This window comes from Mycolicibacterium flavescens (assembly GCF_001722335.1).
GTDB lineage: Bacteria > Actinomycetota > Actinomycetes > Mycobacteriales > Mycobacteriaceae > Mycobacterium > Mycobacterium flavescens.
Genome location: NZ_MIHA01000010.1, coordinates 113,300 through 168,084, shown reverse-complemented (window position 1 = coordinate 168,084; position 54,785 = coordinate 113,300). Strand labels below are relative to the sequence as shown.

Annotated in this window: 59 protein-coding genes and 1 pseudogene (2 of these 60 running past the window's edge); 21 read left to right on the top strand and 39 right to left on the bottom strand. The window is 68.4% G+C overall.

The window, feature by feature from the left end:
- Nucleotides 1-1,194, top strand: the 3' portion of a protein-coding gene (locus BHQ18_RS15575) for an MFS transporter (RefSeq protein ID WP_069414519.1). It extends 3 nt beyond the left edge of the window; 1,194 of the gene's 1,197 nt are visible here — the last part of the coding sequence; the start codon falls outside the window, past its left edge; it ends in the stop codon at nt 1,192-1,194.
- Here BHQ18_RS15575 and BHQ18_RS29595 read toward each other — a convergent pair.
- Both BHQ18_RS29595 and BHQ18_RS15570 read right to left on the bottom strand, forming a co-directional pair.
- On the bottom strand, nt 1,191-1,361 hold the full coding sequence (locus tag BHQ18_RS29595) for a DUF5302 domain-containing protein (RefSeq protein WP_109789304.1): 171 nt from the start codon (nt 1,359-1,361) through the stop codon (nt 1,191-1,193). The genes BHQ18_RS15575 and BHQ18_RS29595 overlap by 4 nt on opposite strands.
- Before the next feature lie 15 nt (nt 1,362-1,376).
- The gene (locus BHQ18_RS15570) at nt 1,377-1,820 is read right to left on the bottom strand and encodes a PPOX class F420-dependent oxidoreductase (RefSeq protein WP_069414574.1); all 444 of its coding nucleotides are present in this window, start codon (nt 1,818-1,820) and stop codon (nt 1,377-1,379) included.
- Nucleotides 1,821-1,850: 30 nt separating this feature from the next.
- Here BHQ18_RS15570 and BHQ18_RS15565 point away from each other — a divergent pair, with 30 nt between their 5' ends.
- The 3 genes from BHQ18_RS15565 (at nt 1,851) to BHQ18_RS15555 (ending at nt 4,043) form a co-directional block, all read left to right on the top strand.
- Nucleotides 1,851-2,681: a class I SAM-dependent methyltransferase gene (locus BHQ18_RS15565; protein WP_069414518.1), complete on the top strand. Its 831-nt coding sequence runs from the start codon at nt 1,851-1,853 to the stop codon at nt 2,679-2,681.
- The gene (locus BHQ18_RS15560) at nt 2,678-3,193 is read left to right on the top strand and encodes a DUF1697 domain-containing protein (protein ID WP_069414517.1); all 516 of its coding nucleotides are present in this window, start codon (nt 2,678-2,680) and stop codon (nt 3,191-3,193) included. The genes BHQ18_RS15565 and BHQ18_RS15560 overlap by 4 nt, the downstream gene beginning before the upstream one ends.
- A 73-nt stretch (nt 3,194-3,266) precedes the next feature.
- The gene (locus tag BHQ18_RS15555) at nt 3,267-4,043 is read left to right on the top strand and encodes a class I SAM-dependent methyltransferase (protein ID WP_084294098.1); all 777 of its coding nucleotides are present in this window, start codon (nt 3,267-3,269) and stop codon (nt 4,041-4,043) included.
- Here the strand turns inward: BHQ18_RS15555 and BHQ18_RS15550 are convergent.
- On the bottom strand, nt 4,040-4,405 hold the full coding sequence (locus BHQ18_RS15550) for an Rv1152 family transcriptional regulator (protein ID WP_069414515.1): 366 nt from the start codon (nt 4,403-4,405) through the stop codon (nt 4,040-4,042). The genes BHQ18_RS15555 and BHQ18_RS15550 overlap by 4 nt on opposite strands.
- A gap of 36 nt (nt 4,406-4,441) precedes the next feature.
- Between BHQ18_RS15550 and BHQ18_RS15545 the strand changes: the two genes are divergently transcribed.
- Complete coding sequence (locus BHQ18_RS15545) at nt 4,442-5,155, top strand: NAD-dependent deacylase (RefSeq protein WP_084294090.1); 714 nt, start codon at nt 4,442-4,444, stop codon at nt 5,153-5,155.
- A 6-nt stretch (nt 5,156-5,161) separates the two neighbouring features.
- Here BHQ18_RS15545 and BHQ18_RS15540 read toward each other — a convergent pair whose 3' ends face one another.
- The 4 genes from BHQ18_RS15540 to BHQ18_RS15525 form a co-directional block, all read right to left on the bottom strand.
- Complete coding sequence (locus tag BHQ18_RS15540) at nt 5,162-6,334, bottom strand: ABC transporter substrate-binding protein (RefSeq protein WP_234794193.1); 1,173 nt, start codon at nt 6,332-6,334, stop codon at nt 5,162-5,164.
- A 78-nt stretch (nt 6,335-6,412) separates the two neighbouring features.
- A complete protein-coding gene (locus BHQ18_RS15535; RefSeq protein WP_069414512.1) occupies nt 6,413-7,066 on the bottom strand; it encodes a class I SAM-dependent methyltransferase in 654 nt (217 codons plus the stop codon).
- Nucleotides 7,047-7,736, bottom strand: coding sequence for a TetR/AcrR family transcriptional regulator (locus BHQ18_RS15530; protein WP_069414511.1), 690 nt, complete (start codon nt 7,734-7,736; stop codon nt 7,047-7,049). The genes BHQ18_RS15535 and BHQ18_RS15530 overlap by 20 nt, the downstream gene beginning before the upstream one ends.
- A complete protein-coding gene (locus BHQ18_RS15525) occupies nt 7,736-9,958 on the bottom strand; it encodes an MMPL family transporter (protein WP_069414510.1) in 2,223 nt (740 codons plus the stop codon). Before BHQ18_RS15525 ends, BHQ18_RS15530 begins: the two co-directional genes overlap by 1 nt.
- Nucleotides 9,959-10,082: 124 nt before the next feature.
- Here BHQ18_RS15525 and BHQ18_RS15520 point away from each other — a divergent pair, with 124 nt between their 5' ends.
- Both BHQ18_RS15520 and BHQ18_RS30765 read left to right on the top strand, forming a co-directional pair.
- Complete coding sequence (locus BHQ18_RS15520; RefSeq protein ID WP_069414509.1) at nt 10,083-10,640, top strand: DoxX family protein; 558 nt, start codon at nt 10,083-10,085, stop codon at nt 10,638-10,640.
- 115 nt (nt 10,641-10,755) lie between these two features.
- Entirely contained in the window at nt 10,756-10,887 is a 132-nt protein-coding gene (locus BHQ18_RS30765; protein ID WP_109789303.1) for a hypothetical protein, read from the top strand.
- Between the two features lie 85 nt (nt 10,888-10,972).
- Here the strand turns inward: BHQ18_RS30765 and BHQ18_RS15515 are convergent, their stop codons facing one another.
- The 3 genes from BHQ18_RS15515 to BHQ18_RS15505 are packed head-to-tail and all read right to left on the bottom strand — an operon-like array spanning nt 10,973 to nt 13,838.
- Nucleotides 10,973-11,971, bottom strand: coding sequence for an NAD(P)H-dependent flavin oxidoreductase (locus BHQ18_RS15515; RefSeq protein WP_069414508.1), 999 nt, complete (start codon nt 11,969-11,971; stop codon nt 10,973-10,975).
- A gap of 5 nt (nt 11,972-11,976) precedes the next feature.
- Entirely contained in the window at nt 11,977-12,729 is a 753-nt protein-coding gene (locus BHQ18_RS15510; RefSeq protein WP_069414507.1) for a 3-hydroxyacyl-CoA dehydrogenase, read from the bottom strand.
- A 17-nt stretch (nt 12,730-12,746) separates the two neighbouring features.
- Entirely contained in the window at nt 12,747-13,838 is a 1,092-nt protein-coding gene (locus BHQ18_RS15505) for a CaiB/BaiF CoA transferase family protein (protein WP_069414573.1), read from the bottom strand.
- A gap of 90 nt (nt 13,839-13,928) precedes the next feature.
- On the opposite strand from BHQ18_RS15505, the gene BHQ18_RS15500 reads away from it, so the two are divergent.
- Nucleotides 13,929-14,747, top strand: coding sequence for an enoyl-CoA hydratase (locus tag BHQ18_RS15500; RefSeq protein ID WP_069414506.1), 819 nt, complete (start codon nt 13,929-13,931; stop codon nt 14,745-14,747).
- A gap of 144 nt (nt 14,748-14,891) precedes the next feature.
- Nucleotides 14,892-16,145 carry a tetracycline efflux MFS transporter Tet(V) gene (gene tet(V), locus BHQ18_RS15495; protein ID WP_205866117.1) on the top strand — a complete coding sequence of 418 codons (1,254 nt, stop codon included), beginning with the start codon at nt 14,892-14,894 and terminating at the stop codon, nt 16,143-16,145.
- Here the strand turns inward: tet(V) and BHQ18_RS15490 are convergent.
- Genes BHQ18_RS15490 through BHQ18_RS15480 form a run of 3 tightly spaced genes read right to left on the bottom strand, consistent with a single transcriptional unit; the run spans nt 16,142 to nt 18,567 of the window.
- Nucleotides 16,142-16,855: a CPBP family intramembrane glutamic endopeptidase gene (locus BHQ18_RS15490; protein ID WP_069414504.1), complete on the bottom strand. Its 714-nt coding sequence runs from the start codon at nt 16,853-16,855 to the stop codon at nt 16,142-16,144. The genes tet(V) and BHQ18_RS15490 overlap by 4 nt on opposite strands.
- Nucleotides 16,852-18,000 (bottom strand): NAD(P)H-binding protein, encoded by a 1,149-nt coding sequence (locus BHQ18_RS15485; protein ID WP_069414503.1) that lies wholly within the window; start codon nt 17,998-18,000, stop codon nt 16,852-16,854. The genes BHQ18_RS15490 and BHQ18_RS15485 overlap by 4 nt, the downstream gene beginning before the upstream one ends.
- A gap of 42 nt (nt 18,001-18,042) precedes the next feature.
- On the bottom strand, nt 18,043-18,567 hold the full coding sequence (locus BHQ18_RS15480) for a gamma carbonic anhydrase family protein (protein ID WP_069414572.1): 525 nt from the start codon (nt 18,565-18,567) through the stop codon (nt 18,043-18,045).
- A gap of 167 nt (nt 18,568-18,734) precedes the next feature.
- Between BHQ18_RS15480 and BHQ18_RS15475 the strand changes: the two genes are divergently transcribed.
- Nucleotides 18,735-19,493, top strand: a complete 759-nt coding sequence (locus BHQ18_RS15475) for a fasciclin domain-containing protein (RefSeq protein ID WP_069414502.1) — start codon at nt 18,735-18,737, stop codon at nt 19,491-19,493.
- Nucleotides 19,494-19,563: 70 nt separating this feature from the next.
- Here the strand turns inward: BHQ18_RS15475 and BHQ18_RS15470 are convergent, their stop codons facing one another.
- The 5 genes from BHQ18_RS15470 to BHQ18_RS15450 all read right to left on the bottom strand — a co-directional run bounded on the left by BHQ18_RS15470 (nt 19,564) and on the right by BHQ18_RS15450 (nt 25,099).
- The gene (locus tag BHQ18_RS15470) at nt 19,564-20,706 is read right to left on the bottom strand and encodes an acyl-CoA dehydrogenase family protein (RefSeq protein ID WP_069414501.1); all 1,143 of its coding nucleotides are present in this window, start codon (nt 20,704-20,706) and stop codon (nt 19,564-19,566) included.
- Nucleotides 20,707-20,711: 5 nt separating this feature from the next.
- On the bottom strand, nt 20,712-21,497 hold the full coding sequence (locus BHQ18_RS15465; RefSeq protein WP_069414500.1) for a crotonase/enoyl-CoA hydratase family protein: 786 nt from the start codon (nt 21,495-21,497) through the stop codon (nt 20,712-20,714).
- 8 nt (nt 21,498-21,505) lie between these two features.
- Nucleotides 21,506-22,663, bottom strand: a complete 1,158-nt coding sequence (locus tag BHQ18_RS15460; protein ID WP_069414499.1) for a thiolase family protein — start codon at nt 22,661-22,663, stop codon at nt 21,506-21,508.
- A gap of 114 nt (nt 22,664-22,777) precedes the next feature.
- Nucleotides 22,778-24,520 carry a DUF3556 domain-containing protein gene (locus BHQ18_RS15455; protein WP_069414498.1) on the bottom strand — a complete coding sequence of 581 codons (1,743 nt, stop codon included), beginning with the start codon at nt 24,518-24,520 and terminating at the stop codon, nt 22,778-22,780.
- Between the two features lie 57 nt (nt 24,521-24,577).
- Entirely contained in the window at nt 24,578-25,099 is a 522-nt protein-coding gene (locus BHQ18_RS15450; RefSeq protein WP_069414497.1) for a DoxX family protein, read from the bottom strand.
- Between the two features lie 79 nt (nt 25,100-25,178).
- On the opposite strand from BHQ18_RS15450, the gene BHQ18_RS15445 reads away from it, so the two are divergent.
- The gene (locus BHQ18_RS15445; RefSeq protein WP_069414496.1) at nt 25,179-26,618 is read left to right on the top strand and encodes an HNH endonuclease signature motif containing protein; all 1,440 of its coding nucleotides are present in this window, start codon (nt 25,179-25,181) and stop codon (nt 26,616-26,618) included.
- 21 nt (nt 26,619-26,639) lie between these two features.
- Here the strand turns inward: BHQ18_RS15445 and BHQ18_RS15440 are convergent, their stop codons facing one another.
- Genes BHQ18_RS15440 through BHQ18_RS15425 form a run of 4 tightly spaced genes read right to left on the bottom strand, consistent with a single transcriptional unit; the run spans nt 26,640 to nt 30,225 of the window.
- Nucleotides 26,640-27,899 (bottom strand): WS/DGAT domain-containing protein, encoded by a 1,260-nt coding sequence (locus BHQ18_RS15440; protein WP_069414495.1) that lies wholly within the window; start codon nt 27,897-27,899, stop codon nt 26,640-26,642.
- 10 nt (nt 27,900-27,909) lie between these two features.
- The gene (locus tag BHQ18_RS15435; protein ID WP_069414494.1) at nt 27,910-28,812 is read right to left on the bottom strand and encodes an alpha/beta fold hydrolase; all 903 of its coding nucleotides are present in this window, start codon (nt 28,810-28,812) and stop codon (nt 27,910-27,912) included.
- 7 nt (nt 28,813-28,819) lie between these two features.
- Complete coding sequence (locus tag BHQ18_RS15430; RefSeq protein ID WP_069414493.1) at nt 28,820-29,515, bottom strand: hypothetical protein; 696 nt, start codon at nt 29,513-29,515, stop codon at nt 28,820-28,822.
- Nucleotides 29,512-30,225 carry an Rv1363c family protein gene (locus BHQ18_RS15425; protein ID WP_069414492.1) on the bottom strand — a complete coding sequence of 238 codons (714 nt, stop codon included), beginning with the start codon at nt 30,223-30,225 and terminating at the stop codon, nt 29,512-29,514. The genes BHQ18_RS15430 and BHQ18_RS15425 overlap by 4 nt, the downstream gene beginning before the upstream one ends.
- A gap of 153 nt (nt 30,226-30,378) precedes the next feature.
- On the opposite strand from BHQ18_RS15425, the gene BHQ18_RS15420 reads away from it, so the two are divergent.
- Together BHQ18_RS15420 and BHQ18_RS15415 are read left to right on the top strand one after the other, a co-directional pair.
- On the top strand, nt 30,379-30,828 hold the full coding sequence (locus tag BHQ18_RS15420; RefSeq protein ID WP_069414491.1) for a Zn-ribbon domain-containing OB-fold protein: 450 nt from the start codon (nt 30,379-30,381) through the stop codon (nt 30,826-30,828).
- Nucleotides 30,829-30,882: 54 nt separating this feature from the next.
- The gene (locus BHQ18_RS15415) at nt 30,883-31,659 is read left to right on the top strand and encodes an enoyl-CoA hydratase/isomerase family protein (RefSeq protein WP_069414490.1); all 777 of its coding nucleotides are present in this window, start codon (nt 30,883-30,885) and stop codon (nt 31,657-31,659) included.
- Nucleotides 31,660-31,665: 6 nt separating this feature from the next.
- Here BHQ18_RS15415 and BHQ18_RS15410 read toward each other — a convergent pair whose 3' ends face one another.
- Genes BHQ18_RS15410 through BHQ18_RS15395 form a run of 4 tightly spaced genes read right to left on the bottom strand, consistent with a single transcriptional unit; the run spans nt 31,666 to nt 36,081 of the window.
- Nucleotides 31,666-32,421, bottom strand: coding sequence for an enoyl-CoA hydratase-related protein (locus tag BHQ18_RS15410; RefSeq protein WP_069414489.1), 756 nt, complete (start codon nt 32,419-32,421; stop codon nt 31,666-31,668).
- Nucleotides 32,418-33,707, bottom strand: coding sequence for an FAS1-like dehydratase domain-containing protein (locus BHQ18_RS15405; protein ID WP_069414488.1), 1,290 nt, complete (start codon nt 33,705-33,707; stop codon nt 32,418-32,420). The genes BHQ18_RS15410 and BHQ18_RS15405 overlap by 4 nt, the downstream gene beginning before the upstream one ends.
- 9 nt (nt 33,708-33,716) lie before the next feature.
- Nucleotides 33,717-34,568, bottom strand: a complete 852-nt coding sequence (locus BHQ18_RS15400; RefSeq protein ID WP_069414487.1) for a mycofactocin-coupled SDR family oxidoreductase — start codon at nt 34,566-34,568, stop codon at nt 33,717-33,719.
- Nucleotides 34,569-34,581: 13 nt separating this feature from the next.
- Nucleotides 34,582-36,081 carry a class I adenylate-forming enzyme family protein gene (locus BHQ18_RS15395; protein ID WP_069414486.1) on the bottom strand — a complete coding sequence of 500 codons (1,500 nt, stop codon included), beginning with the start codon at nt 36,079-36,081 and terminating at the stop codon, nt 34,582-34,584.
- An 83-nt stretch (nt 36,082-36,164) separates the two neighbouring features.
- On the opposite strand from BHQ18_RS15395, the gene BHQ18_RS15390 reads away from it, so the two are divergent.
- Nucleotides 36,165-37,112: an acyl-CoA dehydrogenase family protein gene (locus BHQ18_RS15390; RefSeq protein ID WP_069414485.1), complete on the top strand. Its 948-nt coding sequence runs from the start codon at nt 36,165-36,167 to the stop codon at nt 37,110-37,112.
- On the opposite strand, the gene BHQ18_RS15385 is transcribed toward BHQ18_RS15390, so the two are convergent.
- The 4 genes from BHQ18_RS15385 to BHQ18_RS15370 are packed head-to-tail and all read right to left on the bottom strand — an operon-like array spanning nt 37,113 to nt 41,329.
- Complete coding sequence (locus BHQ18_RS15385; protein ID WP_069414484.1) at nt 37,113-38,291, bottom strand: acyl-CoA dehydrogenase family protein; 1,179 nt, start codon at nt 38,289-38,291, stop codon at nt 37,113-37,115.
- Complete coding sequence (locus BHQ18_RS15380) at nt 38,288-40,537, bottom strand: acyl-CoA dehydrogenase family protein (protein WP_069414571.1); 2,250 nt, start codon at nt 40,535-40,537, stop codon at nt 38,288-38,290. Before BHQ18_RS15380 ends, BHQ18_RS15385 begins: the two co-directional genes overlap by 4 nt.
- A gap of 46 nt (nt 40,538-40,583) precedes the next feature.
- Entirely contained in the window at nt 40,584-40,778 is a 195-nt protein-coding gene (locus BHQ18_RS15375; RefSeq protein WP_069414483.1) for a ferredoxin FdxE, read from the bottom strand.
- Between the two features lie 47 nt (nt 40,779-40,825).
- A complete protein-coding gene (locus BHQ18_RS15370; RefSeq protein ID WP_131815692.1) occupies nt 40,826-41,329 on the bottom strand; it encodes a lipoprotein LpqH in 504 nt (167 codons plus the stop codon).
- Between the two features lie 10 nt (nt 41,330-41,339).
- On the opposite strand from BHQ18_RS15370, the pseudogene BHQ18_RS30510 reads away from it, so the two are divergent.
- Nucleotides 41,340-41,447, top strand: a pseudogene (locus BHQ18_RS30510) (CAP domain-containing protein); the annotation flags it as partial.
- Here the strand turns inward: BHQ18_RS30510 and BHQ18_RS15365 are convergent.
- From BHQ18_RS15365 to BHQ18_RS15355, 3 genes are read right to left on the bottom strand one after another with little or no spacing between them, the layout of a single operon-like run.
- Entirely contained in the window at nt 41,417-42,937 is a 1,521-nt protein-coding gene (locus BHQ18_RS15365) for a class I adenylate-forming enzyme family protein (RefSeq protein WP_069414570.1), read from the bottom strand. The pseudogene BHQ18_RS30510 and the gene BHQ18_RS15365 overlap by 31 nt on opposite strands.
- 19 nt (nt 42,938-42,956) lie before the next feature.
- The gene (locus tag BHQ18_RS15360) at nt 42,957-44,150 is read right to left on the bottom strand and encodes a thiolase family protein (protein WP_069414481.1); all 1,194 of its coding nucleotides are present in this window, start codon (nt 44,148-44,150) and stop codon (nt 42,957-42,959) included.
- The gene (locus BHQ18_RS15355; protein ID WP_069414480.1) at nt 44,150-44,608 is read right to left on the bottom strand and encodes a MaoC family dehydratase; all 459 of its coding nucleotides are present in this window, start codon (nt 44,606-44,608) and stop codon (nt 44,150-44,152) included. Before BHQ18_RS15355 ends, BHQ18_RS15360 begins: the two co-directional genes overlap by 1 nt.
- Before the next feature lie 98 nt (nt 44,609-44,706).
- Here BHQ18_RS15355 and BHQ18_RS15350 point away from each other — a divergent pair, with 98 nt between their 5' ends.
- The 3 genes from BHQ18_RS15350 to BHQ18_RS15340 are packed head-to-tail and all read left to right on the top strand — an operon-like array spanning nt 44,707 to nt 47,108.
- Nucleotides 44,707-45,897, top strand: coding sequence for a thiolase family protein (locus BHQ18_RS15350; RefSeq protein ID WP_069414479.1), 1,191 nt, complete (start codon nt 44,707-44,709; stop codon nt 45,895-45,897).
- 1 nt (nt 45,898) lies between these two features.
- Nucleotides 45,899-46,324 (top strand): Zn-ribbon domain-containing OB-fold protein, encoded by a 426-nt coding sequence (locus BHQ18_RS15345; RefSeq protein WP_069414478.1) that lies wholly within the window; start codon nt 45,899-45,901, stop codon nt 46,322-46,324.
- Nucleotides 46,325-46,337: 13 nt separating this feature from the next.
- Entirely contained in the window at nt 46,338-47,108 is a 771-nt protein-coding gene (locus tag BHQ18_RS15340) for an SDR family NAD(P)-dependent oxidoreductase (RefSeq protein ID WP_069414477.1), read from the top strand.
- Here the strand turns inward: BHQ18_RS15340 and BHQ18_RS15335 are convergent.
- Nucleotides 47,095-47,913, bottom strand: a complete 819-nt coding sequence (locus tag BHQ18_RS15335; RefSeq protein ID WP_069414476.1) for an NAD(P)-dependent oxidoreductase — start codon at nt 47,911-47,913, stop codon at nt 47,095-47,097. The genes BHQ18_RS15340 and BHQ18_RS15335 overlap by 14 nt on opposite strands.
- Complete coding sequence (locus tag BHQ18_RS15330; protein ID WP_069414475.1) at nt 47,910-49,130, bottom strand: cytochrome P450; 1,221 nt, start codon at nt 49,128-49,130, stop codon at nt 47,910-47,912. Before BHQ18_RS15330 ends, BHQ18_RS15335 begins: the two co-directional genes overlap by 4 nt.
- An 87-nt stretch (nt 49,131-49,217) precedes the next feature.
- Here BHQ18_RS15330 and BHQ18_RS15325 point away from each other — a divergent pair, with 87 nt between their 5' ends.
- Entirely contained in the window at nt 49,218-49,835 is a 618-nt protein-coding gene (locus BHQ18_RS15325) for a TetR/AcrR family transcriptional regulator (protein ID WP_069414474.1), read from the top strand.
- A gap of 7 nt (nt 49,836-49,842) precedes the next feature.
- On the opposite strand, the gene BHQ18_RS15320 is transcribed toward BHQ18_RS15325, so the two are convergent.
- From BHQ18_RS15320 to BHQ18_RS15310, 3 genes are read right to left on the bottom strand one after another with little or no spacing between them, the layout of a single operon-like run.
- A complete protein-coding gene (locus BHQ18_RS15320) occupies nt 49,843-51,063 on the bottom strand; it encodes a cytochrome P450 (RefSeq protein ID WP_084294088.1) in 1,221 nt (406 codons plus the stop codon).
- A gap of 21 nt (nt 51,064-51,084) precedes the next feature.
- Nucleotides 51,085-51,276, bottom strand: a complete 192-nt coding sequence (locus tag BHQ18_RS15315) for a ferredoxin (protein WP_069414473.1) — start codon at nt 51,274-51,276, stop codon at nt 51,085-51,087.
- Entirely contained in the window at nt 51,276-52,889 is a 1,614-nt protein-coding gene (locus BHQ18_RS15310; RefSeq protein WP_069414472.1) for a GMC family oxidoreductase, read from the bottom strand. Before BHQ18_RS15310 ends, BHQ18_RS15315 begins: the two co-directional genes overlap by 1 nt.
- A gap of 127 nt (nt 52,890-53,016) precedes the next feature.
- Here BHQ18_RS15310 and BHQ18_RS15305 point away from each other — a divergent pair, with 127 nt between their 5' ends.
- On the top strand, nt 53,017-53,679 hold the full coding sequence (locus tag BHQ18_RS15305) for a TetR/AcrR family transcriptional regulator (protein ID WP_069414471.1): 663 nt from the start codon (nt 53,017-53,019) through the stop codon (nt 53,677-53,679).
- A complete protein-coding gene (locus BHQ18_RS15300; RefSeq protein ID WP_069414470.1) occupies nt 53,676-54,506 on the top strand; it encodes an enoyl-CoA hydratase-related protein in 831 nt (276 codons plus the stop codon). The genes BHQ18_RS15305 and BHQ18_RS15300 overlap by 4 nt, the downstream gene beginning before the upstream one ends.
- On the opposite strand, the gene BHQ18_RS15295 is transcribed toward BHQ18_RS15300, so the two are convergent.
- On the bottom strand, nt 54,500-54,785 hold the 3' portion of the coding sequence (locus BHQ18_RS15295; protein WP_069414469.1) for a TetR/AcrR family transcriptional regulator. 296 nt of this gene lie beyond the right edge of the window; 286 of the gene's 582 nt are visible here — the last part of the coding sequence; its start codon lies off the right edge, out of view; the stop codon is at nt 54,500-54,502. The genes BHQ18_RS15300 and BHQ18_RS15295 overlap by 7 nt on opposite strands.

The following is a 54,785-nucleotide window of genomic DNA, read 5'->3' as shown; positions in this document are numbered from 1 at the left end:
TCTGAGGCCCCCACGATCGCCCGCCCGAACACCCGCGTGGCGTTCCCGCTGCTGGCCTACGCCTTCGCCGCGATCATGCTCGGCACCACGATGCCGACGCCGATGTACGCGCTCTACGGCGAGCAGATGAACTTCCAGGTGTTCACCACCACGATCGTCTACGCCGCCTACGCGGGCGGCGTGCTGTTCGCGCTGCTGGCGTTCGGCCGGTGGTCCGACGCGATCGGACGGCGTCCGATGCTGCTCGCCGGGGTGGTGGCCGCGCTGATCAGCGGCGCGGTGTTCCTCGCGGCGGACTCGGTGCCGCTGCTGCTCGTCGCCCGGATGTTCTCGGGGCTCTCGGCAGGCATCTTCACCGGCACCGCGACCGCGGCGATCGTCGAGGCCGCCCCGCCGCACTGGCGCAGCAGGGCCGCCGCCGTGGCCACCGTCGCCAACATCGGCGGTCTCGGCGCGGGTCCGATGGTGGCCGGCGTGCTCGTGGAGTACGCGCCGCACCCACTGCACCTGAGCTTCGTCGTGCATCTGGTGCTGGCCGTTCTCGCGGGGGCGGCCGTGCTGCTGGTGCCGGAGACGTCCCCGCGGTCGGGCCGGATCGCCGTGCAGCGGTTGTCGGTGCCGCAGCAGGTGCGACCGGTGTTCATCCTCGCCGGCATCGCCGGGTTCGCGGGATTCGCGGTGACGGGACTGTTCGCGGCGGTGGCGCCGTCGTTCGTCGTCGACGTCGTCGGAATCGACAACCACGCCGTCGCCGGGCTGATCGCCGGTTCGGTGTTCGCCGCGTCCGCGCTGACCCAGGTGGTCACCAACACGATGGCCCCACAGCGCGCGTTGGCGATCGGCTGCGCGATCCTGGTCGCCGGGATGGTGATTCTCGCTGGCGGACTGCAGTTCTCGTCGTTGATCGGGCTGATCGCGGCAGCGGTTGTGTCCGGCGCCGGTCAAGGTATGAGCTTCAGCCGGGGCCTGGCCGCCATCTCCGAGGGCTGCCCGGCCGAACGCCGAGCCGAGGTCAACTCCACCTATTTCGTCATCGGCTACGTGGCGATCTCGGTGCCGGTGGTCGGCGTCGGGTTGGCCGCCCAGCAGTGGGGGCTGCGCGCCGCGGGGGTCAGTTTCGCGGTGGGCGTGGCCGTACTCGCGGCGATCTGTCTGGCGGCGATCCTGGTCCGCGAGCGGCGGCCGGCGGCTTAGCCGCTCTTGCGCCGGAACTCCCGCCGGTTCTCGACCGGTCCGTGCGCGCGCGGCTGCTTGGCGCCGCCGTCCTTGTGGTCACCGCCGCCGGCCGCCTTGGCGTTCTTGCGCTCCAGCGCTTCCCGGAACTTGCGCTTGGTGTCGTCTTCCGGTGCATCCGATGCCATGACGGCAGCGTAGCTCTAACGTCTACCCGGCGGCATCCCATATACGTGAGAGATCGCCAGCGTCATCACCACCCGCCGGTCGTCGACCATCGCGCGGCGGTAGTCGTCCCAGTCCGGATGTTCCCCGGCGATGTTGCGGTACAACGCGATCAGCGCTTCCACGGTGTCGTCGTCGGGCGCGGCGGCCGGCGGGGTGAGCACGGCGTCGCCCTCGGCGACCGCGTACGCCCAGCCGTCGTCGGAGCTCACGTGGATCGAGGCGCGCGGATCGCGCCGCAGGTTGCGGGTCTTGGCGCGCGGTTCGGTGATCGACACCGCAATGGTCAGCGCCCGCGGGTCGAAGTAGTACGACACGTTCGACAGCTGCGGTCGGCCGTCGCGTTTGATCGTCGCCAGGACACCCAGCGAGTTCCCGCCGATCAGCGCGAGCAGCATGTCGTCGAACACGTGGCGTCCCATGTCGAAAGCGTACGTCTCTAGCATCGACATGTGACCGAACTGATCGACGGCGATGTTCTCGACGGCGTCTCCGCCACCACCCTGTGGACGCTGCACAACCGGGCCAGCGAGGCCAAACGCTCCGACGGCGTGATCCGCGACCCATGGGCGGTCACGCTGTTCGACTCGATCCGCTACGACTACCGCAAGTTCGGCAAACCCAACCAGTCCCACGCGCTGCGCGCCGTCGGCTTCGATACCGCCACCCGCCGGTACCTCGCCGCGCATCCGCAGGCGGAGGTGGTCGCGCTGGCCGAGGGTCTGCAGACCAGCTTCTGGCGCCTCGAGCGGGCGGACGCACTTCGCGAAGTCACCTGGTATTCAATCGATCTTCCGCCGGTCATGGAACTGCGACGCAAACTGCTGCCGCGGGAGGACCGCGTCGTCGAACTCGCGCAGTCCGCCCTGGACCGCAGCTGGATGGATCAGGTCGACGGCTCCGAAGGCGTGTTCATCACCGCCGAGGGTCTGCTGATGTACCTCGACCCCGACGAGGCCCTCGACCTGATCCGCGACTGCGCGGCGCGCTTCCCCGGCGGTGCGATGATGTTCGACTCGATCCCCCGATGGTTCAGCGTGCGCACCGTGCAGGGCAAGCTCAAGCTCTCCGACCGCTACACCACACCGCCGATGCCGTTCGCGCTGTCGCCGGACGACGCCGTGGCCCTGGCCGGCCGCATCCCCGGGGTGCGCGCCGCCCACGACATACCGATGCCGCCGGGGCGCGGCATGTACAAACTGTTGGCCAACCCGATGTGGGACGCCGTCGGCGTGCTGCGCCGCGGCCGGCCCAGCCTCACCCTGCTGGAGTTCGCGCCGTGACCCGGTATGCGGTCCTCCTGCGCGGCGTCAACGTCGGCGGCGTGAACCTCAAGATGGCGGAGGTCGCTTCGACGTTCGAGTCCGCCGGATTCACCGGTGTACGAACGATTCTCGCCAGCGGCAACGTACTGCTCGACAGCCGGAAAGACACCGCGGCGGTGCGCGACACGGCGCAGAAGGCCCTGCGCGAGACCTTCGGCTACGACGCCTGGGTGCTGGTGTACCCCCTCGATGTGGTGGCGGCGATCTCGGCGGCGTTCCCGTTCGAGCGCGAGGTCGACGGTCACCACTCCTACGTGACGTTCGTGTCCGACGAGCAGGTGCTCGACGAACTCGCCGCGCTGCCCGAGGGCGCGCACGAGAAGATCGCACGCGGCGACGGCGTCATCTACTGGCAGGTGCCGCGGTCGGCGACGCTCGCCACGACGATCGGCAAGACCATGGGCAAGAAGCGGTACAAGTCGGCGACCACCACCCGCAACCTGCGCACAGTGGACAAACTGCTGCGCTAGTACCCTCGCGTTCGTGAACTCCACGCCCAAGGTCGACGGCAGCGCGCTCAGCGGAGTCTCCGAGACCGCGCTGATGACGCTGCAGGTCCGCGCGACCGAGGCCCGCCGCCCCGACGCCCTGATCGAGGACCCCATGGCGATCCGACTCGCCGACTCCATCGACTTCGACTACTCCAAGTTCGGGCCCTCACGCCGCCAGGACATGGCGGTGCGCGCGAAGGCGTTCGACAAGGAGACGCGACGCTACCTCGGCGATCACCCGCGCGCGACGGTGGTGGCGCTCGCCGAGGGCCTGCAGACCAGCTTCTACCGGCTCGACGCCTCCGATGTCGGACACGAATTCCGTTGGCTCACCGTTGACCTGCCGCCGATGGTGGAGTTGCGCCGAAAGCTGCTGCCCGCCTCGGACCGGGTGCGGATGCTCGCCCAGTCGGCGCTGGACTACAGCTGGATGGATCAGGTCGACGCCGAGGACGGCGTCTTCATCACCGCCGAGGGGCTGCTGATGTACCTGCAGCCGCACGAGGCGTTGGGGTTGATCACCGAGTGCGCACGCCGGTTCCCCGGCGGTGCGATGATGTTCGACCTGCCGCCGGCGTGGTTCGCCCGGCTGATCACCAAGGGCCTGCTGCGGCCGTCGCTGAGCTACCGGGTCCCGCCGATGCCGTTCTCGATGACCCCGTCGCAGGTCGCCAACCTCGTCAACGAGGTGCCCGGGATCCGCGCCGTGCACGATGTGCCGCTGCCGCCCGGCCGCGGCGCGGCGGTCAACGCCGTGCTGTGGACGATTCAGCGGATACCGCTGTTCGACCCCGTCCGGCCGGTGTTCACGCTGCTCGAGTTCGGCTAGTCGAAAGCCGCTTCGACGTAGCGCAGCGCCTCGGCCTTGTCGATCCCCAGCGACTTGGCCGCCGACACGTACGTGTGCGCGGCGGCGGCCATCGCCTCGTCGGCCGGATCCGCCCGCGCGATGAACGTCCCGAACCGGCCGCGTGTCTCGACGATGCCCGCGGTCTCGAGCTCCCGGTACGCCCGCGCGACGGTGTTCACCGCCAGCCCGAGCTGACCGGCGAGCTCGCGCACGGTCGGCAGCCGGGTGCCCGGCGGCAGCCGCCCGTCGCGCACGCCGTCGATGATCTGCGTCCGGAGCTGGTCGAACAAGGCGCCTGACGTGCGCTGATCGATACGTACCCAATCCCCCAAGTTGGCCACGTGCTAAGTATTACGCAGAGCCGCTAGTTTGGTCATGTGCAAGTAGCTGTCCTCAGCGGCGCGGGTATCTCCGCCGAGAGCGGCGTGCCCACGTTCCGGGACGCCGAGACCGGGCTGTGGGCCAAGGTCGACCCCTACGAGATCTCCAGCTCGGACGGTTGGCGGGCGCACCCCGAACGGGTGTGGGCGTGGTACCTGTGGCGTCACTACATGATGAGCGCGGTGGAACCCAACAACGGCCACCGCGCGGTCGCCGCCTGGCAGGACTACGCCGACGTGCACGTCGTCACCCAGAACGTCGACAACCTGCACGAACGCGCGGGCAGCAGGAAGGTCTACCACCTTCACGGCAGCCTGTTCGAATTCCGTTGCGACGTCTGCCATTCGAACTTCGAGGGCGATCTGCCGGAGATGCCCGAGCCGGTGGAGGCCGTCGACCCGCCGCACTGCGTGTGCGGCGGGATGATCCGGCCCAGCGTGGTGTGGTTCGGCGAGGCTCTTCCCGAGGACGCATGGCAGCGTTCAGTCGAAGCGGTCACCGGAGCCGATCTCGTCGTCGTGGTCGGCACCTCGTCGATCGTCTACCCCGCGGCCGGGTTACCGGAGTTCGCTCTGTCGAATGGCATTCCGGTCATCGAGGTCAACCCCGAACCGACCCCGCTGTCGGATTCGGCGACGGTGTCGCTGCGCGAATCCGCCGCCACCGCGCTGCCCACCCTGCTGCAACGCCTGCCCGCACTTCTGGACTGAGCCGGGTCAGCCGCGCGAGCGGCGCCAGAAGTCGTCCCACGCGGTCTTGCTGCGGTAGTCGCTGACGAGGTCGGCGCTGGGGAACGGCGCCATCTGGTCCAGGAAGTCCTTGACGTTGGACGGGTCGTCCGGTGCGGGTATCTGGGAGTTCGCGGAGGGCTTGCCGTCGGCGAGTTGAGTTCCGAAGCCCTCTTCGGTCAGCATGTAGTGGATGTAGAGCTTGGCGGCGTTGGGGCTGTCGGTCTTCGCGGCGTACGCGATCGCCGACGGGAACGATTGCAGCGCCCACGGTTTCATGCCGTCGCACAGAGCCAGGTGGTAGCCCTTCTGCGCGTTGTTGCGGAACTTGGCCATCGAGACGGGGCCGAAGCTCGGGTTCTGCTGGTCGGGGCCGCCGACAGCTTCGGAGACTTCCTCGTCGTTCTGGGTGAGCCTGGGATTGTTCTGCGCGAAACGCCGGACCCACTCGTGGGCGGCATCGGGCTGATCGGTGACCAGCTCCGTCCCGTAGTGCTCCCGGTAGGCGCCGCGCAGCGCGGCGTCGTCGTTGAGCGCCATCGAGTTGAACCAGTAGGGGTACTTAGCGTTGCTGAGCGGATCGGCCATCGCGACGCGTCCGTCGAACTGGTCGTCGGTGAGCTGCCAGATGTTGGACACCGGACAGCTTGGGTAGGTCTGGCTGTTGTAGACCCAGCCCATCGGGCCGTAGTGAACGATCAGCGGGTTCTGGTCCTCGGGTTTGATCGAGCCCTTCATGTCCCCGGGCACCCAGTTGACGAGCACGCCCGGACCCAGCAGCTCGACGGCGTACGCCGGAAGGTCCTCGTTGATGACGACGTCGCCGATGACGTTGCCGGACCGGTTCTCCTCCAGCACTTTCCCGATGGCCCCGAGCTCGACCTTCACCCCGGTGGCCTCCAACCCGTACTTCGCGGCGAAGCCCTTGGCGGTGTCCACGACCTTGGTGGTCTGGTCGTAGACCGTGATGCCGGGTTCGGTGCGGGCGGCGGCGATCAACGCGTCGAGGTCGAAACCCGCCGGATCCTCGTCGGGCTGGGGCGCCGCCGGCACGGGGTCGGCGTTGACCAGGGCCGGCGGCGCGCACACCGACAGCAGAAGCGCGATGCCCACGGCGGCAAGCGATTTGGGGATGGTCAAAAGCGTTGCCTGTCTCGCCACATGTAGTCCTCAGATCGGCAACGGACTGTCGGACTACCGTTGAATATTGACGGACACTACAGAGCCGCGTCGCGCGTGTCAGTCGATATGCGGATCCGCGGGCCGCACGGCGCGGCCGATCGCGACTTCGGCCACCGGCAGCGGCGCCCATCGCGGCATCGTCCACTCCCGCCTCGCGTCGGCCACCTCGAAGCCCGCGGCCACGATGCTGTCCTCGGTGTGCCGGTGGGTGTGGCAGTTCCCGAGCAGTCGGGGCCACACCGTGGCGTCGGCGATCCGCTGCAGTCGGGCGCGGGCACCGGAGCCGGCGATGTGCTCGAGATAGCGCAGTTCGCCACCGGGCCGCAGCAGGGAGAGCAGTTGCCGCAGAACATTTTCGGGGTCTTCGACCGAGCACAGCACCAGCGAGCAGACCACCGCGTCGAACGGCTGATTGCCTGCCGCCATGAACTGCTCGACGGTGTCGGTGCGCACGGTGACCGGCACCCGTGCCGTCGCGGCCGCCTGCTGTGCCTGTTCGGCGAGCCGGCGCTCGGGTTCGACGGCGACCACCTCGCTGACCGTGTCGGGGTAGAACTCGAAGTTGGTTCCGGTTCCGGCACCGACTTCGAGCACCCGGCCGGTCAGCCCGGCGAGGTTCTGGCGGCGCAACTCGCGGATGGCGTCGGTCTCGTGGGCGGACATCACCGTCCACAGCCGCGCGAAAAACGGGTTATCGACTGTGTTCGACACCGAGCAGTCCCTTCAATCGTGAAACGGTTTCCGGCGGCGCCGCCTCCGGGTCGAGCGCGCCCATCGTGATCTGCCCCAGGCACACCGCGCGAAGCACGCGGTCGGCGAAGTCCTCGACGTCGCCCCACGGCAGATACGGTTTGGAGATCAACATCGCGGCCACCCCGTGCGCGACGGTCATCAACTCCAGTGCGGTGGCGGTCGGATCCCCCGGCGGGTAGATTCCCTCGGCCATCAGTTTCTCGACCGCGGCACGCAGGTGCACGAACGCCGAGCTGTTCAGCGCCACGTCGACGTCGCTGCCCGGCCGGCTCTCCCCCATCGCCGCAATGCGGTACAGCTGAGGGGTTTTCATCGCGAACCGCACGTAGGCCAACCCCTGGGCGCGCAGCACCTCGATGGTCGACGGCTGAACGGCCGCCACGCTCTGCATCTCCTCGTCGAGCTTCTCGAAGTACCGTGCGCACACCGCGTCCAGCAGGGCGTCCTTGTCGGCGAAGTGCAGGTAGATCGACGGCGGGGTCACCCCGACCCGCTGCGCCACCGACCGGATCGACACGTCCTTGGCGTTGCCGGTCTCCAACAGCAGCGACGTGGTCGCGTCGAGGATCTCGTCGCGCAGCTGCTCGCCGGACCCGCGCGGGGCCCGCCGTCGCTTGAAGTCCTTCATCACTCGCTGATCCCGATCCGCGCGTGCAGCCGGGCCAGCGGCCGGGGAGCCCACCAGTTCCACCGGCCGAGGAGATGCATGAACGCAGGCACCAGTGCCATACGCACCAGTGTGGCATCGGCGAGAACCGCCAGCGTCAACCCGACGCCGAACATCCGCATGAACGACACCTCCGCGGTGATCAGCGCGGCGAACGAGATCGACATCAACAGCGCCGCCGCGGTCACCACGCGGCCGGTCCGGGCCAGGCCGAGCGCGACGCTCTCGTCGTTGCGTTGCTGCGGGGTGGCGTCCGTGCCCTGCGACGACAACCAGTACTCGCGGATCCGCGACACCAGGAACACCTCGTAGTCCATCGACAGCCCGAACGCGATGCAGAACAGCAGCACCGGCATGTTCGCCACCAGGGTGCCGGTCGGTGTCGTGCCCAGCGCTCCCAGGTGGCCCTCCTGGAAGATCCAGACCAGTGCGCCGAACGCGGCCGCCAGCGATAAGACGTTGAGCACCAACGCCTTCAGCGGTAGCACGACGCTGCCGGTGAGCAGGAACAGCAGCACGAAGGTGATGGCCGCGATCACCGCCAGCACCGCAGGCAGCCGCGAGGTGATCGACGAGGAGCTGTCGCGGTTGATCTGCGCGACGCCGGTCACCTGCGCATCGACCCCGCCGGGGGTGGCCACCGCGTGGAGCTGGTCGAGTTGACCTTCGGAGGCGTCGCTGAACAGCGGCGCGGTGCTGGCCACCGTCAGGAACGCGCTGCCGTCCCTGGCGCCGGTCGGCGCCGACGGTGGGCCGACGCGCTGTCCGTCGGCGAATGTGCCGCCGGGCGCCGACACCGACGACACGTCGCTCACCTCCGACAGATCGGCGGCGTAGCGGTCGAGCTCGGCGGGAGTCACCCCGCCCGTGTCGGGCAACACGACCGTCGCGTTCTGCGCGGAGTCGACGGCGAAGCCGGTCCGCAGCTGGTCACCGATCTGGCGCGCCGACGCCGACGTGGGCAGCACGCGGTCGTCGGGGAATCCCCATTTGGCGCCGAGGAACGGGGCGCCGAGCAGGAGCAGCAGCGCGACGATCAGCACCCCGATCGGAATCGCCCGCCGCATCACGTATTTGGTGCAGCGGTACCAGAACGTCTGCTCGGCCGGCTTGCGCACGGGTTCGGGCCTGCCGAGCACGCGACGGATCAGCCGCCGCACGTCCAGGGAGTCCAACCGGTCGCCGAGCAGCACGATCGCCGCGGGTGCCACCACCACGGCGGCAACGGCCGCGAACGTCACCACCGCGATCCCGGCGTAGGCGAACGACTTGAGGAAGTACATCGGGAACAGCACCATCGCGGCCATCGACAGCGCGACGGTCAGCGCCGAGAACAGCACGGTGCGTCCGGCGGTGGCCATGGTGCGCAGCAGCGCGCGCTCGCGATCGGCGCCGCCGGCCAGCTCGTCGCGGTACCGGCTGATGATCAGCAGCGTGTAGTCGATCGCCAGGGCCAGCCCCATCGCGACGCTCAGGTTCAGCGCGAAGATCGACACGTCGGTGACCATGGTGACCGCCCGCAGCACGGCCATCGACCCGAGGATCGCGAAGCCGCCGATCGCCAGCGGCAGCGCGGCCGCCAGCAGCCCGCCGAACACCCAGACCAGCGCGACGAAGCTCAGCGGAATCGCGATCGCCTCCATCCGCAGGAGGTCTCGTTCGCTCTGCCCGTTGATCTGCACGTAGGTCATCGCCTCACCGCCCGCGCGCACGGTGACTCCGTCGCGGTCGTGCACGAGCCGCTGCGTCAGTTCCTTGGCGTGCGCCTGCGCACCGCTCTCACCACCGGTGATGCCCGCGACGATCAGGCCGGTCTTACCGTCCTCGCTGATCATCGCGGGCGCGGCGGGCGGCGGCGCGGTCCAGGCGGAGGTGACCTGCACGACGTGCGGGGAGGCGGCGAGTTCGTCGGCCAGCTCGGTGCCGACCGCCCGCGCCGCCGGGCTGCGGGCCCCGTCGGCGGCGGTGACGCTGATGATCAGTTCCATGTCGCCCTGACCGAACTTGTCCACCAGCAGCTGGCTGGCCCGCGCGGATTCCGACGTCGGGTCCTGGAACCCGCCGGCGGAGAGGTGCCTGGCAACCGGGACGCCGAAGACGCCGCAGGCCACCATCACCAGCAGCGCGACTGCGATGATGCGCCGCGGCGCCGCGATGGCCAGGCTCGCTATCCGTTGCAGCACACCGCGTCCTCCGCTCAGTCGGGATAACGGCGCTAACTTAACAATGGTAAGCGGACAGCGCCAGACGCAGCCCTTGGGAAAAACCTGTCGATGAGTTGTGCGGTCTCTGCTAGTCGTAAACATCATGACTGCGCCAGACACGACCAGTGCCACCCTCCCGCTCACGCCGACGCGCGACGGGGCGGCCGATATCGGCCTGCTGATCCTGCGCATCGGCGTCGGGGCGGCGATCCTGCAGGCCGGCCTGATCAAGGCCTTCGACTTCAGCACCACGGTCGGCTTCATGGAGCAGGCCGGGTGGCGGCTGCCCGGCCTGGCCGCGGCCATGGTGACCAGCGCCGAGACGCTCGGCGGGCTGGGCCTGATCCTCGGCGCGCTGACGCCGTTGGCGGCGTTCGCGGTGATCGCGGCGATGGTCGACGCGTGGGCGGTCAACGTCTCGGGCGCGGCGTTCTGGTCCGAGCCGTTCAACGTGCCGTTTCTGATCGGCCTGGGCGCCACCGGGCTGTTGTTCCTCGGCGCGGGCGCCTATTCACTCGACGCGAAGGTGCTGGGCCGAACCCGCTGGGGCACGCGCATCGCGGTCGGACTGCTGATCGCCGCGGTAGCCGCCGCGATCCTCACCTGGGTGGCGCTGCTGGGCACCAACCCGATCCACTTCAGCCCGCCCGCCCAGCCCTGACCAGCAAAATCCTTACCGGCGGGTAATAACAGACCCTACCGGGCGGTAAGAATTGCCACAGTATTCCGAACCGTGACTCAAAGATTCCTTAAACGAGACCCCTACTGTCGAGTACATGTGGATCGACGACACCAGTGCAGATGTCATCAAGGTTGATTTCGAGGCGCTCTACCACGGCGATGTCCTGGTCGAGGGTGACACCTCCGAACAGCTCGACGACGAGCCCACCCTGCGCAAGGCCGTATAGACAAAACGCGCGCCCGTAGGCGCGCGTTCGTCTCGGCGAGTTTGCCCGGCGCGGGCGCTTTCACGATGCCCCGTGCGCCGAACCGTTACGCCACGTTCTCTTCTTCCTCGTTCGCGATCATGTCGGCCAGCCGGCCGCCGATGAGCTGTTCGGCCTCGTCGACCATCCGCGCAACCAGCTCGCCGACCGTCGGGATGTCGTTGATGAGGCCCATCGAGGCGCCCACCGACCAGATGCCGGCGTCGAGGTCCCCGGTCTCGTAGACCTTCACCCCGCGCGATCCCGCGACCAGATCCTTGACGTCCTCGAACTGACCGCCCCGGTTCAGGATCTCGACCACCTCACGCGACACCGCGTTGCTGGCCACCCGGGCCGTATTGCGCAGCGGCCGGAAGATCAGCTCGGTGTCGAGCTCGGTGCCCGCGACGATCGCCTCCTTGACCTTCTGGTGGATCGCCGACTCGACGGTGCACATGAACCGCGAGCCCATGTTGATGCCGTCGGCGCCCAGCGCCAGCGCCGCGACCAGACCGCGCGCATCGGCGAAACCGCCCGAGGCGATCAGCGGGATCTCGATCTTGTCCGCCGCCGCGGGGATCAGCACCAGGCCCGGGATGTCGTCCTCACCCGGATGCCCCGCGCACTCGAAACCGTCGATGCTGATGCCGTCGACCCCGAGGCTCTGCGCCTTGACCGCGTGCCGCACCGACGTGCACTTGTGCAGCACCTTGATCCCGTTGTCGTGGAACATCGGCAGGTGCGGCGCCGGGTTGGAGCCCGCGGTCTCGACGATCTTAATGCCGGAGTCGACGATGACCTTGCGGTACTCGTCGTACGGCGGCGGGTTGATCGTCGGCAGGATCGTCAGGTTGACCCCGAACGGCTTGTCCGTCAGGTCGCGGCAGCGTGCGATCTCGTTGGCCAGATCCGCCGGCGTCGGCTGCGTCAGCGCGGTGATGAACCCGAGCGCACCCGAATTCGCCACGGCGGCAACGAGTTCCGCGCGACCAACCCACTGCATACCGCCCTGGACAATCGGGTGCTCGATCCCGAAGGTCTCGGTGAACTTCGTCCTGATGCTCATCGCTGCTACCTCGGCGCCATCCGGATCGCGCCGTCCAGACGGATGACCTCACCATTGAGCATCGGGTTCTCCACGATGTGGGTAGCCAGGAAGCCGTACTCGTCGGGATCACCGAGCCGCGCCGGATGCGGCACCTGCTTGCCCAGCGAAGCCTGCGCCTCCTCGGGCAGCGAACCCAGCAGCGGGGTCTTGAACAGCCCCGGCGCGATGGTGCAGACCCGGATCAGCTCGCGCGACAGGTCACGCGCGATCGGCAGCGTCATACCGACCACGCCGCCCTTGGAGGCCGAGTACGCGGCCTGGCCGATCTGGCCCTCGAACGCCGCGACGGACGCGGTGTTGATGATGACGCCGCGCTCACCGTTGATGGGCTCGGTCTTGGCGATCCGCTCGGCGCTCAACCGCAGCACGTTGAACGTGCCGATCAGGTTGACCTCGATGACCTTCTTGAACCCGTCGAGCGGGAACGGGCCGTCCTTGCTCAGCGTCTTGATCGCGTTGCCGATGCCCGCGCAGTTGACGTTGATCCGCAGCGGGCCCATCTTCTCCGCGGCGTCCAGCGCGGCGCTGACCGCGGCCTCATCGGTCACGTTGGTCTCGACGAACTGGGCGCGGTCGCCGAGTTCTTTGACCGCGTCCGCACCCTTGAGGTCGATGACGACCACCGAGGCGCCCTTGTCGAGCAGCCGCTTGGTGGTGGCCAGGCCGAGGCCCGATGCACCGCCGGTGACGACCGCTACGGCGTCCTTGATCTCCACTTGTCGTGTTCCTTTCTCTAGGTCCAGTCTCGGATGACGGCTTCGGTGTCGGCGCCGGCTTCCCCGGGCGGCGTCGGCGCCGGCGGCACGCTGCGCGAGAACCGCGGCGCGGGCATCGGCTGCAGGTGGTCGCCGTCGCGGTAGAAGGTGTTGCGCTCGGTGACGTGCGGTTCGGTTTCGACTTCGGAGAACGACAGCACCGGCGTCACGCACGCGTCGGTGCCGTTGAACACCGACGCCCAGTGGTCGCGGTCCTTGGATGCGATCACCTCGGTGAACCGGGCCCGCAGTTCCGGCCAGCGGCCCATGTCGTTCTGGTCGGGCAGGTCCTCGTTCTCGATCCCGAGACCCTTGAGGAACTGCGCGTAGAACTGCGGCTCGATGCAGCCGACCGCGATGTGCCGGCCGTCGGCGCAGGTGTAGGTGTCGTAGTAGGGCGCCCCGCCGTCGAGGATGTTGACCCCGCGCTTGTCGGTCCACAGCCCGTCCTGCAGGAAGCTCCAGATCATCTGCGCCAGCACGCTGGAGCCGTCGATCATCGCGGCGTCGACCACCTGGCCCTTGCCGGAGGTCTGCCGCTCGAACAGCGCCGAGAGGATGCCGACGAGCAGGAACATCGACCCTCCGCCGAAGTCGCCGGTCAGGTTCAGCGGCGGCACCGGCCGCTCCCCCGCGCGCCCTATCGAATGCAGCACACCGTTGAGCGAGATGTAGTTGATGTCGTGGCCGGCCTGCAGCGCGCGCGGTCCGGTCTGACCCCAGCCGGTCATGCGGCCGTAGATCAGCCGCTCGTTGACCTTCGCGCAGTCCTCCGGGCCCAGCCCGAGCCGCTCGGTGACGCCCGGGCGCAGCCCCTCGATCAGCACGTCGGCCTTGGCGACCAACTGCAGCACCAGCCTGCGGCCCTCGTCGCTCTTGAGGTCGGCAGCCACCGAACGCCGGTTGCGCAGGGTGGCTTCGCGTTTACTGGTGGGAACACCACCGAGCTTGCCCGGCCGTTCGATACGGACGACGTCCGCGCCGAGGTCACCGAGAATCATCGCGGCGTGCGGCCCGGGGCCGATGCTCGCGAGTTCGATGACCCGCAGTCCGTCCAGTGGTCCCGCCATACCTTCAGCCGCCTTCCGTTCGACGAACGCCATCGATCGCCGACAAAGCTTACTTGTCTAACCAAGTCGCTTATCCCTAGGGTTCTGGTCATGACATCCCTGGACGCGGACGCCCCCACCTACGCCGCCATCGACGATCTCACCGTCGAACTCGCCGACGGCGTGCTGTCGGTGACGCTGAACCGGCCCGACAGCCTGAACTCGTTGACCAAGGACATGCTCGACGGCGTCGGCGAGGTGCTCGAGACCGCGGCGTCGGACAAGCGGGTCAAGGTGGTGCGTCTGGCCGGTGCGGGGCGCGGGTTCTGTTCGGGGGCCGGGATCAGCGACGACGACCAGGACCAGAAGACCGCCAACGGACCGGCTTCGGTGCTCGACGCCGCCAACCGCGCGGTCCGCTCGATCGTCAACCTCCCCCAGCCCGTGGTCGCGGCGGTGCACGGCCCGGCGGCCGGCGTCGGCGTCTCGTTGGCCCTGGCCGCCGATGTGGTGCTGGCCTCCGACGACGCCTACTTCATGCTGGCGTTCACCAAGATCGGGCTGATGCCCGACGGCGGCGCCTCGGCGTTGGTGGCGGCGGCGATCGGCCGGATCCGCGCGACCCGCATGGCCCTTCTGGCCGAACGCATCTCGGCCACCGAGGCATACGACTGGGGTCTGGTGACCGCGATGTATCCGGCCGCCGAGTTCGACGCCGGGGTGGCCAAGGTGATCGACACGCTGAAGAATGGTCCGGCCGTCGCGCTGCGCAGGACCAAACACGCGATCAACGCCGCCACGCTGACCGAGATCGAACCCGCGCTCGAACGCGAACGCGAAGGCCAGCTGTCGCTGCTGACCTCCCCGGACTTCATCGAGGGCATCACCGCTTTCCAGCAGCGCCGGCCCGCGAAGTTCTCCGACTTCTAAGGTCCCGTTCTTCTCGCGAGCAGACATAGAATCGCGCGTTTTGGCGGCAAACAGCGCGATTCTGCGTCTGCTCGCGGTGGGAAAATTCGGTGGACGCGGCCGCGACAGGTCGGCGACCATCTGTGGGTGAGTACGCAATTCGAGATCCCGGTACGCGACGCCGGTCGATGGCGTGTACTCGCACCGTTCCGGTTCCGCGAGTACCGCCTGCTGATCGCGGCGGTCACGCTGTCGATCTTCGCCGACGGCATGTTCGCGGTTGTGCTGGCGCTGCAGGTCATCGAACTCAACAACGACCCGGTGTCGCTGTCGCTGGTGACCACCTGCTTCGGCGCCGCGCTGGTCGCGTTCGTCCTGGTGGGCGGGATCACCGCCGACCGGTTCCCGCAGCGCGCCATCATCATCGCCGTCCAGACGGTCAACGTTTTCGCCTCGTCGGCGATCGCGGCGCTGGGAATGCTTGGCGCCCTGCAGATCTGGCACCTGGCGGTGGGTGCGGCGGCACTGGGCGCAGCGGCGGCGTTCTTCTTCCCCGCCTACAGCGCGATCCTGCCGCGGATCCTGCCGCCGGAGCAGTTGCTGGCCGCCAACGGTGTCGAAGGTGTGGTGCGGCCGGTGTTTCAGCGCGCCGTCGGCCCTGCCGTCGCCGGTGTCGTGATCGGCGCGACGTTCCCCGCGCTGGGCGCAACGGTCGTCGCGGTCCTGTTCGCGCTCGGCCTGACGATGCTGCTCGCGACGCGTCGCACCCTGAAACCGGCTGAGCCCGAACATCGCTCGCACGTCCTGCGGGATCTGCGCGACGGCTTCGCGTTCGTCGCGCGGACCCCGTGGCTGCTGTGGACGCTGTTGTTCGCCAGCATGTTCGTGTTGGTGGTTTTGGGACCGATCGAGGTGCTGCTGCCGTTCATCGCCAAGGACCGCTTCGCCGACGGCGCCCGGATGTACGGCTTCATCCTCGCGTTCTTCGGCCTGGGCAGCGCCGTGGGTGCACTCGCGGTGTCGTCGAGGCGCATGCCGCGCCGCTACCTGACGGTGATGATGGCGATGTGGGGCCTGGGCGCGGCGCCGTTGGCGGTGTTCGGGTTCACCTCGTCGTTCGCGCTGATGGCGGTGGCGACGTTCGTCATCGGCGTCACCGACGGTGCGGGCATGGTCATCTGGGGCACGCTGCTGCAGCGGCGGGTACCGACCTCGATGCTGGGACGGGTTTCGAGCCTGGACTTCTTCGTGTCGCTGGCGTTCATGCCGGTGTCGTTCGCGATCGTGGGTCCGCTGTCGAAAGTCGTTTCGATGCAGACGATTTTCCTGGTCGCGGCTATCGCCCCGGTGATCGTGGCGGCGCTGGCGATGTGGGCGGCCGGGATGCGCCGCGACGAGATCGCCAATCCGCTCGACTAGTAGACGCCGAACATCGGTGGCAGCGCCAGCACCATCGCCAGACCCCAGAAGAAGTGGGTCAGCATCGGCGCGAGGATGCCGCCGGTGACCCGGCGCTCGAACGCGCAGATGGTGCCGAGGATGATCGCGGCGAACCCCAGCATCGGGTTGCCGGTGGTGGCCGCGGTCGCGATCACGTAGAAGATCGTCGAGATGAGCACCGGTTTGACCGTGCCCAGCGCGGTGTACAGCGCGCCGCGGAAGAACATCTCTTCGGCCAGGCCGTTGATCACGGTGATGAACGCGACCAGCGCCAGCGGCCCGTAGTCGGCGTATTCCAGTACCCGCGTGATGTATTCGCGCACACCGGGGATCTCGCGGGCGATCAGCCCGCCGACGACGAACACCGCCGACAGCAGCAGACCGATTGCGGTTCCGGTGATCACCGGCCGCTGGTTGCGGCCGCGGAACCGGATGCAGCCCATGTGCAGCGGGCCCGATGCGAACGCGCCGAGTGCCCACACGCCGGCCAGCGCCAGCGTCAACCAGTAGAACGACGCGTCACCGGGTGGGCGGGTCAGCGAATACCCAAGCAGCGCAGCACCGATCACCAACACGACCGCGACCACGATGCGGCGGCGCCGCACGACGCCCGGCGGTTCGTGACGCGGAATCGGGCACGCGCTGACGATCTCGCGCGCCTCGGCGAGCACCTGCCGGGCCTGCGTCATGCCGGGGTGCCCTTCGGCAACAGGTGCAGGACGGTGTCGAGGCCGGTGCGCACCGCGCCGGCCACCGGTCCGGGGACCGCGCCGATCAGCCCGAGCGCGGGCCGGGCGATGCCGGGCGTGACCGTGCCCGCGAGGTGGCGGATGCGCAGGATGTCCCCGCCGGCCCAGTCGGGATCGGTGTCGGCGAGGTGGTGCATGTCGGTGAGCTCGTCGACGGGCCGTCGGCTGCGGCTGCCGAGCGCCCGGGTGATCGCCTCCTCGATGCCGACCAGCCCGCCGGGCGGGTCGGGAACGAGCTCCCGCAGCCGCGCCTCCGAGGCCATCATCGGATGGTCCAGCGACTGCACCAGGTCAGCGGCCAGCCCGCCCGGCACCGGCAGGACCGCCGCTGTCACCAGCGACACCAGTCCGGTGTCGACGCCGTTGACGGGCACCTCGGCCCGCCACTTGCCTGCGATGCGCGCGTAGGTGCGCAGCAGATCGCCGTACGACGTGGTCTCGGCGCCGGTGATGTCGTAGGACCCGGCGGGCACGCGGTCCCCGTCGGCCGCGGCGACGAGGTAGTGCAGCACGTCGCAGATCGAGATCGGGTCGAGCGGGTTGGCCGACCACGACGGCATCGGGATGACCAGGAACCGGTCGCCGACGTACCGCAGCATCTCGAACGACGTCGACCCGGCGCCGATGATGATCGCCGCGCCCAGCCAGACCACGTCGGGCCCGCCGTCGATGTGCAGCGCCTCGGCCACTTCGGCGCGGCTGGCCAGATGCTCGGAGAGGTCGCCGCCGTCGGGTACGAACCCGCCCAGGTACACGATGCGACGCACTCCGGCGTCCTTCGCGGCGCGGGCCACGTTGGCCGCCGCCCGGTTGTCGGCGTCGCGGAAGTCGGGCTGGCCGATCCCGTGGACCAGGTAATACAGCACGTCCACCGGGCCGGCGTCGGCCAGCGCCGACCGTGCCGACGCCTCGTCGTGGGCGTCGAGCGCGACGGCCGAGACGCGGTCACGCCAGCCGAAGTCGGCCAGCCGGTTGGGGTTTCGGCTCGCGGCCACGACGTCGTGGCCCTCGGTGAGCAGGGCGGTGACGAGCCGGGAGCCGACGTAACCGGTCGCGCCGGTCACCAGGGTGCGCACGTTCTTCACGGTACGGCTGTACCCGGATCGACCCGGGGAGAATCCGGCGGGTCAGGACGCCGCGCCGCGGTGCACGTCGATCAGGTGCTGATAGGCCTGCGCGTTGAACCGGTTGTGAGCAACCTCATCGTCGCTCAGCTCGCGCCGGACCTTGCCCGGCACGCCCGCGACCAGTGACCGCGGCGGCACCACGAAGCCCTGCGGCACCACCGCGCCGGCCGCGACCAGCGAGCCTTCGCCGATCGTCGCGCCGTTGAGGACCACCGCACCCATGCCGATCAGCGCACCGTCGGAGATCGTGCAGCCGTGCAGCACCACGTTGTGCCCGACGGTGACGTCGGCGCCGAGGCGGACCGGGAAGCCGGGGTCGACGTGGACGGTGACGCCGTCCTGGATGTTGGACCCGGCGCCGATCTCGATCGGCTCGGCCTCGGCGCGCAGCGTCGCGCCGTACCAGACGCTGGCCCGCGCGCCGAGCGACACGCGGCCGATGAGGGCGGCGTTGGGTGCCACCCAGGCGTCGGTGTGCAGCTCGGGGCGGTGACCTCCGACGGAGACGATCAACGGCTCAGGCATGCGCGCCATCGTATGACCTCGCCTTTCTTGCGGTTGCGGGGCTGTGTGGGCAGGTTCGCAAAGCGCAGGTCAGCGAGCCGCGGCGGGCGTCGGCCGAGGTGGTGACTTTGGCAGTCGCCGACCAGTGCCCTTACCATGCGAGGCGACCTTGACTTGAGGAGCCGTACGTGAAGACCCGCACCAGCAAAGCAATCGGCGCTGCCGCCGGTATCACCGCGATCGCCCTGTCGGTGCCGTTCGCCGTCACCGCCTACGCGGAGCCGCCCGTGCCCGAGCAGCCGACGCAGCCGACCTCGACCGCGACGCCCGAGATCCCCAACCCCGAGGGTTCGGGCTGCGACGCGTTCAAGGAGGCCGTGCCGAACTGGAAGGCGCTCAACGAGCTGCCGGTCGGCCAGGCGCTGCAGAGCATCCCCGAGGCGAGCACGTTCTACTCGGCCATCTCCGGCGGGTTCAACCCCGCGGTGAACGTGGTCCCGGTGCTGGAGAACGGCCCGTACGTGGTGTTCGCGCCGACGGACGAGGCGTTCGCCGCGCTGCCGCCCGCGCAGCTCGACGCGCTGAAGGCCGACCCAGCGGCGCTCACCGACTTCGACTACTACCACGTGTTCCTCGGAATCCTCGGACCCAAGGACCTCGAAGGGCAGCGGCCCACGCAGCAGGGCGCGGAGATCAAGGTGACCGGCGAGAACGCCGACATCAAGATCAACGACACCGCCAAGGTGGTGTGCGGCGGGATTCAGGCCGCCAACGCCCGCATCTACCTGATCGACACGGTGCTCGACGTCAACGCCGCGCCGGATGCGATCACCCCGACGGGCACGTCGACCACGGAGACCAGCACCACCGAGACGCCCGCCGAGGCACCGGCCGAAGCACCCGGGACGACCGAGCCGATGCCGGCCGCCGACGCGCCGATCGGCTGATCTCGCTCGCACGCAAAAGCCCCTGAAACGCCGTTGTTTCAGGGGCTTTCGCGTGCGGACGCGGGCCGGGTTACAGACCCAGGTCGCGGCCGATGATCTCTTTCATGATTTCGGTGGTGCCGCCGAAGATCGTCTGGATGCGGCCGTCCACGTAGGCGCGGGCGACGCGGTACTCCATCATGTAGCCGTAGCCGCCGTGCAGCTGCACGCAGTTGTCGACGACCTTCTTGGCGACCTCGGTGGCCCACCACTTGGCCTTGGCGGCCTCGATGGCGGTCAGCTCACCGTCGATGACGCCCTGCAGGCACCGGTCGAGGTAGTTCTCGGTGACCTCGAGCTCGGTGTCCATCTCGGCGAGCAGGAACCGGTTGTGCTGGAAGCTGCCGATCGGCTGACCGAATGCCTTGCGGTCCTTGGCGTACTGCAGCGTCTCCTCCCAGACGGCGCGCGCCCCGGCCACCGCTGAGATCGCGATGCCCAACCGCTCCGACGGCAGGTTGGTCATCAGGTGGTAGAAGCCGCGGCCTTCCTTGCCGAGCACGTTGGCCGACGGCACGCGGACGTTCTCGAAGTGCAGCTCGGAGGTGTCCTGCGTGTGCAGGCCCATCTTGTCGAGCTTGCGCCCGCGGCTGAAGCCCTCCATGTCCCGCTCGACGACCAGCAGCGTGAAGCCCTTGTGGCCCGCCTCGGGGTCGGTGCGCGCGACGACGACGCAGAGGTCGCAGTTGATGCCGGAGGAGATGAACGTCTTGGAGCCGTTGAGGATCCAGTCGTCACCGTCGCGCACCGCGGAGGTGCGGATGCCTGCCAGGTCGCTGCCGGCGCCGGGTTCGGTCATCGCGATCGCGATGATCAGTTCGCCGGTGACGATGCCGGGCATCCAGCGCTTCTTCTGCTCGTCGTTGGCCAGTTCCTTGAAGTACGGGCCGACGACGTCGTTGTGCAGGCTCAGCGCGGGGCCGTGCACACCGGAGCGGGCGAGCTCCTCGTCGATGATCGCGTTGAAGCGGAAGTCGTCGGCGCCACCGCCGCCGTACTCCTCGGGCATGTTGAACCCGATCAGACCGTACTTGCCCGCGGCCGTGTAGGCCGACCGGTCGACGATGCGCTCGGTCTCCCACTTCTCCTGGTGCGGAACCAGTTCGCGCTCGATGTACTCGCGAACGGTCTCGCGGAACGCCTCGTGCTCGGCTTCGAAAATCGTTCTCTTCACTGTTGTTATTTGGCCTTCCAAACGGGCTGGCGCTTCTCGGCGAATGCCAGCGGTCCTTCTTTAGCGTCCTCGGAACGCATCACGGCGATGACCTCGCGCAGGGTTCGCGCCCAGCCCGGTTCGTCGCCGACGATGACACCTTTGTCGACCCCCATCGCGACCCGCTTGCTGGCCCAGACCGCAAGCGGCGCATTGCAGGTGATGCGGTCGGCGAGCGCGATCGCGGCGTCGACGACGGTGCCGTCGGGGACGACCTCGTTGATCAGGCCCCACTTGGCAGCGTCGGCCGCCGACATCGGCTCACCGGTGAACAGCATCTCCAGCGCGACCTTGCGCGGGAGGTGGTCGACGATGCGGAACACCCCACCGGCCGCGGCGATCAGGCCGCGTTTCACCTCGGGCAGACCGAATTTGGCCCGCTCCTCGGCCACCACCAGGTCACTGGCGAGGGCGAGTTCGGTGCCACCGCCCAGTGCGGTGCCGTTGACCGCCGCAATGGTGGGCTTGTCGATGTAGTGGTGTACGTACCCGGCGAAGCCCCACTCACGGTGCTCCGGGTGAAAAAGGTTCTCGCGCCGCGATATCGCCTTGAGATCAGCTCCGGCGCAGAACGATTCGCCGGCACCGGTCAGTACCACCGCGCGGACGTCGGGGTCGTTCTGCGCCAGGTGCAGCGCATCGCCGACGGCGGTGCTCACCGCGCTGTTGACCGCGTTGCGGGCCTCCGGACGGTTGATCGTGATGATCATGACGTTCCCGCGGCGCTCGGCGAGCGCCGCGGGTGTCGTCATCTCCGATGTCACAGCAGCTCGAGGATGGTGGCGTTGGCCTGGCCGCCGCCCTCGCACATCGTCTGCAGTCCGTACTGAATCCCGTTGGCGCGCATGTGGTAGAGCATCGTGGTCATGATGCGGGCGCCGGAACCGCCGAGCGGGTGACCGAGAGCGATCGCACCGCCGTTGGGGTTGAGCTTCTTCTCGTCGGCGCCGATGTCCTTCAGCCACGCCATCGGCACGGGCGCGAACGCCTCGTTGACCTCGAACACACCGATGTCGTCGACGGACAGACCCGACTTCTTGAGCGCCTTCTGGGTGGCCGGGATCGGCGCGGTCAGCATGATCACCGGATCGGAACCGGCCAGCACCGCGGTGTGCACGCGCGCGATCGGCTTGAGGCCGAGCGACTTCGCCTTCTCCGCCGACATGAACAGCAGCGCCGCCGAGCCGTCGGAGATCTGGCTGGAGTTGCCGGCGTGGATGACGCCGTCCTCCTTGAACGCCGGCTTCAGCTGCGCCATCTTCTCGATCGGGGTGCCGCGACGGATGCCCTCGTCCTTGAGCACGACGGTCTCGTTGCCGTCCTCGTCCTTGGTCTTGATTCCGACGATCTGGTCGTCGAACGCACCGGAATCCTGTGCGGCAGCGGCCTTCTCGTGCGAGTCGAGGGAGAACTGGTCGAGCGAGGTGCGGTCGAAGCCCCACTGCTCGGCGATCATCTCGGCGCCGATGCCCTGGTTCGGGGTCTGGGTGTAGCGGTTGCGGAAGGCCTCCGGGTAGGGGTGGCCGCCGTTGGCCAGCGACGATCCCATCGGAACGCGCGACATCACCTCGACACCGCCGGCGACGACGACGTCGTAGTGGCCGGCGACCACGCCGGCCGCGGCGAAGTGCACGGACTGCTGGCTCGAACCGCACTGGCGGTCGACGGTCACACCGGGAACGGTCTCGGGCCAGCCGGCCGCCAGCACCGCGGTGCGCGCGATGTCGAGGGCCTGCTCACCGGCCTGCATGACGCAGCCCCAGATGACGTCATCGACCAGGGCCGGGTCCACTCCGGCACGCTCGACGAGGCCGTTGAGCACCTGCGCGGACAGATCGCCCGGGTGTACGCCCGACAGTCCTCCGTTGCGTTTGCCGACGGGCGACCGCACTGCCTCCACGATGACGGCTTCAGCCATGACACAGCTCCTTCGAGGTTCGGATGATTCACCCACGCGCGGGGTCCACCCCCGAACGTAAACGAACAAGGTTTACTAGGTCAACTCACTGGTTGGTCGAGCAGCCGGCGCGTGTCAGGGCGCGTCGGCGCCGTCCTTCTGCCAGGTCACCTGTACCGGCACCGTGTCGTCCCACGGTTGGCGCGTGACCATGTCGGCGACCCGGATGTATCCGCGCTCGAACTCGCCGGTGGCGGCGTCGACCAGTCGGTACTGCTGGGTCTGCCGGTGGATCGGTTGACCGTCGATCAGCACCACCCGGACCTCGCCGGGCGCGAAGGCGCACCGCCGCTGCAGCGCGGCGATCAACTGCTCGTTGTGCATGTGGCCGTCACCGAAGTTCCAGCCGATCGCGGTGCTGCAGATCCGTTCGCCGTCGGTGAGCACGTAGTCGTCCTCGTTGTGACCGGCCATCGCCCTATGCGCCAGCGTGAACATCGCGCGCCCGTGAGTGTTGAAGGCGCGGAACGCGTATCCCATGTAGAGGTACATCTGCGCGGTCTCGGGGCTGCCGTAGTACCGCTCCATCTGCGCCTGCGGCATGCTCGCGATCGAGACGACGTTCTCCTCGATCTTGGCCGACGCCGACGGTTTCACACACCACAGACCGGTGTCCCAGTTGCCGGCGTAGTACCGCATACCGGGCAGGAACGACACCTTGCGGGGGAACAGGTTGCCGAGCACCACGGTGCCGGCCACGACGGCGAACAGCACGAGCGGCCACGGGCTCTGCAGATCGCCGAGGCCGATGCCCTGGTGGCCGACGAACAGCGCCACGACGCTGAACATCATGAACACGTTCCACTCCAGCGGCACACCCATCGGGATCGACGACAGGATGCCGAAGTGGAACACCAGCATCACGATCGCCGCGATGTAGGTGGGCCAGCCGCCCGGCGAGAAGAACAGCACCAGCGGGACCAGGCCCTCGACGGCGGTGGAGAAGTGCGCCAGCCACCGTGACAGCCGGCCGGGCCGCAGGTCGTCGGGGAAGTGCTCGAAGAAGCTGCGTTTGATCCACTTGGGCCGGAACACCGGGTTGTTGCTCATCATCGTGGAGATGACGAACGGGAAGTGTTTGTTGAGTTTCGACGTCGCGGCACCCAGCCAGATGGTCAGGCAGACGAGTTTGGCCGCGATGATGATGTCGGCGCCGCCGAACAGGAAGCACACCGCCAGTGACGCGTAGACCTCACCGCGGGCGGCCAGGAAGATGACCTTGTCGCGCAGGCCGAGCACCGCGAGCAGGCCGAGGATCGTCGCGATCTGCCACACCGGAAGCACGCCGACGGTGGTGTTCAGTTCGGGGATCGGCCCGGTGCCGTCGGAGGCCAGCGCCACCACGAGCATCACCAGCAGCGCGGCGTAGAGCAGCGCGTCGACCGGTGTGCGGGTGTCGCCTCTGGTCAGCGGGATGCGGGTGGGCCACGGTGGTAACCGGATCGTGTTGGGCCGCAGCCAGTACAGGATCGAGCCCATCGGCGGGAAGAACCGGTTGTTGAGCGGGCCGAAGCCGCAGCCGAGGCCGACGACCTCGAACAGCATCGTGTAGAGCACGACCTTCTCGAACACGATCGGCTCGTTGTACCAGGACGTGACGTCGGTGAACCCGTCGATGCCCTCGGTGGACAGCGCGACCAGCCAGGCCCCGAGGATGTAGAGCAGGATCTTGACGACGTAGAAGAGGTGCAGCACGACCGGCGCGCCGAAGCCGACCTCGGCCCAGTGGCGGGCCATCGGGACGATCTTCTCCGCGCGGGTGCCCTTGCTCCACTGCTCGAAGTCGACGACGGGTGCGTCCTGCTTCAGAAACCCCATGCGCCCCAGACTAGAACGTGTTCTAGCCAAGCAGGAGTGGTTCGCGCTGCGCTGTCGTCAGGCGTCGGTTTTGGCGGGCGGCCGATAGAAGATCGCCAGCTGACCGATGCCGCCGAGCAGGCCCAGGCCGAGCGAGATGACCAGCCCCCACCAGCCGTGCAGCAGGTCGTAGAAGCTCGACGAGCTGAACAGCAGGTGGTCCAGGCTGAGCTTGCCCGCGCCGATGGTCGCGATGCCGACAGCGACCGCGGCAAGGACCAGGTTGTACTCCCAGCCCTCCTTGACGATGAAGAAGCCGTTCGGCTTGTGCACGGTCCACGCGGCGACGAGCATCAGCGCGACGAAGCCGGCCGCCGGGATCGGGGTGAGCAGGCCGACGGCCAGGCCGATGCCGGCCGCCATCTCGGTCGTCGCGGCGACGCGCGCGTGAAACATGCCGGGCTTCATGCCCATGCTGTCGAACCAGCCGGCGGTGCCCTTGAGGCCGCCGGGCCCGAAGAACTTGTTGTAGCCGTGGGCGGCCATGGTCAGGCCGAGCACCACGCGCAGGATCAGCACTCCGACGTCGTAGGCAGTCATGCAACAAAATCTAGGCCATGTGTTAAACCGCTGACCAGTCTCACCCCCCTTGTCCGACCGCGCGGGTAGTATCGAACGTATGTTCGAGGGGCGTGATGATGCCGCGGTGGTCGATTCGATTACTGCGGCGTCGCGTGCGCAGAACGCGGCTTGTGGTCGGGAGTTACTTGCGATGGGTGAGCTTTATGCTCGTCGGGCTCCCGAGGACGAAGACGAGCGCATCAATTGGGCGATCGACGGGCATGCCAACGTGGTGGCCGAGCTGGCCGCGGCGTTGAACATCAGCCGTCACCGGGCGGCCAGTCGGTTGGAGTTGGCGATCGATCTGCGCACGCGGCTGCCCCAGGTGGGTTTGGTGTTCGCCGCCGGGGACATCGACTACCGGATGGTGATCGCACTGGTCAACCGCAGCAGCAACGTCGAAGACGACGAGCTGCTGGCCCACCTGGATACCGCGTTTGCCACCCATGCGCCGAGGTGGATGAAACTGTCGGGGCCCAAGCTCGACGAGCGCATCGACATGTGGGTGGAAAAATTCGACCCGACCGGGGTGCGTGAACCCCAACCCGCCCGCGATGACCGCTACGTTCATGTCGCCCCGATGGGCGCCGGGATGGTCGGGGTGTGGGCGCGGCTGACCTTCGACGAAGGGGTCTGCTTTGACACCCGCGTCGATGAGGTCGCCGCCACCGTGTGCCGCGATGATCCGCGCCCGCCCGAGCAGCGCCGCGTCGATGCGATGATGGCCATGACCCAGGGGCAGATGCGGCTGCAGTGCGGCTGCGGGGCCCACGATTGCCCCAACAGCGCCGCCGTGGCGGCCTCGACGCAGGTGGTGATCAACGTGATCGCCGAACAAGCCACCATCGAGGGCCGCAGCAGTAATCCGGGGTATCTGCCCGGAGTCGGGGCGATCCCGGCCGCCCTGCTGCGCGAGCGGCTGGCCACCGCCAAACTCGTACCGGTCGCGCTGCCTGAGCCGTGCGCGCAAGCGGGGTATCGGCCCTCGGCGGGGTTGGCGCGTTTCATCCGGTGCCGGGATCTCGCGTGTCGGTTCCCGGGCTGTGAGGTGCCCGCCGCCCGATGTCAGATCGACCACACCATCGCCTATCCGATCGGCCCGACTCATCCGTCGAACCTCAAGCTGCTGTGCGTTTTTCACCATCTGCTCAAGACGTTTTGGACCGGCCCCGATGGTTGGCGTGATTTTCAACTGCCCGACGGCACGGTGATCTGGCGCTCCCCGGGCGGCCAGCGATACATGACCACCCCGGCGGGGGCCGAATTCTTCAAGCGGCTCGGCGAACCCACCGGCGTCATCGACCTGAACCCGCCCAGCCAGGGCCCCGACGACAACATCCATCGCGGGGCGATGATGCCCAAACGCCGCCGCACCAGAGCCGAAGACAAGGCCTACCGCATCGCCCTGGAACGCCAACACAACGCCGCCCGCTTGAACCGGAAACAACTCCTGCTCGCCGAACAACTCGCCAGAGACGACGAACCACCACCCTTCTGAGGCACCGTGCCCCGCGCCGGGTTAGCGGGGATGAGCCAGTGCGTGCGCCAATCGTTCGGTGTACGAGTCGATGTCGTCGACGGCCGATTCGGCGGCGTGCACACTGACTGCGATGGTGTCGCCGATGCCGTGCACGCCGTGGGTGAGGCCCATCATCGGCGACAGCGCGGGATAACCGGCCGTCAGCACGACCGGTGCGTCGCCGAACCGCAGATCCGCGGACCCGCGGTTCACGCTCGATACGACGGTATTGCCCGTGACCGTCGCCGATCGCAGCGTGGGGTCGAAAAGCCCGACACCCCAACGCAACAGAGCTGCTGGCGTCGCGGCGAACGCGCGCTCGGCGGTCACCATCGCCGGATGCGCGGCCCGGGTGCGGCGCCGCTTGAGATCCTCGGCGATCCGCTCGGCACGCTCGGCGAACGGCAGATCCGGGTACAACCGCACCCCGACGTTGCCGTAATGGTTGCGCGCCCGGCGCTCACCGGCCTTCGCCATCGGCACCTCGGCGCCCAGCGACGACGGGTCCTCCCCCGCCGCTCGTAGATGTTCCGCCAGCGCCGACGAAACCGCCGCGAGCACCCCCACCGTCACCGTCGGCCCCGGCAACTCCGACCGGCGCAGCGCCACGGTACGCAGCAAGCGACCACCCTCCGGGCGCGAATTGCATTGCAGCGCAGGACACTGCACCGCGGGCGGCGGCACCAGCCCCGCCTCGGTGTCCTGAACCAGCCGTCGGTGTGCCCGCGCCGCGCGGACACCCCGTAGCGGCATCGCCAACGCCTGCAGCGGACGCGGCGCGGCCACCGGAGGCACCGCCTGCGCCCGCCCGAACAGCCACGCCGCCAGCGCCGAGGCGCGCACCCCGTCGGCCAGCGCGTGCGGCACCTGCATCACGGCCACGGTCGCACGGTCGGCACCGGACATCCCGCTCACGTCGGGAAACACATGCAGCCGCCACGGTGTGACCTGAGGGTCGAGTTGATTGTCGTCGAGCCGCATCACTGCGGCCAGACAATCCGACCACCGCATCGCCGCGTCGTGCACCACGAACTGCTCCGCCGAGACCTGCGTCGGCACCCACTGCGGATAGGACCATCGATTCCGTTCGGCGACACGCATTCTCAGTTCCGGACACTCGGCCGCCCGGGTGCGCAGGTCCTGCACCACCGCACCTACATCAGGCGTCGTCCCGGCGAACCCGTAGAGCAGGAACTGGTCGCTGGGGATCTTCGCCGACATCCAGTACGCCTGCGCGTCCACCGCGGACAGTCGAGCCATGCGAACCAGGCTAGGCGCGTCCGATGAAGTCGACGATGTGGCCGCCCACCGCATCGGGCTGTTCGAGTTGCAGGAAGTGTCCGGCCCGCGCGACGCCGAGCGCCCGGCTGCCCTCCGGCAGCGCGGGCTCCACCCACCGGATGTAATCCGCTGAGGCGCAACCGTCGTCGAGACCGTGCAGGTACAGCGTCGGCAGGTGCGGGGCCTCCAGCCAATGCTGGTGCAGCTCGCGGTAGCGGGCCGGCGGCTTGCTGTTGCGTACGGTGGCACGGTAGTAGCCCAGCGCGGCGCGCCAGTTCTGCGGTGCGCCGATCGCCTCGAAAACATGAGCGACGTCCTCGGTCGCGTCGTAACCGGGCGACCACTGCCGCCACAGCCGCGGCACCACCCAGTCGGCCGATCGGTCCGGCAGCCCGGGCAGCTGGAAATACATGATGTACCAGCTGCGCATCAGCTGACGCGGCAGTTGCGCCGCCAGCCGCAGCCCATCGGGCACCCGCCCCAGCGGACGGAACGAGGCCGACGGCGGCACCGACATGATCACCGCCTTGCGGAAGGGGCTGTCGGGCATCGCGGCCAGCCCGGCGCCGGCGATCGCACCCCAGTCGTGCCCGATCAATACGTCGCGGCCCGTCGCGCCCACCGCGTCGAGCACGCGCAGCGCATCGTCCATCAGCGCGCCGACGTGATAGCTACCGTCGGCCGCGACCGACGACGGCGCGTAGCCACGCATGAACGGAGCCACCACCCGCCAACCGGCGTCGACCAGCACCGGCGCCACCTTGCGCCAGCCGTGCGCGGTGTCGGGAAAGCCGTGCAGGCACAACGCGATCGGCGCGTCCTGCGGACCCCAGACCAGCGCCCGCAGCCGGACTTCCGGCGCGTCGACGTCGATCAGCGAGGGTTCGGCCACCGCGGCTCTACACCGGGTCGAACTTGGAGATCAGCCAACGGCCGTCGATCTTCTCCAGCGTCACCCGCACGCTCGACGCGGTGTCGGTGGGCGCATCCTGGCCCACGACCACGGTCTGGTTCACGAACACCAGCACCTCGGCCTCGTCCTGCTCGGCCCTCACCGAGGCGGCCGCGGGCACCGACGCCACCGCCGAAATCTGCTTCTCCTTGGCGCCGGGGATCACCACGTCGTTGATCAGACCGGTGTAGGAGTCCTGGAAGTCGCCGGTGAGCAGGTTGCGGGCATCGTTGAGCTGCTGCTCGACGGTGTCCGGCTTGTACGACAGCATCGCGATCGTGCTGTCCTTGGCGACCTGCACGGTCTCGATGCGGGCCACCTCGCTGTTGCGTACCGAGTTGTCCACCCATTTGAAGTAGCCGGCCGCTCCGGCCAGGATCAGCGCGAGCGCAGGCAGCACACCGAACGCGAACACCCGCGCCCAGTTGATGCCGCGTTTCGGCGCGGCTTCTTCCTTCTCGGCCACCGCACCGCCGACCGGCTCGTCCGGCGACTCGGCGGCCTCGGTGTCAGCGGCCTCGGTGCCAGCAACGTCCGCCGTCGACTCGGTCAACTCCACCGCTTCGGTCTCCTGTTCGGGCGTGGTCTCTGCGGTCGAGTCGGCGTCCTGGGCCCGCTTGGGCAGTCTGTGCTTCCTACTCACGGTACGAACTCCACATTCGAGACCTTGGCCTCATCGTCGCCGGTCTTCTGCACCGAGATCCGCATCCGCCACGAACGCGGCGCCTGCTCGGGCGCGCCGGCATTGGTGGTGTTGACGGTCACGGCCACCAGGACCTGACCTTCGGTGTCGCTGGACGACTCCAGACCGGCCTCGGCGATCTTGCCCTCGGACTTGGACTGCGCCTGCTTGACGACCTCGATGAACGGGGCCGAGCGCTGCTGGAAGTCGTCGTAGAACGTGCCGGTCGACGAGTCCAGCACGCGCTGCACGTCGGCCTCGGCCTGTTCATGGTTGATCGTGGTGAGGTTCAGCGCGCCCTGCCTGCCCACCTGCAGGAACAGGTTGCGCAGGTCCTCGGCCTGGCGGGACTCGTAGGCGCGGTAGCCGAGCCACCCGGCCAGCCCGCCGAGCGCGAGCACCAGCACCAGGCCCGCGATCATCGCGAGCTTGACGTGCGACATGCGCGGCTTGGCGGCGACCGCCTCCCCGTCCGCGTCCTCAGCGTCGGCGGCTCCGCTGTCGGTGGGGTAGTCCTCGACAGCCTCATCCTCGACAGCCTCGGTGTCCTCCACCGCCTCTGACGAGTCCGCGGCGGGTGGCGTGACCTCGGATTCCTTGTCCTGCGTATCCGGGGCGCCGACTTCCGCGGTCGACTCCTCCCCCTCGGCGGGGGGCTTCTCGTCTGCCATCTATGTTTCCTCAGCGGCCGGCGGCCAGATCGGGGTCAGTCACAGGTCGGTCCCAACCTATGTGTCCGACACCATAGCGTCGGTGGTCACGGGTCCCGTCGCACGCACCGGAAAACGACCAACCAAAACGGTAAATAGTTTACTCTTTACGGGATGTCCACAACGTACAGCAGGCCGCAGTTCCGGCTCGCCCCCACGCCCACGTCCGAGTCCCGCGACTTCTGGACCGGCGGCGCGCGCGGCGAACTGCTGATCGCGCGGTGCCGCGACTGCCGGCGCTTCTTCCACCCGCCGGGGCCGGCGTGCTTTCGCTGCCGCAGCACAAACGTCGCGCCCGAACCCGTCTCCGGGCTCGCGACCGTCGCCGCGTACACCGTCAACCGCCAACCGTGGATTCCCGGCCTGGAGCCGCCCTACATCGTGGCCATGGTCGAACTCGACGACGAACCCGACGTCCGGCTGATCACCAACGTGGTCAATGTCTCCCTCGACGACATCGCCGTCGGGCTTCCGGTCGAGGTGTTCTTCGAGGACTGGACCGACCCGTCCGGCGACGAGGACACCCGGGTGTGGCTGCCGCTCTTCCGGCCGCGCTCTGCTTGACGCCCGGATCGCCCACATAGTTAACTTAGTGACCTGTCTACACAGGGAGCGTCGATGACCGACTTTGAAACGATCGAGTTCGTGGTCAGCGACCACGTCGCCACCGTGACGCTGAACCGGCCGGACCAGATGAACAGCTTCAACGAGACGATGGCCGGTGAGATCACCGATGCGTGGCGGCGGGTCCGTGAGGACGACGACATCCACGTGGCTGTCCTGCAGGCCAACGGCGAACGCGCGTTCTGCACCGGTATCGACGTCTCGGCGGGCCGCTGGTGGGGCGAGCAGCCGATCTTCAACCAGGAAGACCCCGGCGCGTTCCTCGGCCCGAAGACCCATCGCGTCTGGAAGCCCGTCATCGCCGCACTGCACGGCATGGTCGCAGGCGGGGCAATGTATTTCGTCAACGAGTGCGACTTCTCCATCTGCGGGGAGGGTGCGACGTTCTTCGACCCGCACCTCAACGGCGGCGTGGTCTCGGCGCTCGAACCGATGGGCATGCTGTCGCTGGGCATCCCGTTCGGCGACGTGATGCGCTGGGCGCTGACCGGCAGCGAGGAACGCATCACCGCCGCCACCGCCCTGCGGCTCGGCTTGGTGACCGAGGTCGTGCCGGACGACGAACTGCGTTCGCGCGCAGCGGAAATCGCCGCCGAAATCGCCGGCCGTCGACCGCTGGCCGTGCAGGGCACGGTGCGGGCGCTGTGGGAGGCCAGAGACCTCTCCCCGACCCTGCGCCAGCGCCACGGGCTGTCGTATACGCACCTGGGCAACGACTACGACAACCCCACCGACTCCCGCGCCAACAAGCGCAAACCCCGTTTTCGCTGATACCGGCTACGTGCCACCGAATTTGGGCCTGCGACGCTCCCGGAAGGCCGCCCTGGCCTCGCGGAAATCGTTGGTGGCCACCAGCGCCCGCTGCCCTTCGATCTCGATCTCCTGCACGGCATCCAGTTCGGCCAGCGTAGCCGCCGCCAATGCCTTCTTGGTCCAGCGGTAGGACTGCGTGGGCCCCTCGGCCAGGCTGGCGCTCAGCGACGCCAGCTCGCGCTCGTAGGCGTCGTCGTCGACCACGTGGGACACCAGACCCCACTCGAATGCCTGGGTGGCCGAGACTTTTTCGGCGGTCATCGCCATCCGCGCCGCCCGCGCACGCCCGATGGCGCGGGGCAGCAGCGCCGAAGCCCCGCCGTCCGGCATCAGCCCCACGCGGGCGAACGCCAGCTGGAAGTAGGCCGACCGCGCCGCGACCACCAGGTCGCACGCCAGCGCCAGCGGGCAGCCGAATCCGGCAGCGGGGCCGTGCACCCCGGCGATCACCGGTTTGGGCAGCGTGGTCAGCGCGCGCACCACCTGATTGGCCGCCTCCGCGGCGCCCTCGGTGTTGCGGCCGGTCAGATCACCGCCCGAGCAGAACGCGCGCCCGGCTCCGGTCAGCGCAACCACGCGTACCGACGCGTCGGCGGCCGCCTCCGCCAGCCGCGCAGACAGCTCTGTAAGCATCGGCGTGTCAACGGCGTTGAGCTTGTCGGGCCGGTCGAGCACCACCCGCAGCACCGCGCCGTCGCGGCTGACCGAGATGCCGTTCACTCTCCGTGGATGCGGCGCATCTCTTCGCCGACCCGGCCCGCCTTGCGCGACGCCACCTGTGCGCCCCGCCGACGCAGCTCGTCGTCGGGAACGGGCAGCACCACGGCCCCGGTCTCGCGCGACGGCAGCAGCACCTTGGCGCTGCCTCTTGTCGTGGTCTCGTCACGCTGATTGGTGGCCGCGACGTCGACCGACACGACCTCGCCCGGCCCGTCGCCCTTGGCGCTGACAGACCCGGTGCAGCGGTGGATGTCACCGTGATAGTTGAACCCGCGCATCTGCAGATCCATCTCGAACAGCCAGCCGTCGTCGCCGATCCAGTTGGTCAGCAGGTGACTGACCCACGCCGCGCGCATCTGCCCGTAGTCGTAGGGCGCCGGAATGCCCAGTGCCTTGGCCCGTTCGGGGTCCCAGTGCAGGCGCTGCACGATGTCGGGTACCCCGTACTCGTCGGGGGTGTAGAACGCCGGCATGCGTTTACGCAACTGGTGGGCGTACTTCAGCGGGCCGACACCGTAGCCGCCCCAGCCCCACCCCATGTGCATGCTGATGATGTCGACGACGGTCAGCGGGCCCTTCATGATCGGCGGCAGTTCCTCGCCGACGGTCACGTCCTCCCACCACCGCGGATCGGCACCGCGCCGCACCTCGGCCTCGTACGCCTGCTCGACCTCCTCGAACTCCTCAGGGGTCCAGCGCTGGCGCTCGATGCCGGCCAGCTTGCCCGACTTCTTCGAGCCGTGTCGTTCGGCGTTGATGTAGGCCTCGTCGCGGGTGGCGATCGGGTTGCCGTCGACGTCGACGTAGAGGTAGCGGTAGGTCTCCTTGACCGAGCGGCCACCGGAGAACTGGCTTTCTTTGACCTCGACGTCCTGGGTGTAGACCTCCATCAGCACCGGCCGGCCCGCGTAGATCGGTTGGTACCAGGTCCATTTCACGCCGGCGTAGTACTTGCCGGTGCCCCGGAACAGTCCGCGGAACAGCTTCTTGCGCTCGGGGTCGGTGAACTTCGGGGTCTGGTCCAGGCCGGTGGCGATCGGGAAGGTCGGCGACGCGATCTGGCCGTGCCAGCGGGTGGCCGCGCCGTACTCGGGATCGTGGAACAGCGGGTTGTCGTCGCCGCACCCCCACGCGAAGTGCGAGATGGCGTCGGCGTTGGGCAGCTTGTTCCACGGCTCGTCGCGCTGGTGCACGGCGATGCCGATCTGGGCCCGGGCCCGCTCGATGTCCTCGTCGGTGATGCGGCCCTCGATGACGGCGCTGTCGTCCTGCTGCGCGGTGGTCATCGTCTCCTCCTAGAACTTCAGCATCGCGCCGGCGTCGACCCGGAATTGTTGTCCGGTGACGAAGCGGGATTCGTCGGAGGCCAGGAAGCACACGAGGGCGGAGACATCTTCGGCCTCGACGTACGGGGTGGGCATCGCCTGCATCGCCGGGAACGCCAGCAGTGCGTCATCGCGCGTCGGCGCCTCCAGGTCCGGCCGGAACTGCTTGTACATCGGCGCGCTGTTGAGCATGTCGGTGTTGACGTTGGTGGGATGGATGGCGTTGACCCGGATCGACTTCGGAGCAAGCAGACCGGCCATCTGCGTGGCGTAGGAATCGACCAGCTGCTTGGCGTAGCTGTACCCCAGGCCGCCCGGGCCCTGCGGTCCGCCGGCACCCGCGGGCATCTTCGCTGCCAGCAGGGCCGCGATCGACCCGGTGGTGATGATCGACGCACCCTCCTTCAGGTGCGGAAGCGCGGCGTGCACGGTGTTGACCACCCCGATGAAGTCGACGTCGAAGGCGTCGACGAACGCCTGGATCTCCAAATGCTCACCGAGCGGGCAGATTCCGGCGTTGGCGACGACGACGTCGAGCTTGCCGAACTCCGCGACGGCGTTGGCGAGTTCGCGGGTCACCGCCGCTCGGTCGCGCACATCGACCTCCGCGGTGTACGCGCGACGCCCCGTCTTCTCCACCTCGAGGCCGGCCTCCTCGAGATCGCGCGGGGTGGCCAGCGGGTACTCGTTGGTCTCGATGTCGTGGCAGATATCGAACAGGATGACGTCGGCGCCGTCCTCGGCCAGCTTCACCGCGTGGCTGCGGCCCTGTCCGCGCGCACCGCCCGTCACCAGAACGACCTTGTCCTGTACGCGTCCCATCGTTGTGCCTTTCCTAGTTCTGTTGTTGAAGTTCTTCGATCAGCGCGATCAGGCGCCGCCGGTCGACCTTGAGAGCGGCGCTGCGCGGCAGTTCGTCGACGACGAACACCGACACGGGCACCTCGTAGGGGGTCAGCGTGCTGCGGCAGTGCTCGCGAAGCGCCTCGCCGGTCACCGTCGCGCCGTCCTTCACCTGCACTGCCGCGACGGGCACCTGGCCGAGGCGCTGATCGGGCAGGCCCGCGACCGCCGCATCGGCGACCGCCTCGTGGCTGCGCAGCGCCCGCACCACGGTCTCCGGTGCGATCTTGAAGCCGCCGCGCACAATGACGTCGTCGGCGCGGCCGTCGATGTAGAGGTAGCCGTCGGCGTCGATGTGTGCCAGATCACTTGTCGTGACCCAGTTCTCGGCGGAGTCACCGACCTGGGCCGACGCCACCTGCAGCCGCCCGGTCTGGCCAGCCCCGAGCACCCGGCCGTCGTCGTCGACCACCTGCAGGCGCACGCCGGGGAATGCCCGTCCGACGCTGCCCTTCTTGTCCGCCCACGATGCGCGGAAGTCCTTTGCTGTCCATCCGGCGACGGCACCGGCGAATTCGGTGGCGCCGTAAGTGACCAGGATCGGGATGCCGAACCGCTCGAGAAACGCGTCCACCAGGTCGGGGTCGACCGGGGCGGTGCCGGCGATCATGGCGCGCAGGCTCGACAGGTCTTCACGCGGGATGTCGGAGTCGAGCACCGCGCGGATCGCCGGCGGCGGCAGGCCGCCGAGGATGGGCCGGTGCTCGACGATCGCGGCGTGCCAACCCTCGATGCTGAACCGCTTCAGCATGACGATGGGACGCGCCGCCAGCAGCGCGGTCAGCAGCGACCACAGCCCGCCGATGTGCACGATCGGCAGGATCACCATTCCGACCGCACCGGTCAGTGGCGGCTTGTCGCGGACCTCGGGCCGGTTGTTGTGCTCCAGCGCCGCCGACAGCGAGGCTTCCATCTGCTTGCGGCGCAACGGGATTCGCTTCGCCGGACCGGTGGTGCCGGACGTCAGCATCTCGATCAGCACACCGGGGTCACCCGCCCGGGGCTCACGCGATGCCTTGGCGTACACGGTGACGTCGCCACCGTCGACGGCGAAGACCGTGGCACCGCTGTCCGCGGCCACCGCGCCGAACACCGTGTTCTCCAACAGCTCCCGCGGCGCGAGGACGTAGTCGGCGGCGCTGGCGGTCAGGTCGTCGCCGAGACGGTCGGCCGGCTGCAGCGGGCTCAACGTCACCATCGTGCGCTCGGTGCGCAGCAGCGTGATCAGCGCGGCGACCGACTCCATCCGGTTCTCCAGGACGACGGCCACCCGCGCGCCGGGCCCGGCCCCGACGGCGCCGAGTTCGCGGTCGAGCGTCTCGCTGAGAACGCGGATGTCACCCCAGCTGAACCACTGCCCGTCCTGCTGTAGCATCGGCGCCTCGTCGGGCGCATCCCACAGCCGGCCCAGCGCTTCTCGGATGCTCGTCATCGCCACCTTCTGAGTCGGGTTGACCCGTTCCGTCGAACGTAGTCCACATGGTTTACTAGGTCAACCAACTCGAGGGAGTCGACATGGACATCGGCATGACCGACGAACAAGAACAACTGGCCGACGCGGAGCGGGCCTGGCTGAGCCGCCACGATCCAATCGCGAAGGTGCGACAAGCGTTGGACCACGCACCGATTCGCATCGACCACGACGCCGTCGCCCACGCCGAGGAGTCGGGGCTGCTCGACCTGCTGACCACCGAGGTCGGCGGCACTCACATGGACCTGGCGGTGTGCGCCGAGGCGCACGGTTACGCGGTAAGTTCGCTGCCGATCGCGGACCTCGCGGTCGCGCGCTGGGTGCTCGAACGCGTCGGTGTCGATAGCGACGCGCTCACCGGGGTGGCGCAGGCAGCCGAGACCACCACCCGGCCGGCGCCGATGGCCGCGGACATGGCGCAGTTCGTGGTCGTGCGCGACGAATCCGTTGCGGTCGTGGACAATCCGGTGCTCACCGAGTTGACGACGCTGGACCTGACCCGATCGTGGGCCCGCCTGACGCTCGACGCGCCCGAGTGGCGTCCCGCGCCGCCCGGAACATCGGAGCGCGTCCGCGCCGCGCTGGCGCTGCACCGCGGGTTCGACGCGATCGGTGCGGCGGCGCGGCTGCTGGAGATGACCGTGGAGTACGCGGGTCAGCGCGAGCAGTTCGGCGCGCCGATCGGGTCGTTCCAGGCGGTCAAGCACCACTGCGCCGACATGGCGGTGGGTGTGGAGGCCGGCCGCGCGACGCTGTGGGCGGCCGCCGCGTCGCTCGACGCCGACGCCGCGCGGTCTTCGCACCTGGTCTCGGCGGCGGTCGCCTACGCCAAGAACGCCGCGAGCGAGGTGGCGGGCACCGCGCTGCAGGTGCACGGCGGCATCGGATTCACCTGGGAGCACGATCTGCACCTGTTCCTGCGCCGCATCCGCGTCGATGAGGCGTTCGACGGCAGCGTCGCCGAGCACCGCGCGGCGCTCGTGCCGGCCTGATCACCTGCGGTCCCGCGGCAGCCCGAGCCCACGCTCGGCGATCATGTTGCGCATGATCTCCGAACTGCCGCCGGCGATGGTGAACGCGCGGGCGTAGAGCCACTCGTCCTGCCACCGGCCGTCGTCCAGAGCCGCGGCGTCGCCTTCGACCAGAACGCCTGCCTCACCGCCGAGTTCGACGGCGAAACTGGCGATCTCGAGGTTGAGTTCGCTGAACATCAGCTTGCCCATCGCGGCGTCGTGCATGCGCTCGCCACCGCGCAGCCACCGGGTGAGGTTCGCGCCGGTGAGCGCGGACAGCGCCTCGACCCGCGCGCTGAACTCGCCGGTCCGGTCGCGCACCCGGTCACTCTCGATGGCGGGGCGCCCGCCGATCTCGACGCGGCGGGCCAGGTCGATGAGCGCGTCGAGGGCCGCCCGGAGCTTGACCACGACCGCACCGACATTGGTGCGTTCGTGTGCCAGTGTCGCATTCGCGATCACCCAGCCCTGGCCGGGCGCACCGATCATCGCATCGGCGGGCACCGTGACCGCGTCGAAGAACACCTCGTTGAAGTCCGACGTCCCGGTCAACTCGCGCAGCGGTCGCACGCTGACGCCGGGTGCCGACATGTCGAGGATGAACGCGCTGATGCCCTTGTGCTTGGGCGCATCGGGATCGGTGCGGGCCAGCAGGTAGCCGTACCGCGCCCAGTGCCCGTCGGTGGTCCACACCTTCTGCCCGTCGATGACGTAGTTGTCGCCGTCGCGGACCGCGCGGGTGCGCAGCGACGCCAGATCGCTGCCCGCCCCGGGCTCGCTGAACAGCTGACACCAGAATTCCTCACCGGCACGGATTTTCGGCAGATGGCGGTGACGCTGCTCGTCGGTGCCGAAGTCGATCAGGGCCCGCGCGGCCAGCACGCTGCCGCTCTGGCCGCCGGGGACCTGGGCCCGCGCCAGCTCCTCGGCGACGACGATCGCGTGTCCGGGTGTGCGGTCCTCGCGGCCGCCGAACTCGGCCGGCCAGTCCGCGCCGACGTAACCGGCCTCGTAGAGCTGACCGGTCCACCGCTGCAAGGCCGCGAACTCGGTTTCGTTGTCGGCGCTGCGCACCCCGGCGCGGTAGGGGATGTCCGGGGCGTGCTCGGCGATGAACGCGCGCACCTCGGCGCGGAAGTCGTCGAGTGTGTCGGTCATGAAGTGAGCTCCTGAAGTACGGTGCGAGCAGCCTTGTCCCGCAGAGAATCCGGATGTTCGATCAGCACCGCGTTGGCGCGGGCGCGGCGCAGCAGAAGATGCGCGGGATGCTCCCAGGTGAAGCCGATCCCGCCGTGGACCTGCACGGCGCCTTCGGCGATCGCGACCGCGGCGTCGAAGGCGGCCGCGGCGGCCAGTTCCGCGGCGCGGTCGTCGTCCCCCTCGGCCGCCGCCGCCACGAGGCTGCGCGCCCCTTCCAGCGCGACCAGCATGTCGGCGCACCGGTGCGACACCGCCTGGAAGCTGCCGATCGGCCTGCCGAACTGTTCGCGCTCCCCGGCCCAGTTGACGGCCATCGCCAGCGCGCGGGCGGCCACGCCGACGGAGTCCGCCGCCGCGGCCAGCAGCCCGTGGCGCCGGGCTCTGGCCAGCGCACCGACCAAATCGCTTCCCTCCGCGAGGATCTCGCCTTGCGCTCCATCGAAGGTCACCGCGCCGATCGTCGCGGTCAGGTCCAGCGGCTGCTGGACCTCGACCGCGGCTGCCGACGGGTCGACCGCGATCAGCACCGCACCGTCGCCGCGGCGGGCCAGCACCAGCAGCACCTCGGCCACCGGCGCGCCCGCGACCACCGGGACGGTCCCGGTCACGCGCGCACCGTCCCAGGTGGGCAGGGCCTCTCCGGCGAGCACCCAGCCGCTGTCGCTGAGCGGGACCGCGAACGCGGCGGTCGCGCCCGCGGCGATCCGGCCGACCACCGACTTGGCGTCGACCGCGTTCGCCACGTCGAGCGCGGTGACGGTCGGCACCAGCGGGACCGGGGCCAGCGCCCCGGCCGCCTCCTCGATCGCCGCGTACAGCTGCCGGCGGTCAGCACCCGCGCCGCCCAGCGCCTCGTCGACCGCCAGCGCCGGTAGCCCGAACTCCACCAGCGCGGACCACACGTCACGGTCGAACGCGTCGTGCGGACGCCGCCGGTCCAGCAGCGCTTCGATGTCCACCCGCTCGCCGACCGCGCCCAGTGCGTCGCGCAGGCTCTGCTCGTCGGGATCGGAAACCGCCAGCGGGGCACCGGGTTTCACTGCGGCGGTTCGGCGACCCTCCCCGCGGTGCGACGGCAGCCCCAGCACGGTCTCGGCGATCGTGTTCCGCTGGATCTCGGCGGTTCCCGCGCCGATCGTGGTGGCGCGGCTCATCAGGTAGCCGTAGGTCCAGCGGCCGTTGTCGACGGCTCCGGCCGCGCGGCTGCCCAGCGCGGCCTGCGGTCCCGTCGCGCGCAGTGCCAGCGCATGCAGGTCCTGCTCGAACTCGGACTTGACCAACCGGTTCACCGACGCCACCCCGCCGGGATCCTCCCCGCGCAGCACAGCGTCCAGGGCGCGGGCGCTGTTTGCGGCGATCGCGCGGACACCGGACTCCAGGCGCGCCACCTGCTGCAGGACCAGCGGATCGGTGTGCAGCCCCTGATCGCGGAGCAGCGCGAACACCCGGTCGGTGGTCTTGCGGTACTTGAACTCGTCGGCCAGAAAGGCGGTGGCGCGCTCGTGTCCGAGCGACGTGCGCATGATCGCCCAGCCGTTGCCCTCCTCGCCGACCACATTCTCGACGGGCACCTCGACGTCGTCGAAGAACACCTCGGCGAAATGGGCGCCGCCGCTGATATCGCGCAGGGGCCGCACCTCCATGCCCGGGGCGTTCATCGGGATCAGCAGGTACGTGATGCCGTCGGTGCTCCTACCGGCAGGCCCGGTGCGCACCAGCGCGAACATCCAGTCCGCGCGGTCGGCCATCGTGGTCCACACCTTCTGGCCGGTCACCCGGTAGACGTCGCCGTCGCGCACCGCCCGCGTCGACAGCGACGCGAGGTCACTGCCGGCGCCGGGTTCGGAGAAGCCCTGGCACCAGAATTCGTCCGCGCGCAGCAGCGGTTCGAGGAACCGGGCCCGTTGCGCGTCGGTGCCGTGCTTGATCAGGGTCGGCGCGACGATGAACGACAGCGAGCACGGATGCGTCGGAGCGCCCGCCGCCGTGGTGATCCGGTAGTAGTCGAGCTGGTCTTCCAGCGACAGCTCCATCCCACCGGCCGACTTCGGCCAGCCCGGCGCGGCCAACCCCTCGTCGACCAGCCGCGAATGCCACGCCCGGGCGGCGGTGATCCGGTCCGGCCGTGGCCCGTCGTTCACCTGCTCTCGTCGGCGCTCGTCGAGCAGTGCGTGCAGGCCTTCGCGCCAGTTCCCAGCGGTGATCACCCGACAAAGTTAACTTGGTTACTTATGTGGGTGCAAGGCCCTCTCAGTCTTCTTCGATGACGATCGCTATTTCGGGGCACGCCGCCGCGCCTTCGCGGACCTTCGCCTCGTCCTCGGGCCGGACCTCATGGGCTTCCAGGATGCTGTAGCCGGCGTCGTCGATGGGGAACAGGTCGGGGTCGACGGCGTAGCACTGGGCGTGACCGACGCAACGCGCTTGCTCCAGACGGACTTTCATCGCTGAACCTCGTTCTCCTCTATTTCCAAACGGGTGGGCTGCACCCGTCAACACGCAACTTTGATCGAGAACTCACTCGATACGCGCGCACTCGGATTGTCCTGGGTGAAGCCGGTCGCGGTGCCCTTGATCAGGAATGTCGCGCCGATGATCTCCACCTCCCCCGCAGGCCCCAGTTGCTCCCAGTAACTGCCGGTGAAGCCGTCGACATTGTGCAGTTCGGCGGACCGGACCACCGGCTCGGCCAAGGTGTCGACGGCCGTGGTGGTGCCGGACTCTTCGTTGCCGGTGGTGAGCGTGGTGACGGTGCCGTCGGACGTGCACTTGACGTCGTGGGTGGTTTCCGTGAGCGCGCCGTCGAGCGCGATTTCGGCGGTCCCCGGGGCCAGCGCGCCGGCTGGGCGCGCGGGCGGCTCGGGACTCGAACACCCCGCCAGGCCGACCGCGAGGACAGCCGCCATCGCATAGACGCTGCGATTCGTCATTGCACCCCGTTCACCCGAAAACAAATCCGCTAAATATCTTCCCAATTCGACCTCAGGTTGGTTCACTATGTCAATGGATCCGAATCCGGACTACGACGCCAGCGACGAGTTGGAGTACGGCATCAACTGGTTCGCCTGGATACTGCGCGGCGTCTACCCGCCACCGGCGTACCCGCCCGTCTGAGCCACCTCTAAGCGCAGCCGCTTCTTGTCCACCTTGCCGCTCGGCAGCACGGGCAACTCGTCGACGACCAGCAGCCGGCGCGGAATCTTGTAGGCCGCCAGCCGCTGCCGCGCCTCGGCCTGGACGTCCTCGAGCGTGACCACCACCCCCGGGTCGGGAACGACGACCGCGCACACCGTCTCCCCCCAGCGCTCATCCGGCGCGCCGACCACCGCGCAGGCGGCGACGCCGTCGACGCGGCTGACCGCGTCCTCCACCTCCGGCGAGTACACGTTCTCGCCGCCGGTGATGATCACGTCCTTCTTGCGGTCGACCAGATACAGCAACCCGCGTTCGTCGAACCGGCCGACGTCACCGGTGTGACACCAGCCGTCGCGTAGCGTCACCAAGGTCGCGGCGTGGTCGTCCCAGTAGCCGCGGAACAGTGATTCCGACCGCACCGCGATCTCGCCAGGCTGCCCCACCGGCACCTCGGCACCGTCGTCGTCGACGATGCGCACATGGATGCCGGGGAACGGGAAGCCGACGGACCGCAGCGGTTCGGGGTCACCGCCGTGCAGCTCGCGGGGCAGCCCGGAGACGATCGCCTCGGTCTGGCCGTAGAGGTTCAGGAAGCCGACCGACGGCATCAGTGCCAGAGCGCGTTCGAGGATGGTCATGGTCATCGGCGCTGCCGCGTAGACGACGGTGCGCAGCGACTCGACCGACCGGGTGTCGGTCACCGCGTCGAGCAGCGCGCGCAGCATGACCGGCGCGAGATGCAGCACGGTGATGCGGTGTTCGGCGATCAGCCGTACGGCCTCGTCGGGGTCGAACTGCTGCTGCAGCACCACCGTGCCGCCGCGCGCATGCACGCCGCCGAGCATCGCCATCGCACCGATGTGGAACATCGGCATGTTGATCAAGATCTGATCGTCTGCGCCCGAACGCATCTCTGCGTTCATCGTGAACAGGACGCGACGTTGTTCGGGGTGGCCGAGGATGCAGCACTTCGACGCTCCGGTGGTGCCGCTGGTGAAGATCAGACAGGCGATGTCCTCGGGCGTGGCGCGCAGCACGGGTTCACCGCCGGTTCCGCCGGCGAGGAACTGTTCGTAGTCGGCCCCGATGCCGACGAGAAGCGGCGCAGACGTCAGCGACGGCGCGATCTCGGCGATCATCGGTGCGAACTCGTCGGCGACGAACACGATTTTCGGCCGCACCCGGTTGATGACGTCACGGATCTCGTCGGCGGTGAGCCGGAAGTTGACCGTTGCCAAGATGATTCCGCTCAAGTGCGTGGCCGCCATCACCTCGCCGAACTCGATGCTGTTGCGGCTCAGGATCGCGATGCGGTCCTGGCGCCGGACCCCGGCCGACACCATCGCCGACACCAACTTCACGGCCCGCTCGTAGAGCTGACCGTGGGTCACCTCGCGCTCGCCGAGCCGGTAGGCGACGACGTCGGGAAACCGCCGGGCGTTGTCGGTGACGATGTCGCCCAGCGTCATCGACGCATCGCCGGCCAACCTAGCGCCCGCTCAGCAGCATCGAGCCCGCGACGGGCCCACCACCGACACCCACCGCGACCACCTCGGGAGTCTTTGGTACCTGCCGGTCGCCGCCCTCACCCCACATCTGTACGCACGCCTCGTGCAGGAAGCCCATGCCGTGCAGTCTGCCACCGGAGAGTTGGCCACCGCTGGTGTTGATCGGCAGGTCGCCGTCGAGCGCGATCCGCTGGCCGCCCTCGATGAACTCGCCGACCTTGCCGTGTTCGCAGAAGCCCAGCGCCTCCAGCCACATCACGGTCAGGAACGAGAACCCGTCGTAGATCTGTGCCATGTCGACGTCACCCGGTGTCAGAGACGTGTTCTGCCACAGCGTCGCTGCCGAATCGTGGGCGGCCATGGTGGTGACATCGAAGCGCTGATCCCAGGTGGCGCGTTCGAACATGCCGGGCCCGACGGACTCGACGGTCAGCGGATGTCGCGGCAGGCCGGCGGCGGCGTCGCGTCGTGACACGATCACCGCGGTCGCGCCGTCGCACGGAACGTCACAGTCGTAGAGGCACAACGGTTCCGAGATCATCCGCGCCGACAGGTAGTCCTCCATCGTCATCGGGTCCCGGTAGACCGCATCGGGGTTGAGCCCGGCGTTGCGGCGCGCGTTGAGCGCGATCGCCCCGAGTTGTTCCCGGGTCAAACCGAATTCGTGCATGTAGCGCTGCGCGGGCATCGCCAGCCAGTTCGCCGCCGACAGCGCGCCGAACGGGGCGACCCACTCCAGGTGCGGGGGTAGTTTGCCGCCGCTGAACAGCACCGACGCCCGGCCGCCGCCGCCCTGCTGCGCCGCGGTGGACTCCCACACCGACCGGAACACCACCACGTGGTTGGCCAGCCCGAGCGCGACGGCCATGCAGGCCTCGATCACGGGACCGATCTGGCCCGCGGTCTCCATGCTGGAGATGTACCAGCGGCACCGCAGGCCCAGCGCATTGCGGACGTCGTGGATGCCGGCGCCGGTGAAACCGGGATCGGGCACGCCGGGGCCGGGATAGCTGGCGATGCCGTCGATGTCGTCGACGGCCAGGCCCGCGTCTTCGATCGCGCGCAGCACCGCTTCCAGTGTCAGGTCGAGTCCGGTCCGTCCCAGCCGGCGCCCGACCTGTGACTTGCCGGCGCCGGTCAGTACGGCCTTACCGTCGAACGGACCCCCGCTCATCAGAAGACGTACCGGGCGATGAGTTCGGCGACGGCCGCCGGTTTCTCCGACCCGTCGATCTCGACGGTGTGCCGAACGGTCAGGTTGACGGTGTCCTCGCCGGACGTCACCGCGTCGGCGAGTTCGGAACGAACCCGCACACGACTGCCCGCGGGCACCGGGGCCAGGAACCGGACCTTGTTCAACCCGTAGTTCAGGGCCATCTTGGTGTTCTCGACGACGTAGTTGTCCTTGCTCAGAGCGGGGATCAAGGACAGGGTGAGGAAGCCGTGGGCGATCGTTGTGCCGTACGGGCTTTCCGTCTTCGCCCGCTCGACGTCGACGTGGATCCACTGGTGGTCGCCGGTGACCTCGGCGAACTGGTCGACCCGTTGCTGGTTTACTTCGAGCCAGCTGCTGACACCAAGCTCGGCACCGACCGCCGCGACGGCGTCGTCGACGGATCCGATCGTCTTCATACCACTCCCTCAAATATCGCTATCTATTTAACGGTATACTCTCATCGCGTATCAGGGTGGCCGAATGCGGTACCCCCTCCGACAACCCCGGGAGACCTATGACGTCGACGACGTCGCGCGCGGCCATCGTGGCCGCCGCCCGCACCCCCATCGGCACTGCCCGCAGGGGCACCCTGGCCCAGATGCCGGCCACCGAACTGGCCAAACCGATCGTCGCGGCGGCCGTCGAGCGTTCCGGCTTGGCCCCGACGGACTTCGACGATCTGGTGCTGGCCGAAGTCCTGCAGGGCGGCGGGGACAGCGCCCGCTACGTCGCCGTCGATCTCGGCCTGACCTCGATCCCCGGCCTTGCGGTCAACCGGCAGTGCGCGTCGAGCCTGTCGGCGATCGCGGTGGCCGCAGGTCAGGTGGCGGCCGGGATGAGCACGGCCGTCCTCGCGGGCGGGATGGAGTCGTGTTCGACGACGCCGATGCTGCGCAAGCGCAAACCCTTCACCTCCGGCAAGGCCGCCGAGGACTACGACGATCCGTGGTTTCCGTTCTCGCATCCGCCGACCGAGGACGCGCCCGCGCTGGACATGTCGATCACCGTGGCGCACAACTGCGCGGTGCAGTACGGCATCACCCGCGAAGATCAGGACGAGTGGGCGCTGCGCAGCCATCAGCGCGCGGTCAAGGCGATCGACGCCGGTTCGTTCGTCGACGAGATCGTGCCCGTGCAGGTACCCCAGCCCGACGGGTCGACGATCACGTTCGCCGAGGACGAGCATCCGCGCCGCGGCACCAGCCGGGAGGTGCTGGCCGGCTTGAAGGTGCTGCACCCCGAAATCGAGAACTTCACGGTGACGGCGGGTAATTCGTCGGGTGTCAACGACGCCGCGGCAGTCGTCGCGCTGGCCCGCCCCGACACTTCACGCCCCGTGCTGGCGCACGTGCTGTCGTGGGCTTCGGTCGGCGTCGAACCGAATCGCACCGGCAGCGGCCCGATCTACGCGATCCCCAAGGCGCTGGAACTGGCCGGGCGCAAGATCGAGGATGTGGCGCTGTTCGAAATCAACGAGGCGTTCGCCGCGCAGGCGGTGGCGTGCTCGCGGGAACTCGGTCTCGACGAGGAGATCGTGAACGTATACGGATCCGGCATCAGCCTGGGCCACCCGATCGCGGCCACCGGGGCGCGGATGGTGACGTCGGCGATTCACGAGTTGCGCCGTCGCGGTGGCGGACTCGGCGTCCTGTCGATGTGCGCGGGCGGCGGAATGGGTGCGGCAATGGTAATCGAGGTGGCATGACATGACTCAACTCATCGCAGAGAACGTGTTCCGGGTCGACGGTGACCGCGCGGTTCTGCTCGGATCGCGACGGAAGTCGACCGGGGTGGTGAAATTCCCGCCCGAGCGGCCGGAACTGTTCGACGCCAACCCGGCGATCCAGCAGGACATCGAGCCGATCGAGCTGCCCACCGAGGGCACGCTCTACACGTACACCACGCAGGAGTTCCCGCCGCCGCTGCCCTACAAGGGCAACCGGTCACCGGAGGTGTTCCAGCCCTACATCGTCGGCTTCATCGAGCTCGACGGAAAGGTGCTCGTCGAGGCGCTGATCCTCGGCGCTACGGCTGCTGAACTGCGGATCGGCCAGAAGATGGTCAGCACCACCACCACTTTCGAGACCGAGGCGGGCGAGCAGTTCCTGACCTACGCGTTCCAGCCGGCGTAACGCGCGGTCGGCCGTGACGCGTCTGCAGGGCCGGGTCGCCATTGTCACCGGCGCGGGCCAGGGCCTGGGCAAGGCCATCAGCGCCGCGCTGGCCGACGAGGGCGCATCGGTCGCCCTGCTGGGCCGGACGAAGCAGAAGGTCGACGACGTCGCCGCAGAACTGGCAGGCAAGGGCCGCGACGTCATGGCGATCGGGTGCGACGTCGCTGACCGCGCCGCCGTCGACAAAGCCGTGGCCGAGACCAGCGCCCGGTTCGGACGGATCGACATCCTGATCAACAACGCCCAAGGCGGAGCGCTCGGGACTACCAGCACTGCAACAGTCGATCTCAGCGACGAGGAGGCCCTGGAGTACTTCCGGACGGGGCCGCTGGGTTCGCTGCATCTGATGCAGGCGGCGTTTCCTTCGCTGCGCGAATCCCCGCACGCGGTGGTCATCAATTTCGGGTCGGCCGTCGGCGTGCGGGGCGCGCCGCGGATGGCCGGCTACTCGATGGCAAAAGAGGCGCTAGGCGGGCTGACCAAGTCCACCGCGATCGAGTGGGGCAAGTACGGGATCCGGGTCAACCTTGTCTGTCCGGCCGCGTGGTCGCCCGCCGCCGAGACGTTTCGCGACGAGAACCCGGCCCGCTTCGAGCAGATCGTGCGCGGTATTCCGTTGCGACGCTACGGAGATCCGTACGACGACATCGGCCGCGCGATCGTCGGTCTGGTCAGCGACGACCTTCGCTTCCTGACCGGCGCAACACTCATGCTCGACGGCGGCCAGATCATTTTGCGCTAGCAGCTCCTGTGCTCAGCGGCAACTCGCCGCGTTCGATCACGTCGTAGAGCAGGCCGAGGTCGGTGCCGGCCTCTTGGGCGGCGGCCAGTGCCGCGTCGACGTCCTTGCGCAGGAACGGCGCCGCCATCTCGGTGAACGGCGCCATGCCGCCGATTCCGCGCGCATACCCGGCGACCTTGCTGTCGGCACTGCACGCTGCGAGCACCTCGAGGAAGCGGTCCGCCTCGATGTCCAGCTTGCCTGCGACGCCGACGGCGGCACTCAACAGCTGGGCGTTGGCGGCGAAGAGCACGTTGTTGACCAACTTGAGGTTCAGCGCGGTGCCGAGCAGGCCGGTGCGCAGGACGGTGGCCGCGTAGGCCTGCACCACCTCGGCGGCCGTCTCCACGGCGTCGGCCGGGCCGCCGATCAGCACGGTCAGCCTGCCGTTGGCGATGTCCTCGGCGGTACCGCTGATCGGCGCGTCGAGCACCGTGACATCGGCTCTGGCGGAGTCGATGTCACGGACGGTCGAGACCGAGCCGGTGGTGTGGGAGAGCACGACGGTTCCGGCCGCGCAATGATCGATCAGCTCCTCGGCGACCTCTTTGAGCTGGGCGTCGGAGAACATGCAGCAGATGACGGTCCGGGCGCCCTTGCCGACGTCGGCGACCGAGTCGACCACCGTGGCGCCGGCGTCGGCCAGGCGCTGGCGGACCTCGTCTCTGCGCGCGTACACGGTGACCGGCCGTCCCGCTGCGAGCAGCCGGTGCACCATCGGTTCGCCCATCTGGCCGGCGCCGATGAAGCCGATCGGGTCACTCATGCGTCGTCGACCGCGAGGCGCGGGCCCGGAGTGAAGGCGATGGGCAGTTTGCGCATCGCCCAGACCTCGCCGGCGTCTTCGAAGCGCTCCGGCTCCCCGTCGAGGCGGAAGTCGGGGATCCGTTCGATGATCTCGCCGAGCATCTCCTGGAACATCATCCGCGCCAGGTGCGACCCCAGGCAGCGGTGGATGCCGACCCCGAATGCCATCTGCTTGCGGGCATTGGGCCGCTCGAGGTCGACGGTGTCGGGGTCGGGGAACACTTCCGGGTCACGGTTGGCCGCGGCCCACATCAGGATCGCCCGGTCTCCGGCATTCATCGAGGCGCCGTGGAATTTCGCGTCGCGGGACACGGTGCGCGCCAGCCCCAGAGTCGGCGTGTACACCCTCAGCAACTCGTCGGTCACCGGTTCGAGTTGGTCGGCCCTGGCGGTCAGCGCCTGGCGCAGTTCGGGCTGCTGGGTCATGGCGTAGAGCACGTTGCCGGTCAGCCCGCTGGTGGTGTCCATGCCGCCGAGCATCATCAGCACGGTGTACATCAGGATCTGGGTGTCGTCGAGCGGCACATCGTCGATGTGGCCGTTCAGGATTCGCCCGAACAGGTCGTCGCCGAGGTCACCGCTCTCGCGGCGTTCGGACATGTGCTTGTAGATCTCGCCGAACAGTTCCATCACCGCGGCGCCCGACTTTTCCTCGTCGTGTGTGCGGTCGTGGACCATCGAATGCACCCAGTGCACCCAGTCCAGGTACTTCGACTCGTCGAAGCCGAGCATGGTCAGCGTCAGTTTGGCGGGCAATGGAGTGGTGAGTTCGCCGACGATGTCGCAACTTCCGCGCTCGATGAACTCGTTGACCATCTCCCTGACCATCCTGCGTGCCACCGGGCGCCACCGTTCGGCCTGACCCGGCGAGAAGGCCGACAGGGTGACCTGCCGCAGCTTCTGGGTCAGTGGCGGGTCGGACTCGATCGGCAGGATCGGGAACGGTGAACCGCTGGCCGGGACCCCGACCGAGGGATAGGAGTTGAACAGGTCGTCGTCGCGTGCCGCGTCGAACACCGACTGGTAGTCCAGCAGTGCCCAGAAACCACCGTGTTCGGTGGACCGCGTTACCGGACAACGTGATCGCATCTCGGCCATGGTCTGGTGGGGACACTCGCGAAACTCCGGCGAGTGGTGATCGAAATTCTCGGCGACGGGCGCCTCAGCCTGCGTCATGGACCAACCCTCCTCGAACTACACTTTCGGTGATTGTGTAGTTATCATGGTCACCGTAATGATCTAACTGATTTGGGTCAAGAAGGTATGACGACGACACCGGAGACGCAGCGCGCACCTGCCTGGGGGGCCGACCTGCCACTGACCGAAGAGGAGGCTCGCGCCCGCCTGATCACCGCCGCAGAAGCATGCTTCTTCGAAAGAGGCCCCAGCAGAACGAAGATCACGCATGTGGCCGCCAAGGCCGGTGTCCACCGCACCACGGTGTACAGCTACTTCGCGAACATGGACGAGATCCTGGCGGCATGCTTCGTCAAGGCCACCACGGGCGTCGTCGATGCTGCCGAACCGTACTTCTCGCAGCGGGCGCCGTTCATCGAGCGGTTGATCACCGGGGCGCTGGCCGGCCTGGAGGCGGCCCGGGCGTCGCCGACAATGCGTGCGATGACCACACCCGACGAACTCGCGCGAACCCATCGTGCGGCTGAGCAGTCCGAAGCCTGGCGCGCCGAGGTCGTCGACCGACTCGCGGAGCGCTTCACCACCGCCGAACCCGGCGAGGTTCGCGCCGATGTTTCCTCGCATGTGTTGGCGCAGTGGGTGGTTCGCATCTGCTTCAGCCTGATCGAGGAGCCGGCTGATCCCGCGATCGGCGGCGACGAGGGGTTGCTGCGCACGTTCCTGCCGCGCACCATCGCTCCGTAACAGCCGATCACGCCTTGCGCCGAGTGCCCGGTGTGAACGTGACCGGCAGGTGTTTGACGGCGTAGACGTCGCCCGCGTCGGGGTAGCGCTCGACGCGGTCTGTCACCACCTGGAAGTCGGGCATCCGCGAAAGCACCTCGGTGATCATGGTTTTGAACATCACGCGCGCGAGATTGGAGCCCAGGCAGCGGTGCACGCCGAGCGCGAACGCCATGTGCTTGGTGTTCGGGCGGTCGAGATCGAGCACGTCGGGATCGTCGAAGACACGGGGATCGCGGTTTCCCGCCGCGTACATGAGGAGGACGCGATCCCCCTTCTTGAGCTTTCGCCCGTGGAAGACGGCGTCTTTGGCGACGCGTCGGCTCAGCCCGATGGTGGGCGTGTCGTGGCGGAGGAATTCTTCGGTACCCCTGTCGAGCACCTGCGGGTCGTCGATGATCCGTTGCCGGAGCTTGTCGTCAGAAGCGATCCGCAGCAGCGCGTTTCCGGTCAGGCCCGCCGTCGTGTCCATCCCGCCGAGGATGAGCAGAAACACCATGTTCACCAGGTCTGCGTCGGTGAGTTTGCGGCCGTCCTGCTCATCGTTGATCAACAACGTCATCAGCCCGGGCCGCTGGCTCTCGCGCGACTCGTTGATCTCGGTGACGATCTGCGCGGCCATCGCCAGGATCTTGTTCATCGACCCTTCGGGGTCGGCGACCCGCTCGTGGACGAACCCGTGCACCCAGCCCATCCACTCACGCCAACGGGTGTCGTCGAACCCGAGTACGCGGAGGATGAGCTGCGCGGGCAACGCGGTGAACAGCTCCTGCGAGAGGTCGGCGTGCCCCTTCTCGATGAAAGCGTCGATGAAATCGCCCGTCATCTCCGCGATCGTGGGCTGCATTTTCTTTGCCGCGCCCGGTGACATGTGCTTGAACAGGAACGACCGGTAGAAGCCGACATCAGGTGGGTCGAAGTCGATCGGCGCCAGCTGCGGCGAGCCCGGGGCGGGCGGTACCCCCTTGCCGTTCTCATCGGGAGTCGAACTGAACACTTCGGTGTCGTGCAGCGCCTCGAAGATCTCGTCGTAGCCGGTGATGACCCAGAAGCCTCCGTAGGAACTGCTCTTGGCGACCGGACAGCGGTCCCGCAGCTGCGCGAGCGCACCGTAGGGATCCTGCATGAACTCGGCTGAATGCTGGTCGAGGTCGGTGTCGTAGGCCTCGGCGCGCTCGATCGTGGTCACTGTGGCGTCCTTTGTTCGTTCTCAGGCATGGATGGTGATGACCTTCTCGGGGCATGCTTCGGCGCCGTCGTGGGCCGCGTTCTCGGCACCGCCGGTGACGTCGCCGCTGTCGGTCGCGATGTACCCGAGGTCGTCCAGTTCGAAGTAGTCGCCCGAAGCCATCGCGCACAACGCGTGGCCCTGGCACTTCGACTTGTCGATGTCCACCCTCATCAATTACCTCCGTGCTCTTGAAGGATGAAGTCCGCAGCGCGCCAGGCCATCGCCATGATCGGCCCGTTAAGGTTCCCGGCGACCATGGTCGGCATGACCGAACAGTCCACGACGCGCAAACCTTCGACGCCGCGGACGCGCAGCCGGTCGTCGACGACGTCGTCGTCACTGGGGCCCATGGCGCAGGTTCCGACCGCGTGATAGCCGCAGTAACCGGCGTCCAACGCGGAATCGATCAGCTCGTCGTCGCTCTGGACCCGCGGGCCGGGGAACGTCTCGTGGCTGATGCGCTCCGCGATCGGCGACCGCGCGAAGATCTCGCGCATGACGCGCAGCAGCGCCGCGCCGGTTTTCCGGTCATAGTCACTGGTGAAGAAGCCGGGGTCGATCAGCGCGTCGGCGTGGGGGTCGGCCGAGGTGATGGTCACGCTCCCTTCGGAGGTCGGTCGCAGCACTTCACCCAGGCAGGAGATGCCGGGTTCGGTTTCCACTCCGACCGCTTCGCCGGGCTTGTAGGTACCGACCGACAGCGGTCCCAGTAGGAGCTGGCCGTCCACGCGATCGAGGGACGGGTCCGTCTTGACGAAGGCCAGGATGTCGTAGGCCGGCACCGCCAGCGGGCCGCCACGGGTCGTCAGATACTTGACCCCGGTCACGGCCTGGGCGAGGTTGGACGCCAGCTGCCGGTTGTAGCCGAGGTTCTCCTTCAGCCGGAATTTCACGGCGACGCAGCGGTGCTCGCGCATCCGGAGGCCCACGTTCGGCGACTCCACCTGCACCGGGACGCCGGCCGCGCGCAGCGTCTCCGCCGAACCGATACCCGAGAGTTGCAGCAGTTTCGGCGAGCCGAGGCTGCCCATCGACACGATGACCTCGCGGGTGGCCAAGACCTGTTGGCGCTGCCCTTTACGCGTGAACGTCACGCCCGTGGCGCGACCGTTGGCGACGAGCACCCGTTCGACGAAGGCCCCCGTCAGCACAGTCAGGTTGGGCCTGCGCCGTGCCGGCTTGAGGAAGGCGTCCGCTGCGCTCACGCGGCGGCCGTTCTTGATCGTCGCCGGGGTGAGCCCGACGCGTTCGTCGTCGGACTCGTTGATGTCGGGCACTTTCCGGAGCCCGTATCGGGCTGCCGCGGCGACCATTTCGGTGCACAGCGGATCGGTCTGGCTCTGCACGGAGATGTGCAGTGGTCCTCCCGCGCCCCGTGTGGCTGACGCGCCGAAGGCGTTGTCCTCGAACGTCTTGAAGATCGGCAGGATGTCGTCCCAACCCCAGCCCTTGTTGCCGAGCCGTTCGAGTTCGTCGTAGTCCTCGCGGTTGCCGCGGTTGTAGACCATGCCGTTGATGGAGCTGGAACCGCCGAGCACCTTGCCGCGTGGCCAGTACTCGAACTGTTGGTTGGGGCCGAACGGCACTGTGGCGTAACGCCAGGCCACCTTCTCGTTGTCGAAAAGCTTTCCGAATCCCTTCGGCATGTGGATCAACGGGTTGGCGTCGCGACCGCCGGCCTCGAGAAGCAGGACTCGGTTGCGGGGGTTCTCCGACAACCGGTTGGCGAGGACACACCCCGCGGAGCCCGCACCGGCGATCACGTAGTCGTACCGGCTTGTCATGCAGATCCTGTCTCGTGCCTCCGGCGACTGACCACAGATTAGATCACTTTGTGGTCGCGACCACACGGTAAGTGCTTCTATGGTCCGCGTCAAGATAGGATCGCCGAGCACGTCAGGAAGGTCCGGTATGCCGAAGCGGGACGACGCCGAGCGCACCCCACCCTGGGGTGCCGACCTCCCGACCAGCGAGGACGGCGCCCGGGAGCGGTTACTGTCGGCGGCCGAAGCTTGTTATGCCGAGCGGGGGGTGAGCCGCACCCGGATGAGCGATATCGCCCACAAAGCCGGGGTGAATCGCCGGACGGTCTACGACTACTTCCCGACCAAAGATGCCTTGCTGGCCGCATGTTTCGTGCGGGCGATCACCGGTGTGCTGGCCGCCGCCGACCCCTGCTGGGATACCGACGAACCGTTCCCCCACCAACTCGTCAACGCCATGCTCGTCGGCTTGGAAGCCGCACGCTCGTCTCCGACAATGGCGCTCCTGATCAGCGCCGACGAACTCGGGCGCACCTTCCGCGTTGCGGAGGCTTCCGATCTGTGGCGCCAGGGCCTCGCCGAGACACTGGGGCGGCGTATCGCGGCAGCCGTCGCCGCAGGCGAGGTACGCGACGATGTCTCAGCGGACACGTTGGCGCACTGGGTTACTCGCATCGCGTTCAGCCTGGCCGCCGAGCCCGGCCGTCCGGAAGACGGCGGGGACGAAGGTTTGATCCGAGCCTTCATCCCCGCGTGCCTGGCAGCACCGCCGCAGTTGACTGGACCGAGACGACGTAAGGCCGAAAAATGACTGAAACACCGGTGACTCGCGATGTCGTGCGATACGAGCGCGACGGTGCCGTCGCGCGGATCATCCTCGACTGGCCCGAGCGGGCCAACGCTCAATCGTCGGAGATGGTGCGACAGGTCGACTCCTTCCTGGACGAGGCCCGACGTGACTACGGCGTGAAAGTCGTGATCGTCAAGGGCAACGGCAAAGGATTCTGCGCCGGCCACGTGATCGCCCCCGACGCCTACCCTGAATTCGCCGAGTCACAAGCCGCGATGGGGAGCAACTTTCACGGCAGCAAGGAGCTGTTCCTGTGGCCCACACTGCGGTTCTGGGAATTCCCGAAGCCGATGATCGCGCAGGTGCACGGGTACGCGATCGGCGGCGGCACGTACTGGGCGCTGCTGCCCGAGATCACAATCGCTTCCGAGGACGCCTACTTTCAGATGCCGCTGGTGCCGGGACTGGGGTTCGCCGGTGGGGAGACGATGATCGAACCCTGGGTCTTCATGAACTACAAGCGCGCGGCCGAATACCTCTACACGGCGCAGACACTGTCGGCGAGCGAGGCGTTGGAGATGGGACTGGTCAACAAGGTCGTCGCGCGCGACGAACTCGAACCGGTGACCGAGGCGATGGCCGAGAAGATCGCTCGCGCACCACTGTCGACGTTGATGGCGACCAAGACCATGCTGGTGCGCGCCTGGGAGCAGATGGGAATGCGGCAGCATCTGCAGCTGTCGGCGGACCTGATGTCGGTACTCGAGCACACCTCCGACGCGCAGGCGTTACGCGCTGAACTGCAGACGCACGGACGGCTGCCGCGCGAGCAGGCGGAACCTCAGTAACGGCTCATTGCGGCGATGGAATCCGCGCAGGCAGCGATCATTTCAGCGCGATCCACTGCCACCGACTGGGTGTGAACCGCGTACCACGCCCGGTCCAGCATGCCCATCGCGGTCACACCGATCACTTCGGGCGAGTGGGGACCGTCGGCGCGGATCGCCTGGCCGAGTTTCCACGCCGCGCGCGTCATCATGTGATTGCGTGAGCGTCGGAACGCCTCGTCGTCGGGGGCCGTGTGGGCAGCGGCGGTGACGAATGCGCCGTGGCGGTCCATGTAGGCG

Coding starts and splice junctions, on each gene's coding strand:
- BHQ18_RS29595 (WP_109789304.1), bottom strand. CDS start 1,361: ATGGCATCGGATGCACCGGAAGACGACACCAAGCGCAAGTTCCGGGAA.
- BHQ18_RS15570 (WP_069414574.1), bottom strand. CDS start 1,820: ATGGGACGCCACGTGTTCGACGACATGCTGCTCGCGCTGATCGGCGGG.
- BHQ18_RS15555 (WP_084294098.1), top strand. CDS start 3,267: ATGACGCTGCAGGTCCGCGCGACCGAGGCCCGCCGCCCCGACGCCCTG.
- BHQ18_RS15530 (WP_069414511.1), bottom strand. CDS start 7,736: ATGAAGGACTTCAAGCGACGGCGGGCCCCGCGCGGGTCCGGCGAGCAG.
- BHQ18_RS15520 (WP_069414509.1), top strand. CDS start 10,083: ATGACTGCGCCAGACACGACCAGTGCCACCCTCCCGCTCACGCCGACG.
- BHQ18_RS30765 (WP_109789303.1), top strand. CDS start 10,756: ATGTGGATCGACGACACCAGTGCAGATGTCATCAAGGTTGATTTCGAG.
- BHQ18_RS15515 (WP_069414508.1), bottom strand. CDS start 11,971: ATGAGCATCAGGACGAAGTTCACCGAGACCTTCGGGATCGAGCACCCG.
- BHQ18_RS15505 (WP_069414573.1), bottom strand. CDS start 13,838: ATGGCGGGACCACTGGACGGACTGCGGGTCATCGAACTCGCGAGCATC.
- BHQ18_RS15500 (WP_069414506.1), top strand. CDS start 13,929: ATGACATCCCTGGACGCGGACGCCCCCACCTACGCCGCCATCGACGAT.
- BHQ18_RS15490 (WP_069414504.1), bottom strand. CDS start 16,855: ATGACGCAGGCCCGGCAGGTGCTCGCCGAGGCGCGCGAGATCGTCAGC.
- BHQ18_RS15480 (WP_069414572.1), bottom strand. CDS start 18,567: ATGCCTGAGCCGTTGATCGTCTCCGTCGGAGGTCACCGCCCCGAGCTG.
- BHQ18_RS15465 (WP_069414500.1), bottom strand. CDS start 21,497: ATGACGACACCCGCGGCGCTCGCCGAGCGCCGCGGGAACGTCATGATC.
- BHQ18_RS15460 (WP_069414499.1), bottom strand. CDS start 22,663: ATGGCTGAAGCCGTCATCGTGGAGGCAGTGCGGTCGCCCGTCGGCAAA.
- BHQ18_RS15455 (WP_069414498.1), bottom strand. CDS start 24,520: ATGGGGTTTCTGAAGCAGGACGCACCCGTCGTCGACTTCGAGCAGTGG.
- BHQ18_RS15450 (WP_069414497.1), bottom strand. CDS start 25,099: ATGACTGCCTACGACGTCGGAGTGCTGATCCTGCGCGTGGTGCTCGGC.
- BHQ18_RS15445 (WP_069414496.1), top strand. CDS start 25,179: ATGTTCGAGGGGCGTGATGATGCCGCGGTGGTCGATTCGATTACTGCG.
- BHQ18_RS15440 (WP_069414495.1), bottom strand. CDS start 27,899: ATGGCTCGACTGTCCGCGGTGGACGCGCAGGCGTACTGGATGTCGGCG.
- BHQ18_RS15425 (WP_069414492.1), bottom strand. CDS start 30,225: ATGGCAGACGAGAAGCCCCCCGCCGAGGGGGAGGAGTCGACCGCGGAA.
- BHQ18_RS15420 (WP_069414491.1), top strand. CDS start 30,379: ATGTCCACAACGTACAGCAGGCCGCAGTTCCGGCTCGCCCCCACGCCC.
- BHQ18_RS15415 (WP_069414490.1), top strand. CDS start 30,883: ATGACCGACTTTGAAACGATCGAGTTCGTGGTCAGCGACCACGTCGCC.
- BHQ18_RS15405 (WP_069414488.1), bottom strand. CDS start 33,707: ATGACCACCGCGCAGCAGGACGACAGCGCCGTCATCGAGGGCCGCATC.
- BHQ18_RS15400 (WP_069414487.1), bottom strand. CDS start 34,568: ATGGGACGCGTACAGGACAAGGTCGTTCTGGTGACGGGCGGTGCGCGC.
- BHQ18_RS15395 (WP_069414486.1), bottom strand. CDS start 36,081: ATGACGAGCATCCGAGAAGCGCTGGGCCGGCTGTGGGATGCGCCCGAC.
- BHQ18_RS15390 (WP_069414485.1), top strand. CDS start 36,165: ATGGACATCGGCATGACCGACGAACAAGAACAACTGGCCGACGCGGAG.
- BHQ18_RS15385 (WP_069414484.1), bottom strand. CDS start 38,291: ATGACCGACACACTCGACGACTTCCGCGCCGAGGTGCGCGCGTTCATC.
- BHQ18_RS15375 (WP_069414483.1), bottom strand. CDS start 40,778: ATGAAAGTCCGTCTGGAGCAAGCGCGTTGCGTCGGTCACGCCCAGTGC.
- BHQ18_RS15365 (WP_069414570.1), bottom strand. CDS start 42,937: ATGACGCTGGGCGACATCGTCACCGACAACGCCCGGCGGTTTCCCGAC.
- BHQ18_RS15360 (WP_069414481.1), bottom strand. CDS start 44,150: ATGAGCGGGGGTCCGTTCGACGGTAAGGCCGTACTGACCGGCGCCGGC.
- BHQ18_RS15355 (WP_069414480.1), bottom strand. CDS start 44,608: ATGAAGACGATCGGATCCGTCGACGACGCCGTCGCGGCGGTCGGTGCC.
- BHQ18_RS15350 (WP_069414479.1), top strand. CDS start 44,707: ATGACGTCGACGACGTCGCGCGCGGCCATCGTGGCCGCCGCCCGCACC.
- BHQ18_RS15345 (WP_069414478.1), top strand. CDS start 45,899: ATGACTCAACTCATCGCAGAGAACGTGTTCCGGGTCGACGGTGACCGC.
- BHQ18_RS15335 (WP_069414476.1), bottom strand. CDS start 47,913: ATGAGTGACCCGATCGGCTTCATCGGCGCCGGCCAGATGGGCGAACCG.
- BHQ18_RS15330 (WP_069414475.1), bottom strand. CDS start 49,130: ATGACGCAGGCTGAGGCGCCCGTCGCCGAGAATTTCGATCACCACTCG.
- BHQ18_RS15325 (WP_069414474.1), top strand. CDS start 49,218: ATGACGACGACACCGGAGACGCAGCGCGCACCTGCCTGGGGGGCCGAC.
- BHQ18_RS15315 (WP_069414473.1), bottom strand. CDS start 51,276: ATGAGGGTGGACATCGACAAGTCGAAGTGCCAGGGCCACGCGTTGTGC.
- BHQ18_RS15310 (WP_069414472.1), bottom strand. CDS start 52,889: ATGACAAGCCGGTACGACTACGTGATCGCCGGTGCGGGCTCCGCGGGG.
- BHQ18_RS15305 (WP_069414471.1), top strand. CDS start 53,017: ATGCCGAAGCGGGACGACGCCGAGCGCACCCCACCCTGGGGTGCCGAC.
- BHQ18_RS15300 (WP_069414470.1), top strand. CDS start 53,676: ATGACTGAAACACCGGTGACTCGCGATGTCGTGCGATACGAGCGCGAC.